Below are 55,607 nucleotides of genomic sequence, written 5' to 3'. Positions count from 1 at the left end.
CGGGCCGCACGGGTCCGCGTTCTCCGGCCGGCTCGGCTGGGGAGCGCGGCCCGCGCTGCTCGTGATCGACCTCGTGCGCGCGTACACCGAGGCCGGCGGGCCGTTCGAGCTCCCCGCCCCGGGGCCGGCGATCGAGGCGACGCGGGCGTTGCTCGAGGTCGCGCGCACCGCGGGTCGCCCGGTGATGTGGACCTCGGTGGTCTACACGCTCGGCCTCGCCGACGGTGGGCTGTTCGTGGAGAAGGTCCCGGCGCTCAAGGCGTTCGCCGACGGCGCCGAAGGCGGCTGGGGCGAGATCGGGCCGCTGAAGCCCGAGCCGGGGGAAGGCGTGGTGACCAAGCAGTACGCGTCCGCTTTCTTCGGCACCTCGCTGGCGTCCACTTTGCACACGTCCGGTGTGGACACTCTGGTCGTCACCGGGGTTTCGACCTCCGGCTGTGTGCGAGCGTCCGCAATGGACGCGCTCAACCACGGATTCCGGCCGAAAGTCGTGCGCCAGGCGTGCGCGGACCGCACGGAAGCCTTGCACGACAACAACCTGACGGACCTCGATGCGAAGTACGCCGACGTCGTGGACCTCGACGAGGCGCTGGCGCAACTGGCCGGATAAGCCACGAGGGGCCTCCCCGGCCGGCTCGGGATACCGGCGGGGAGGCCCCTCTGTGGCGCGGCCGCGACTACTGCTGCTGCTGGTCGTCGCCGCCGAAGCGTTCCTTCAGCTTGTCGGCACCCTGGTGGATCTGGTCACCGTGCTTGCCGCCGGTCTTCTCATCGGCGAAGTCGGCGGCCTTGTCGACGCCCTGGCCGACCTTGTCCGGGTGCTGGCCCGCGAACTCCTGCAGCTTCTCCTTGGCCTTGTCGAACATGCCGTCCATCTCGCGCTCCCTTCCGTCGTGCCGAATTCCAGTGGACGATCCGAGGAGTACCCAGCAGTTCACCGGGTCAGCCTCATTGTCCCCTCATCGGGTGAGGTGGGAGCGGAAGGTTTTTCAGTTGAAGCGGCCGGCTCCGTCGATGTAGGACACCTTGTCGACGGTGATCCCGCCGTCGAGCAGCTCGTCGGCCCGCGCGACCAGGCCGCGCAGCGCGTCGTTGCCACTGTGGACCTTCAGCGCGTCGAGGTCGGCGAACATCTCGTAGAAGACGAAGTCGTCCTCACGCTTGTTCAGCAGGTAGAGCAGCGTGCCCTCCTCCTGCCGAGCCGCGTCGACGAGCCCCCGCAGCAGCTGCTCCACCTCCGCCTCTTTGCCCGCTTTGGGACGGATGTAGGCGATCTGCGCGACTGTCATTCCTGACCTCCAAGACGAGGGTGTTCCCGGCTTCCCCAACCTACTGGGTTCAGGGCGTGACGGTGCTGTGGTGTTGGAAAGGCCATTGCGCCACCGGACGCGCGAGCAGCTCCTCCGGCGGGTCGGGCAGCCGCGGGGGAACGGCGGTCCAGCGCGCGATGACCACCACGCGGTCCTGGCCGCCCAGGTAGACGTCGGCACCGGCGAAGTGCTCCGTGGCCGTGAGTTCCGGCACGGCGGTGGCTTCGACCCACGCCAGCAGGTCCTGCTGGCGGCCCGGTGCTGCGCGGACTTCCCACATCAGTGTGTCGCTCATGGCCGCGACTCTACTGTGCCGATCGCTACTGATCCGACCACAGCCACGGCCGAATGGCTTCGCAGCAACGGTTACGTGCCGCGTGGGGGTCGGCCTACTTTTGGCCGGATCAGTAGCGGCGGCACTGTGGGCACGTCGGTGGCGGAGGCGATGTCCTGCGCGGTCAGGCGGAATGCTTCGGGGTAGTGCGCACGCCGGGTGCGGCGGGCCGGTTCGGTGCTGCGCCAGGTGTAGCGGCAGCGCGCGCACTGGTGGACGGTCCACACGCCGGCCACAGGGGAGTCGGCGAGCTTCGCGACGTCGGGGTGGTCACAACGGGGGCAGGTCACGGGCGGGGCACCTTCCGGGGCGGTCATCGGGCGGCCAACCGGCGCAGTTTGTCCACCCACGCGGCGGTTTCCGGCAGGTCCTTCACCGGCTGGCTGAAGTGGCCGCGCTCGTCCGGGGCGACGGGGGTGGTCGCGTCGATGATCATCTTGTGGGTGATGCCGGCCGGGTCGGCCGCCGGATCGAGGGCCACGACGGGCAGGTTCGGCAGCACCATCACGTCGCCGGCGGGGTTGACCTTGGTGGACACCGCCCACATGACCCGGGGCAGGTCGAACGGGTCCACGTCCTCGTCGACCACGATCACCGTCTTCAGGTACCCGAGGCCGTGCGGCGTGGTCATGGCGCGCATGCCGACGGCTTTCGCGAAGCCGCCGTAGCGCGACTTCGTGGAGATGACCGCCAGCAGACCGTGGGTGTACATGGCGTTCACGGCCCGCACCTCGGGGAACTCCGCCGTGAGCTGCTGGTGGATCGGCACGCAGGTGTTGGCGGCCATCAGGAAGTCGATCTCGGTCCACGGCATGCCGAGGTAGAGCGATTCGAACACCGGGTGCGTGCGGTGGGAGATCCGGTCGATCCGGATCACGGGCATGCTGCGCCCGCCGGAGTAGTGGCCGGTGAACTCGCCGAACGGGCCTTCCAGCTCGCGGCGCCGGCCGACGATCACACCCTCCAGCACCACTTCCGCACCCCACGGCACGTCGAGGCCGGTCAGCGGCGCGGCCGTGACGGGGGCGGGGGCGCCGCGCAGGGCGCCGGCCAGCTCGTATTCGTTCTGGTCGTAGGCCAGGGGAGTGGCGGCCACGATGGGGATCACCGGGTCGTTGCCCAGCGCGATCGCCACCGGCAGGTCTTCCCCCGCGCGCTCGGCCTTGGCCAGCTGCAGTGCGATGTCGTGCATCGGCACGGGCTGGATGCCCAGCTCGGCGCGGCCTTTCACCTGCAGGCGGTAGATGCCGACGTTCTGCTTGCCGTCGTTGCCGGGATCCTCGGGATCGCGTGAGACGACGGCAGCCTTGTCCAGGTAGAAGCCGCCGTCGCCGTCGTTGAGGCGGAACAGGGGCAGCACGGAGAACAGGTCGACGGCCTCGCCTTCGAGCACGTTGTCCGCCCACGGCGGGTCTTCGCGGCGCTCCACGGGCACGGGGAAGGTCTCCCAGCGTCGGATGAACTCCGCGACCTGGTCCTTCACGCCCGTGCCGGCGGGCAGCCCGAGCGCGAGCGCGTGATTGGCCCAGGAACCGTGGACGTTGAGGGCGACGCGGGCGTCGGTGAAGCCTTCGAGGTTGTCGAAGTACAACGCGGGGGCGGCGTCGCCGAGTTTCGGTGCGGCATTCGCGGCCGCGGCGAGGTCGGGCTCGGGGGAGACCTGCTCGGTCACCCGGAGCAGCTGGCCCTCTTTGTCGAGCGTGGTCAGGAACGACCTGAGGTCGTCGTGGGGCATGGGTCCTCCTGCGGGTTCAGCCCGGTCCAGCGGCGGGCCGCGGGCGCGGACAGGCCGAACTGGTCGAGCACGCGAGCGACGACGTGGTCGAGCACGTCGTCGAGCGACTGCGGGCGGTGGGAGAAGGCCGGCATCGGCGGCACCACGACCGCGCCCATGCGGGTGAGCGCGAGCAGGTTCTCCAGGTGGAGGGTGGTGCGGGCCCGGCGGCTCAGCACCAGGTGCGTCTCCACGTCGGGCATCGCGCGCAGCACCTCGAGCGGCCGGATGCCGAACGGGGCGCCGGTCGCGCCCGTCATGCCGACGATCAGCCGCACGGTGGCACCTCCTCGCGGTTCTTCCGGCCAAATAAGTTCGTATACGAACCGTTCGTATTCATACTAACATGGCGATCATGACGAGCCGGATGGACGAGTCGGTCTTCCACGCGCTGCGGCGCGCGATGCAGGAGCACGGCGCCCGTTGGCAGGCGAAGCTGCCAGGGCTCACGAAGCCGCAGTACGCCGTGCTCGTGGCGATCTCGGAGACGCCGGGGCTCGACCAGGCGTCGGCGGGGCAGCGGGCCGCGACGGACAAGGCGACGCTCGCGAACCTGCTGCTGCGCCTGGAAGAACGCGGGTTGATCACGCGCACGGTGGGCACCGACCGGCGCCGCCGCGAGCTGCGGCTCACGCCGGCGGGGGAGGAGCTGCTCGCCACGGCGACACCCGTCGTCGATCGGGTGAACGAGTCGATGCTCGCGCCGCTCGACGACGAGGAACGGCGCCGGCTCGTGGCGCTGCTCACCAAACTGGCTCTCTGACGCCCGGTAGGGTCGGGCGATCGGCACCGGAGCTGAGGAGGGCACGTGGCGGGACCGCTGAGCGGACTGAAGGTCGTGGAGCTGGCCGGGATCGGCCCGGGCCCGCACGCCTGCATGGTGCTCGCCGACCTGGGGGCCGACGTCGTGCGCGTGGAGCGTCCGTCGGGCTCGCTCGACCTCACCGGCGGCAAGGCGGACCCGTTGCTGCGCGGCCGGCGCTCCGTCGCCGCCGACCTGAAGACGCCCGAAGGCCGTGACCTCGTGCTGCGGCTCGCGGCGAAGGCCGACGTGCTGGTGGAGGGCCTGCGTCCGGGCGTCACCGAACGTCTCGGCGTCGGCCCGGCCGACTGCCACGCGCTCAACCCGCGGCTGGTCTACGGCCGGATGACCGGCTGGGGCCAGGAGGGCCCGCTGGCGCAGCGCGCCGGGCACGACATCAACTACATCGGCCTCGTCGGCGTGCTCAACGCGATCGGCCGCGCGGGCGAGCGGCCGGTGCCGCCGCTCAACCTCGTGGGCGACTTCGGCGGCGGGTCGATGTTCCTGCTCGTCGGCGTGCTTTCCGCGCTGTGGGAACGGGAGCGCACGGGCCTGGGACAGGTCGTGGACGCCGCGATGGTCGACGGCACGAGCGTGCTCGCGCTGATGGTGTGGTCGTTGCGCGGCCTCGGCGTGTGGTCCGACGAGCGCGGCGTGAACCTGCTCGACGGCGGCGCGCCCTTCTACGACACGTACGTGTGCGCGGACGGCCGCTACGTCGCCGTCGGCGCGCTGGAGCCGCAGTTCTACGCGGCGCTGCTCGCCGGGCTCGGCCTGGACGCCGCGGATCTCCCGCCGCAGCTGGAGAAAACGAGCTGGCCGACGCTGCGGGCCGAGTTCACCAAGGCGTTCCTCTCGCGCCCGCGCGACGAGTGGGCCGAGGTGTTCGGCGGCGTCGACGCGTGCGTCACCCCGGTGCTGGAGCCGGACGAGGTCGCCGCGCACCCGCACATCGCGGCGCGCGCCGGTCTCGTCGAGCTGGACGGGGTGCTGCAGCCCGCCCCCGCGCCGCGGTTTTCACGGACGGCACCGGATCTGCCGTCTTCGCCGCCGAAGCCGGGCGCCGACACGGAAGCGGTCATCGCCGACTGGGGCGTGTGACCGGTTCCTCACCGCGTCGCGGGGCCAGGCTCAGCACGGCCACCGCGACCACTGCGCCGCACGCGCCGACTAACACGAACACCGCCGGGTAGCCCGGCGACAGCGAGATCTGGCCGATCAGCAGCGGGCCGAACGCGTTGGCGAGGCGGCCGGCGCCGTAGCAGAGGCCGGTGGCGCTCGCGCGGATCTCGGCGGGGAACAGCCGCGGCGTGTGCGAGTAGAGGAGCGCGACGAGCGTCTGGTTCAGTGCGGCCACGAGGAAACCGAAGACCACGATGGCGACGGGCGCGAACGTCAGTCCATACGCGACACCCGCGCCGGCGAAGAGCAGGCTGAACACCGTGCCGGGGCCGCGCAGGCCGAAGCGGTCGGCGACGGGCCGGCGAGCAGTGCGCCGGGGACCGCGCCGAGGGTGGTCAGCGCGGCGTAGCCGACGCTGTGGGTGAGGGTGAAACCGTGCTCGTGCACCAGGGTCGGCGCGAACGAGGCGAACCCGTAGTCGCCGATGGTGAGGAAGATCCAGGCGGTCGCCAGCATGGTCGTGCGGCGGGCGAAGCGGCCGCGGAAGAGCCGCAGCGGTGTCCCGGCCGCCGGGGTGCGCCGCCACGCCGGTGATTCCGGCAGCCACCGGGTGATCACCAGCGGCACGACGCCGAGCGCGCCGAAGACGAACACGAGCCGCCAGCTCTGCGGGCCCGGCCCGATGACGGCTCTCGCGAAGAACGCCATGGCCGGGATGCCGAGCAGCCCGGCGGCGAGCGTGCCGGCCTGGACCCGGCCGCGGCGGTGCTCGGGGACGAGCTCCGTCAGGTAGGTGACCGCGACGACGGTCGTCGCGCCGAGCCCGCAACCGGTGAGGAAGCGGGTGGCCAGCAGGCTGATCGTTCGAACGCGCCCGCGATGGCCAGGGAGCAGGGAGAACCACAGCACGGAGTCGCGCAGTGCGCGCTTGCGTCCGGCCCGCTCGGCCACGCGGCCGCCGGCCGTGGCGCCGGCGAACATGCCGAGAAATCCCGCTGCCGTCACGACGGAGATCTCGCGCAGCCCGAGGTGCAGCGCGTGGTGGACCGCCGGGGCGACGTAGGCGAAGGAGTTGATGTCGGCCAGCTCGAACGCGAAGCAGAGCGCGAGTGTGCCGGCCACTTTCCGTTCGTGGCGGCCGAGCCGGGCGGGCAGCGTCACGTCAGTCCCTTTCGGACATCAGTGCGAAGCGGCCGCTGGTGGTGCCGCTCCGGTTACCGCGGTACCGCCCCGCCGAGGGTGGTGGCGGGGCGGCACCTGATCGGGCGCGGTGGGGTCACCGATCGGCGCCGGACACCACCTCGGCGGGCGGTGTGGTCTCGGCACCGAGCGCGCACGCGAGTGCGGCGAGCTCGGCGGCTCCCAGGGGTTGAGCCGGCGGGTTCACCAGTCGGCCTTGCGGGTGGGGGAAACAGCGTTCGTCGTCACGGGACAGGCTCCTTTGCTCGATCGGCAGAAGGGGGCACGAGCGGGGAAAGGGGAAGTCTCGGAGTGGGCGGTGCCGGAGCCGCGGCTTCTCCCGCGGGGCATTTCGCAACGGCTCGGTTCGGCACCGCCGAGCCCCGGGGGAGCTTCCGGCATCGGGAATCCCGGAGCGGGAGGCGGAGACAGCGGAACGGCCGCGGCACACGTCCCCCTGGTGCTGCCCGCGGTCACCGGTCGGCCCCCTCGGCCGGCCGGGTCCGCCACGAGCAGCACCCCGGGCTCGGACACCACGCCCGGGCCCCACACGGCGGCGCCCCGCCGCCGTGCCGCCCTGGACCCGAGAACAGCGGCGCCGAGATCGTGAACCCCGGCGAGAGGGCCGCTGTCGAGGAGCTGGCCGCGCCGGTTGTGCACCGTCCGCCCCGGTGTCACGACCCGATCAGCGCGGCCGGGTTCCCGGCTGCGCAGACCCATCGGCGCGCCCTGGCCCGTGCCGCTGCTTTCGCACGCGGCGGCCGGGAATGCCTCGGAGGCCCGCAGCAGGCTGCCCCCAGCGTGCGTCTCGCGCCTGCCCAGCGCCACGACCGAGGCCGTACGGCCGGTTTGGGGTCCGGTGGCCGCACGCGCATTGGTCGGCGTGCCTGGCCGGGGCATCAAGCCGTCCCGCACGTCGGCCATTCCGAGCGGCCGCACACGCGAGACCGTTTCGCCGCGTCCCCGAGCCGTGGTCGCTGCCGGCAGGCTGCGCAGGGTTGCCGCGGAAGGGGTCGCGCGCACCCGTGTGGAGGACTCCGGGGTCCTCGGGTGGGCGGTGGTGGCGGCCATGATCACAAAGCGTAGGGAGCCGAGTGGTGGTGAACAACGCCATCGCGCGGCGGGATCATTGCGCGCGGCGTAACGGTCGGGACATGCGTTTGCCGTGGGCGCGGGCGATGCGCGCGAGGGTTTGCACGCTGTCGGCGACGGTGGAGCTGCGGTGCCACGCCAGGAAGATCGTGCGGCCGGAAAAGGACGGATCGTCGATGGGGATGCGGGTGATGCGGGGGTGCTGGTGGTCGTTCATGCCCTCCGGGACCACCGACACGCCGATCCCCGCGCCGACCATGGATTCGACGACGAACAGGTCGTTGCCCTCCACCGTGATCCGCGGGACGAAGCCGGCCCGAGCGCACGCGTTGACCATGTGCGTGCGGCTGCTGGACCCCGGTTCCATCGCGACGAACGGCCGCTCGCTCACCTCGCGCAGAGACACGCGCTCGCGCCCGGCGAGCTCGTCGCCGACCGGAACGGCCAGCAGCAGCGACTCGGTGAACAGCGGCTCCACCACGAGGTCCGATTCGGTCGGCGCCACCGAGGAGAAGGCGGCGTCGGCGTCGCCGCGCAGCAGCGTCTCGACGACGCCCGTGGCGGGGCTTTGCGTGCAGCGCAGGCGCAGCTCGGGGCGTTCGGCGAGCAGGCCGGCGAGCACGCCGGGCACGAAACCCAGCCCGAGCGAGTACGTGTGCGCGATCCGCAGCAGCCGCTGCGGCTCGCCGGCGTCCGCGAGGGCGGCTCCGACCGCGTCGGATCGCGCGCGCAGCACGGCGTGGGCTTCGCGCACCAGCACGTGCCCCGCCGGGAGCATCCGCACGCGGCGGCCGTCCTGCTCGACCAGCCGGATCTCCAGCTTCCGCTCCAGCGCGCGGATCCCGCGCTGGACCGTCGCCACGCTCACGCCGAGCTCCGCGGCCGTCTGCCCGAAGTGCTCGGTGTCGGCGAAGCTCAGCAGCAGCTCCAGGTCCGCGAAAGTGACCTTGCCGGCGCGTCCGTCGTCCACCCGTCCGATTATCCGCCGAGGGCCGAAGTGACGGATGTCGCTGCGAATGTCACCTTTCCGGCCTGGTCGTGCGGGATGTCGTTCCACCAGCGGCGATGGAAGTGCCGGGCGGTGTGAGAGAGGGGGCCGAAAGTACCGTGGCCGCTGCCCCGATGGTCATTTCGGCGCCCCGGCCCCGATATCGTCGTCCGGATGCGGGGGCTGGGGGCGGATTTCCGACGGCTGTGGTGGGCGTTCACCGCGAGCGAGACGGGCTCGGCCGTCGGCTACGGCGCGATGCCCCTCGTGGCGGTGCTGATCCTGCACGCGTCCGCCGCCGAGGTGTCCTTGCTCGCCGCGATCCCCGGCCTCGCCGGCGCGCTGATCTCGCTGCCGATCGGCGGGTTCGTGGAGTTCCGCCGCAAACGGCCGGTGCTGATCACCGCCGACGTCGTGCGCTTCGCGGCCCTCGCGAGCGTGCCGGCCGCGATCGGGCTCGGCGTGGTGTCGCTGGCCCAGCTGTACGCGGTCGGAGTCGTGCAGACCGTCGCGCTGGTCGCGTTCACCGCTGCCAGCGGCGCGCACCTGCGGGCACTGGTCACCGCCCGCCAACGCGCCGAAGCCGCCAGCCGGTTCGAGGCCGCGAGCTGGACAGTGAACTCCGCCGGGCCACCCATCGGCGGAGTGCTGGTCTCGCTGACCGGCCCGGCCGTGACGATGCTGATCGACGCCGTCTCCTACCTCGCCTCCGCGCTGGGCGTGCGCTCCCTCCGCGGCCCGGAGCCACCGCCGCCCGCGCGCACCACGCCGGCGCACGTCGGCCGTGACCTCCTCGAGGGCTGGCGCTACCTGCTGCGCAAGCGCGAACTCGCGCTGCTGTTCGCCAACGCGCTGCTCTTCGGCTCGGCCGTGCTGGCCATCTCGCCGCTGGAGACCGTGTTCATGCTCGACGACCTGGGTTTCGCGCCGTGGCAGTACGGCCTCGTCATCGGCCTGCCCTGCCTGGGCGGCGTCCTGGGCGCCCGCCTCGCACCCCGGCTGGCGGCGCGCTTCGGCACGCGCCGGGTGCTGGTCTGGTCGGGGATCGCCCGCACACCGTGGATGCTGGCCATTCCCTTCGTCGGGCGCGGTCTCGGCGGCGTGCTCGCGTTCCTGACGATCGACACCCTGCTGCTGCTCGGTGCCGGGGTGTTCAACCCGCTGTTCAGCGCCCACCGCATGACGTTGACGCGCGAGGACATGATGGCGCGGGTCCTCGCCGGCTGGTCCGCCGGCACCCGCCTGGTCCGGCCGCTGTTCATCGTCGCCGCGGGCGTCCTCGCGAGTGCTGCCGGTGTTCGGATCGCGATCGCGGCCGCGGGTGTCCTTTGCGTTCTCAGTGTCCCGTTGCTCCTGGTCCCCGGAACCCGGGAAACCAGCGCCGAACCTGATTCGGTCACCCCTCGTCCGGCGGCTAGCGTGAGACCCATGGATCTCCCCGACGGTCTTCGCGCTCTGCTGGAACAGCCGAGCCTCTGCTTCATCGCCACCACGATGCCCGACGGCTCGCCGCAGCTGACGCAGACGTGGGTGGACACCGACGGCAAGCACATCCTCGTCAACACGGTCGAGGGTTTCCGCAAGGTGCGCAACATCGAGCGCGACCCGCGAGTGGCGCTGAACATCGCGGACGCGACACATCCGTTCCGCTACTTCACCGTCCGCGGTCGTGTGCTGGAGGCGACCACCGAGGGCGCCGCCGCGCACATCGACAAGCTCGCGCACCGCTACACCGGCCGGCCCTACGCGTGGTACGGCGGCCGCGACCAGGTGCGGCTGCTGCTGCGCATCGAGGCCGAGCACATCGGTTCGATGGGCTAGCACAGCCGCTCGGTGAAGTCGTCGGCGGGAAACTCGGCTGCACCGCCCGGCGGCCCGACCTGGCCTTCCGATCGTGTTCGAGCGCCACGGCCGGATCTCCCTGCGCTCCACCGCCGAAGCGGTCGACCTCGAACCCGCCCCGGCGCCTGGGCGAGATCCGGGCCGAGGCCGACAAGCTCGCCCCCGGTTCGTATGGGCTCGTCCAAGTCCACGACGAGGATCCGGTCCACTCCAACGAGTTCCGCGTTGGCCGGCTCGCTCGTGGAGTCCTCACCGAACACCGCGAGCCCCTCCTCGCCCCGGTTTCGCCACGCTGGCAGACGCGGGCTAGAACAGCCGCACCGGCAGGGACTCGTGCCCGTTGGTGATGAACGACGCCACCGGGCGCAGCTCCTCGGTCGGCACGGCCAGTGCCAGGTCGGGAAATCGGGCGAACAGCGCGGGCAGCGCGATTTCGGCCTCCAGCCGAGCCAGCGGTGCGCCCAGGCAATAGTGGACGCCGTGGCCGAACGCCAGCGACGACTTGTTCGCCCGCGTCACGTCGAAAACGCCGGCGTCGGGCCCGTGGCACGCCTCGTCGCGCCCGGACGGGCCGAACGATGCCAGGATCGGGTCCCCGGCGTGGATGGTGGTGCCGGCGACGTCGATGTCGGCCAGGGCGTAGCGCAGCGGCAGGTGGGAGACCGGTGACTGCCAGCGCAGGCTTTCGTCGATCACGTCGGACCAGCCGCGGTCGCCGTCGAGCACGAGGCGCAGCTGCGCGGGGTGCGTGAGCAGCGCGGCCACGGACTGGTCGAGCAGGTTCACCGTGGTTTCGTGCCCGGCCGTGATCACCAGCATCAGCGAGTCGAGCAGTTCCGCGTCCGTCAGGGCGGAGCCGTCGTCGTCGCGCGCGGAGATGAGCACCGTGGCCAGGTCGTCGCCGGGTTCGGCGCGGCGGGTCTCGACGAGCTCGCCCAGCAGCTCGTACAGCCGCGCGACGTTGGCGGTCGCCTCCTCGGCCGTGGCCGACGTCGCGAACAGCCCCGCCACGCCTTCGCGCAGCCCCGCCCGTGACTCCTCCGGAACGCCCACGAGCAGGCAGACCACCTCGATCGGCAGCGAGTAGCAGTAGTTCTCGCGCAGGTCGGTGTGCGCCGGCCCGGCGGCGAGGCGGTCGAGCAGGTCCTCGGTGAGCTCCTCGATCCGCGGCCGCATGCCCTCGATGCGCCGCGGCGTGAACGCCTGCGACACCAGCGAACGCAGCCGGCGGTGCTCGCTGCCGTAGGCGGTGAACATGTTCCGCACGGACACCCAGATGTGCAGCGGCCAGTCTTCCGGGATCTCGCCCGCGCGGTAGGCGGGCCAGTGCCGCCGCGGGTCCTTCGACACGCGCGGGTCGGTGAGCAGCTGTTTCAACGCGGCGGGGCTCGTGACCGCCCACGCCGGCACGCCACCCGGCAGCTCGACCGGCGTCAGCGGCCCGCGTTCACGCAGCCGCGCCCCTTCGCCGTGCACGTCGCGCGCGGCGGGGTCGAGCACGAAGGGGGTCGCGGTGTGGTCCATCTGCGGGCGCTCCTCGCTGCCGGTGTGTCCACAGAGGACGGATGTCCTGGCACCGGTCCCGGGAACCGTAGCGCGCGACCGACCGGGATCGTGCGCGGGAAGGGGTGCGGATGATCATTCCGGGTGAAGCGCGGCAAGAGGGGTTGACCCGCCGCGAACTCGCTCCGGACGCGGAAAGGGCGCCATCCCGGCCCACCCGGATGGCGCCCCGCCCTCGGAGATTCCGCTCAGCCGTCGGAACGGCGGCGGTGTAGCGAGAACTTCTCGAACACCGAAAGCTCGCCGTGCGGCTTGTTCACGTTGTAGTAGGTCACGTGCATGGTCGTGGTGTCGCCGCGGTGGCGGCCCGGGTCCACGGTGAAGGAGGCGAAGCCGTAAGGGTGCTCCTCGTCGCGGACCGCGCTCCACACGGCCTGCTCCTTCACGTACGTCGACACGCGCTTGCCCGTGCCCGGGTCGGCCTTCGCGGAGACGGCGGTGATGACCTTGCCCGTGCCGTCCTTGAAGAAGCTGCCGTTGGTCGTGCCGGAGACCCCGCCGCCGCCGAGGATCATGTGCACGGTGCCGTGCGAGGCGTCGATGTTGTCGGTCGCGCTCGACACCGGGTTGGGCGTGAGCGTCTCGCTGCCGGAGACCACGCCGTGCACGGCCAGCGAACGCTCGTAGTCGTGCTCGTGCCCGCACAGCACCAGGTCCACGCCGTACTGGTCGAACAGCGGCCCGTACTTCTCGCGCAGGCCGAGGTCGGCGCCGTTGGCGTCCGACGTGCTGATCATGACCTGGTGCATCGCCACGACGATCCAGTCGATGTCGTGCGACGCGCGGGCCGCGGCCAGCTCCTTCTTCAGCCACGCGAGCTGGCGGCCGCCGGAGTAGCCGTTGATGTAGACGTCGCCGCCGTCCTGCAGGGCGTTGTCGTCGTTCTGCAGCACGATCACGCGCACCGAGCCGACGGTGAAGCCGTACCAGAGGCCGGCCAGCTCGCGGTCGGTCTCGGTCGAGGGCAGCTGGAAGTAGGCCTGGTACGCGCCGAGTCCGATTTCGCCGTTGAGCTTCTCGATCTCGTGGTTGCCCGCGGCGGGCATCCACGGCCGGTAGCGCGCGGAGCGGGTGTTGTTGGTGAAGAAGTTGTTCCACGTGCGCACGCGGTCGACGTCGAGGTTCGCGTAGCAGAGGTCGCCGTTGAGCAGGTGGAACAGGGGTGCGACCGTCTCGATGCCGGTGACGATGTCCTTGGTCGCCGGCGTGGAGTTCGCGTCGAGGCCCACGGCACCCTTGGCGTCCCAGGTCACCTGCGGTGCCGCCTGGTCGCCGAAGCTCGTGAACGTGAAGGCCGAGCGGCCGCTCGGGGCGGTGCGGAAGGTGGCCGCGTCGGGCGTGGCGCCGTCGTGCTGCGCGGCGTAGATGTACTCGGTGCCGGGGCGCAGCCGGTCGAGCAGCGCGTGGTGGACCCACACGGTGCGGCCGGACGTGCCGTCGACGTAGGTGCGCGTGTCGGCCTGCGCCACGGCGCCGAAACCGCCGTCGAGCGTCCCGTACAGCACGCGCGGCTTGCGCACGGAGGCTTCGGTGATCCACGAGACCACCATCTGGCGCGCGGGGTCGCGGCCGAAGGTGAGGTGCAGCCCCTGCACCGGCGTGGTGCCGGACCCGACCTGCGGCACGAACGCGGCGCTCTGCGGCGCGGCGGCGGCCACCCCGGTGCCCAGCAGGGGCACGGCGGCGCCCGCGCCCAGCAGGCCCAGAGCCCCCCGGCGGCTGACGGTGTGTTTGCTGGTCTCGGACATGACCCTCCTCGGCTTCGGCCAGCAGAACCTAGGCGCGCCGGCCGACGCGGTGATGAACGAAACCTGTCAGCCGCGTGAAGTGTCTCCGAGCGCGGGCGTCCGCCTTGGGCTGGACGGTCCAATCAGGACACCCGCGCACCGGATCTTTCGGGCATAGGCGGCGAAACCGCGTCAGTGGCTCGCGAGGAACCGGTCGTACGCGGCGACGACGTCGTCGGTCGTGAGCGCCGGGCCGTCCGGGTCCTTGGCGTCGTCGTCCCAGCGGCGGACGAGCACGGCTTCCTCGGCGTTGGGGTGCGAGGCGAACTCCGCGACCTCCTGCGGCGTCATCGGGCCGCCCTGCACCTTCAGCGACGCGACGGACGCGGGGGACAGGTGGTCGTGGTACTCGGCGTCGGTGGCGACGAGGTAGCGCTTGGCCGGCACGTGCTGCGCGATGATCCACGCGGCGCGTTCGCCGAGGTGGCGGCGGGCGAACTCGGCGCCGGACAGCTCGTGCGGCAGGCCCGGCCACTCCTCCCGGACGGCGCGGGCCCGGCCGATGTCGTGCAGCGTCGCGGCGAGGACGAGCTCGTCGCCGCCGCCGTGCCGCGCGGCGAACCAGCCGGCTTGCAGCGCGTGGGTGCGCTGGTCCACGGCTTCGCCGCCGTAGGGCAGGCCGGCGAGGCCGTCGACGAGCTCGGCCAGCTCTTCCCGGGTGAGGGTCACGGCTTCTCCTTCAACGTGCTCACGAGCTCTTCCGCGAGCTCACGGGTGGCGGCGACGACACCGGACCAGCGGCGCGTCAGGTCGGGGTCGATCTCCAGCGGACGCCCGTTCACGTCGAGCACGGCGCCGCCGGCGGCGGGGACCATGACCATCGCCGCGGCCAGGTCCATGATCCGGTGGGTGTCGGAGCCCGCGTCGGCGAACGCGTCGGTGGAGCCCTCGGCGACCAGGGCCGCCTCCAGGCAGCTGGTGGACAGGATCCGCACGCGCGAGGCGCGCTTGGCCACGCGCCACCACGCGTCGTCGTCGGAACCGTGGGGCCGCAGCAGGCTCACGGCCGCGCCGTCGAGCTCGCGGCGGCCCGTGGTGCGGTACGGCGTCGGCCGGCCGGCGACGGCGTGCCAGCAACGGCCGGTGTCGAGCCAGCAGGTCAGGGCCTCGGTCGCGACCCCGTTCACGGCCACGACCCCGGCGAACGCCGAGAGCGGCACGCCGGCGGCCGCGTTGGCGGTACCGTCGACCGGGTCGACCACGAGCGTCACCGACGAACCGTGGTCGATCACGCCGATCTCTTCGCTCAGCAGGTTCACGCGATGCCGGTCGACGACCTCGGCAACGGCGGTGTCCACGAGGATGTCCAGCCGCATCGTCGGCGTCCCGTCGGCGCCGATCTGCGCCTTTTCCGCCAGTTCCGCACGGGTGTGCTTCGCCCGGGCCGCGGCGAACGCGGCGACGGCCACGCGCGTGGCGTCGGCGAGGGCGGGGTGCGTGCCCTCGGGGATCACGGGTTCGGGAACCGGCCAGCCGATGAAGCTCATGCGTTGCTCACCAGGGTGGTGTGGACGACCGGCCACTTCGGGCCCGCCGCGATGAGAGCCAGGTCGGCGCGTTGACCGGGTGCGAGCCGGCCGCGGTCGGCGAGTCCCGCGACGGCCGCGGGACCGCTCGTGACGAGCCCGATGGCTTCGGGCAGGGTCACGAGGCCGTCGTCGGCGAGCGCGAACGCCGCCGCGAGCAGGCCCGAGGGCAGGTAGTCCGAGGCGAGCGCCGTCACCAGGCCCAGCGCGACGAGGTCGCGGCCCGACGCGTTGCCGTTGTGCGAGCCGCCGCGCAGCACGTTCGGCGCGCCCATCACCACGGGCAGGCCGCGCTCGCGGGCCGCCCGCGCCGCCTCGACGGTGGTGGGGAACTCGGCGACCGAGCCGCCGCGCTCCACCAGCTCGCCGATCTCCTGCGCGGACGCGGGATCGTGGCCCAGCAGGCGGATCCGCCCCGCGCGGGCCTGTTCCCCGAGCCACGCCATCGCGTCCTCGCGCACGCCGAGCCGGCCGTCGCGCTCGGAGATCAGGTTCGTCACGTGGTCCGCCGCCTCCTGCGCCGACAGCCCGCGCGCGCCCATGAGGTACCGCTCGTAGTAGCTGCGGTCGGCGTACTGGCCCTGGCCGGGCGTGTGGTCCTCGTGCGACACGAGCGGTGCGACCCCGGTGTCCGGCGCCTCGGCGATCCGGTTCTGCAGCGCCTGCAGGCCTTCGGGGGAGCGGACGTCGAGCCGGTACAGGATCCGGTGGTCGACCAGGCTCGCCGAGCGCTCGTCCACCGCGTGGCACACGTCGTGGGCGCGCTCGACGGTGCGGGCCAGCCCGCGGCCGTGGCTCTGCTCGAACCCGGCGCCGTGGAACGCCGTCGTCACCGCCGCCGCGCGCAGCTTGCCCTCGAACGACAGGAGCGCGAACTCCATCGGCAGTTCGGCGCCCGGCCGCGGCAGGCGTTCCTTCTCCAGCCCGTCGCTGTGCACGTCGACCAGACCGGGCACGCACAGCAGGCCCTGACCGTCCACATCGGCCTCTACGCCGGGCGCGTGCGGCTCCACGGCGGCGACCACGCCATCGCGCACCGCCACGAGCGCGTCGTCGAGCACCCGGTCCGCCAGCACCGCGCGCACGTGCCCGAGCACGTAGCCCGGCGGTGGCGCACCGAGCGTCCATTGGTCCATTCTGGACTCGAAAACCGGCGTCGTCATGCCGCCCCCTCTTCGGACGCGCCAAGGCCCGGCTGTGTCACCACGTCGGCGAGCATGGTGTCGGATGATGCGGACCTGCAAGCAGTCCTCATGCCACTTCCTCCAGAATTTCGTCAGGCGCACCGTCGCGAGCGATGCGGCCGTCGCTCATCAGCACGACGCGGGAAGCCAGGCGCCGCATGGCGTCGAGGTCGTGGAACACCGCCAGCACGGCCACGCCCCGCGCGGTCAGCGAGGCGATGAGCTCCAGGGCGGACTCGCGGTTGGCGGGGTCCAAAGCGGACACCGGCTCGTCGAGCAGCAGCAGGCGCGGTGGCCGGACGGTGCCCGCGGCGAGGTTCACGCGCTGGCGTTCGCCACCCGAGAGCACCGAGCAGTCGACGTCCCACAGCGCCTCGTCGAGGTTGAGCCGCTTCAGCGCTTCGGCGGCCGCTTCGCGTGCCTCGGCCCGGTCCACGCCCCGCCGCCGGGCCGTGGCGGCCACGACCTCGAGCGGTCCCGTGCGCGGGGGAGCGGCCAGGAACTGCGACACGTAGCCGAATTCGCGGCCGCGCACCCGCGCCATCGCGCGGTCGGGCAGCTCCGTCAGCTCGAGCTCGGTGCCGTCGGCGGTGCGCAGCCCGACCGAACCGGAGTCGGGCAGGTAGGTGCGGTTCACGCAGCGCAGCAGCGACGACTTGCCGGCACCGCTGGGCCCGGCGAGCGCCACGTGCTCGCCGGCGCGCACGTCGAGGTCGACGCCGTGCAGCGAGTGCACGGTCCGGCCGTCGATCGTGTGCAGCGTGAACGACTTGCGCAGGCCGCGCAAGGACAGGACGGGGGACACGGGGGTCACCTCCGGGCCGCGGCGACGAGCCGCTGGGTGTAGGGGTGGTGGGGGTCGTGGAAGAGCTGGTCGGTCAGGCCGCGCTCGACCACGCGGCCGAGCTGCATCACGATCGTGCGGTCGGTGAGCGCGTCGATCACCGAGAAGTCGTGGCTCACGACCACGGCCGCGATGTCGCGTTCGGACAGCAGGCCGCGCAGCAGGTCGAGCACACCCGCGGCCACCGACGCGTCGAGCCCGGTGGTCGGCTCGTCGAGCAGCACCACCGGCGGCTCGGTGGCCAGCGCCTTGGCGATCTGCACGCGCTGGCGCATGCCGCCGGAGAACGTCCCCACAGGGTCGTCCATCCGCGACAGCGCCACCTCGACCCGGTCGAGCAGCTCGGCCGCGCGCCGGCGAATGTCGTGGTAGCCGCGCCAGCCCGCCGCGGTGAGGCGCTCGGCGATGTTGCCGCCGGCGCTCACGCGCAGATCGAGCCCGTCGGCCGGGTTCTGGTGGACCACGGCCATCGCGTCCACGCGCAGGCCGCGGCGCTTTGCGTCCGGCAGGGTCAGCAGATCCGTGCGGCCACCGTCCACAGTGGCCAGCCGGACCTCGCCGGCGGTGGCGCGCTCGTCGCCGATCACGCACGCCAGCACGGTCGACTTGCCGGAACCCGACTCGCCGATCACGCCCAGCGCTTCGCCCGGGGCGACGTCGAAGGACACGTCCCAGGCCGCCACGATCGCGCCCGACGCGGGGCTGACGGCCGTGCCGTGCTCAGGGCCGGTGCCGGGCACGGCGTCCGCGCCGCCCGCGCCGTGCACCTTGCCGATGCCGCTCACCTTCAGTGCCCACTCGGGCGCGTCCGCGGCGATCTCGCGCCGCGGCATCTCGCGGTGCTCCGCCGTCACGGTGGCACGGGCGCGGCGGCGCGGATCGGGCAGCATGCTCAGCGGCGCGCGGTGGTGGTGGGCGCTCACGTCGGCGTCGCCCTCGCGCACCCGCGCGCACCACTCGGTGTCGCTGCAGGCGTAGTCGCCGTTCGTGCCCGCGGCGACGAGGAACGCGTCGTCGCGGCCGCACAGCTTGCACACCGCGCCCGGCGTGTACTCGACCTCGAACGGCACGTCGTCGAACGTCAGGGGCGTCACGTCGGTGTTCGGCGGCACGGCGTAGATGCGCTTCTCGCGCCCCGCGCCGAAGAGGTTCAGGTGTGGCGACTGGTGCAGCCGCGGCACGTCCCAGCGCGGGATCGGCGTCGTGGCCATCACGTACCGGCCGCCGACGAGCACGGGGTAGCCGGTGGTGCGGGTGATCATGCCGTTGCGGACGATGTCCTCGTACAGGCTCACCCACATCGCCGAGTAGTCGCCCTCGGCGTGCATCCGGCCGCACTCGGCCATGGACTTCTCCACGCCGCGCAACGGTTCCGGCACCGGCACCTGGTACACGAGCACGTCGCCTTCCGACAACGCCTCCTCGGGCACGCGGTGTCGCGTCTGGACGATGGTGGCTTCGCGCGTGTCGGCCGTCTCGGCCGCGCCGGTGGTGGCGGCGATCATGCGGCGCAGGTTGGTGGCGTTCACGCCGGCGTCGTCGCCCTGGTCGATCACCTTCACGGTGTCGGTCGCGCCGACCACCGCGAGCGTGACCTGCAGGCCGCCGGAACCCCAGCCTCGGGCCACCGGCATCTCGCGGGAGCCGAAGGGCACCTGGTACCCGGGCACGCACACCGCGGTCAGCGCCGCGCGGCGGACCTCGCGCTTGCCGCCCTCGTCGAGGATGCCCGCCGGTTCGGCGACGGCTTCCAGGTCGGTGAGCAGTTGTTCGGTCGTGCTCATCAGCATTCCCCTCCGAAAGGCTCGGATTGCCGGGGCGCCGGTCCGCCACCGGCGGCGGCCGCGGCCTGCAGAGCCCGCTTGCGTTCCACCATCGAGCGGAACGTGACGTAGTGCGGGAGCTTGAGGTGCTCCAGGAAACCGCCGGAGTCGAGCCCGTCGGTGGTGAGCAGCAGCAGCTGCTCCAGCGGGCCGGACTTGCCGAAGCGGCGGTTGGCGATGTCGAGGTTCGCCATCGCGATGGCCTTGCGCTCGTTGTGGCCGAAGCACAGGCCGTAGCCCACGTCGAAGCGGCTGCGGTCCTCCTCGGCACCGTTGAGGTCCTCGATGGCCTCGGCCTCGGTCACGCGGAAGTTGCCGACGGACACGGGGTTGCCGGTGTGCGGGTGCTTCACGCGCAACGGCAGCCGGCCGTGGCGGACCTCGCCGAGCGTGACCTCGTGGAGGTTGCCGTCGGGCCCCAGGATCGAGCGGTACCACAGCGACACCAGCGCACCCGTCTCCGCGCGCGCCATGGCGGCCAGCGCGGCCGAGCGCGGGGCCGGCGGCCGGGCGGGCTTGCGGGTGAGGTCGAACGGCTCGGCGTCCTCGGCTTCACCGCGGTGGTCCACGGCCAGGTCGAGCTCGCGCAGCAGGTCGAGGAACCGCCGCGGCCGACGCTGCTCGTCGGTGCGCGGCTTCGCGGTGCTCGCCGCGTGCTCGGCGGCCTCGGGCTGTTCGGCCGGCTTCTCCAGCAGGCGCCCGGTGTAGTCGGTGGTGCGGCCCAGCAGCTGCGGGCCGTCCGGCTCACGGAACGCCGGCACGATGCGGCGCAGGATCAGCATGTCGTCCGGGTCCACCGGCTCTCCCACGGCCAGCCGCGGCAGCGTGGAGCGGTAGGCGCGCAGCAGGTGCGACGCCTCCAGCGGGTCGCCTTCGGCCTGGCGGAACGCCGCGGCGGCGGTGTCCTCGTCGAACAGGCCGGCTTCGCCCATCACGCGGTCGACCGCGAGCCGGAACCGCGCGACGATCTGCTCGGTGTCGGCCCACGCGACCGGCGCGTGGTCACGGGCGCGGCGCACCAGGTCTTCGGCCGCGAGGATGGCTTCGAGCCCGCCCCGGGCTCCCGAGTACCCCATCAGTCCTCCTCGATGATCGTGGTGGTGCGCGGCAGGCCGACGACGCGGCCGTCGTCCGTCACCAGCAGCACGTCGATCCCCGCCGGGTAGCCGGCGACGGCTTCGGCGCGCGCGGCGACGAACCCCCCGGGCAGGCCGCGCGGGGCCAGGGTCAGTTCGCCGGGAACACCCGGTCCGGAGAGCCGCCAGCGGCGGTCTCCGCCTTCCACATCGGACACCGCGAGAGCGGCCAGCGCGGCGTCCTCCGGGGCCGGCGCATTGCCGCGGCACAGCCGGGTGATCTCGTCGGCGGTCACCGGGCGCACGGCGGCGACGAGCCGGGCGAGCTCGAGCGGCCGGCTCGGTGCGGAGGTCGCCAGCGCGACGGCGTCGACCCACTTCGGGCTCTCTTCCAGCACGCAGACGCCGGTGCCGAGGTCGGCCAGCGCCAGCACCGGGAGCACCGCGGGATCCGTGCTGCGCACGAGATCCCGGGGAAGCTCCTGTGGCGCACCCGGGCGGGAAAGCGCTTCCAGTACAGTGCGGAAGACCTGCTGCGATTCCGCGGGGCGCAGGACCGCGGGGGGAGCGGTGGAGGTCATGGCGGTCACGTCAGCTCCTCGAACTCGACGACGGTCGGGGCCAGCTCGGCCCATTCGCGTTCTTCCCGCTCGACGAGGCGGCGCGCGACCTCCCGGCACAGTTCGTCCACTTCGGACGCGCGGGCCCGGCCGGCCTCGACCTCGGCGTCGAGCACCGCGGCGGCGAGCACGGCCGCGCGGTCGTCGCCCAGGCGCATCGCCCAGCCGCGGTGCCCGGCGAGCTCCACCTCGGCGCGGCACGCGAGCACGTCGCCGAGCAGGAACCGTTCGCCCGCGACGGGTTCACGCACCTGCGTCTGCACGCAGCCGACCTCCGGTGCGAGCAGCACCCGCACGTCGGCGCCGTCGGCGAGGCAGGCGTCGGCGAGCGCCCGCAGTTCGCCGGGTTCGGCTTCGGCCAGCAGGCCGCAGCGCTCCTCCCGGCTCAAGGGGTCAGTCACCCTGTTCTCCTTCACGTTTCGCTGGGAAGGCCGGGTCTTCCAGCTCCACCACCACGCGGACGGCGTCCATGCGCGTCCACGCGCTGCTGGTCATGAGCACCCGGCCGGATTCGGCGTCCCGGTTGACGCTTTCGATGCACCAGACCGGGACCCTGGCCTCGATCTGCAGGCCGCGCAGTACCTCGGCGGGCGGGATGTCCACACTCGCCCGGAACCACGCGCGCACCGGCTGCACGCCGCCCAGCTGCCGTAGCACCAGGTCCACCGACTCCACGCTGTGCAGCGCGAGGTCGAGGTTCGGGGCCACGTCGACCGGGATCAGCTCCTCGGTCCAGGAAGCGAGCAGGTCGTCGATGTAGAAGTGGCGGATCACCCGGTGCACGGGCGAGCCCACCGGCCGCTCCAGCTGCCGGGCGGCCGCCTCGCCGGCCTCGACGCGTTCCACGCCCTTGATCTGCGACCGGGGTGTGGCACCGGCCGCCGCCACCGTGGCGTGCCAGGACGGCGGCCGGCTGTGCGAGATCACGTAGTCGATGCGCCGGCTCACGAACGTGCCGGCGCCCTGCACCCGGCGCACGAGCAGCCGCCGCTCCAGCTCCTGCAGGGCCGAACGGGCGGCCGCCCGGCCGACCCCGAAGCGGGTGGCGAGCTCCGGCTCGCTCGCCACCCGCGTCCCGGGTGCGTAGCCCACCAGCTCGGTGGCCAGCTGGTCGGCGATGTCGAGGTACCTCGTCGAGGTCATGTCACCCACAGTGCTCGGCGGGCTTGTCCGGACAACTGCGCCGTGGCCAACGCCCGCACGCCCGAAGGTGAACATCAGCGACAGTTGTCGCCGCGGCTAGCGCACGACGTGCCGGAGCCAGACCGCGAGCAGCTCCACGAGCAGCACCGTGGCGAAGACCAGCAGCAGCACGGTGGTGACCACGCCGAACTCGATCACCCGGGAAGCGCTGAGCAGATCGAAGCCGATCCCGCCCGCCCCGACGATGCCCAGCAGGGTCGCCGAGCGGATGTTCGTGTCTAGCTGGTAGAGCACGTGGGCCACGAACGCGGGGGCCGCCTGCGGCAGCGTGCCCGTGAAGAACACCTGCCACGGCCCCGCCCCGGTTGCCCGGATCGCCTGCTCGACGCCCGGGTCGACCTCCTCCAGCGAGTCGGCCACGAGCTTGCCCAGCAGCCCGACCGCGCCCACGGCGAGCGCGAGCGTGCCCGCCACCGCGCCGAGGCCGGTGATCACCACGAACACGATCGCCAGCACCAGCTCCGGGATGCCGCGGATCAGCACCACGATCAACCGGAACGTGCGCGCGACCCACGCGGCCGGCGCGACGTTGCGCGCGGCCAGCGACCCGATCGGCACCGCCAGCACCGCCCCGAGCACGGTGGCGCCCAGTGCGATCTGCACGGTGACCCACAGGTCGTCGAGCAGCTGCCCGAAGATCCCGGCCGTCTCGGGCGGCCAGAACAACCCGGCCGTCTGCCCGAGATTGCCCAGGGCGCCGAAGAACTGGGCGGGGTCGAGGTCGGCACCCCACGCGGACGCCGCGATCACCAGCACGGTCACCAGCGCGTAGGCGGCCTGGCGGACCCGTCGGAACGTCCATCCGGGACTGACCTGGTTGCCCCGCTGCACGGGGATCGCCACGGTCTTGCGGGTGTCCTGCCCGCGCAGCAGCGCGCGGCGGATGGCGCCCGAGAGCAGCTCCACCGCGATGCACAGCAGCAGCACCACGAGCGCGAGAGCCATTCCGCGCGGGTAGTCGAGCTGCTGGAACGCCGTGGCGATCGCGTACCCGAGCCCGTCGACACCGACGAACCCGAGCACCACCGACACCCGGAGGTTGATGTCCAGGCGGTGCAACGCGGTCGCCACGAACGCCGGCAGCACTTGCGGGAGCACGCCGGTCACGAGCTCCTGGAACGTCCCGGCGCCGCCCGCCCGCACGGCCGAGCGGGCGCCTTCGTCGATCTGCTCGACGGCGTCGGCGTACATCTTGGCGACCATGCCCACCGAGTGCAGGCCCATGGCCAGCACCCCGGTCATGGCGCCGAGGCCGAAGATGCGGAAGAACACGATGGCGAGCACCACGTCGGGTACCGCCCGGGCCAGCACGATGAGCGTGCGGGCCCCCACGCGCACCGTGCGGTGCGGCGTCGTGTTCACGGCCGCGAGGATCGCCAGCGGCACGCTGATGAGCACCGACAGCAGCGTCGCGGACACCACGATCGCCAGCGTTTTCCCGCACAGCTCGAGCAGTTCGCCCACGGGCGGGAAGTCGAGCGGGAACATCCGGCCGGCGAAGTCGACGGCGTTGTCGGCGCTGTCGACGAACGTGGCGAAGTTGATCTTCAGGTCCGCCACCGCCCACACGCCGAAGGCGACGATCGCGGCGAGGACGAGCCACGCCGCCGTGCCACCGGCGCGGGGCAGGGAGAGGGTCCGCTGCGCCACGCGGGCGGTGGACAGCGGCGGCGCGGCGGTCATCCGACGGCCGCGGGCACGGGCACCGGAGCCGCGGCCACCTTGGCGTACAGGCCCATGGCCGCGTCGCGATCCAGCCCGGCCACCGGGGTGTCGAGCACCGCCTGGCCGCCCCGCAGGCCGACCACCCGGTCGCCCCAGCTCAGCGCCAGGTCGACCTGGTGCAGGCTGCACAGCACCGTGAGCTTCTGCTCGGCCCCGATCTCCCGGATCAGGGCCATGACCTGAGCCGACGACTCGGGGTCGAGCGAGGCCACCGGTTCGTCGGCGAGCAGGATCTCCGGCCGCTGCATCAGCGCCCGCGCCACGGCGACGCGCTGCTGCTGGCCGCCCGAGAGCGTGTCGGCCCGCTGGAACGCGCGGTCCAGCAGCCCCACGCGTTCGAGGTGGCCGAGCGCCTCGATCCGGACGGACTTCGGGTAGGTGACCAGGCCCAGCCGCGGCCCGCGCAGGCGCCCGAGCGCACCGGCGCAGACGTTCTCCAGCACCGTGAGGCTGCCGATCAGGTGGAACTGCTGGAACACGAACCCGATCCGCCGGCGCAGGCGCCGCAGCTCACTGCCGCGGGCCGTGCCGACGTCGGTGCCGAGCACCGTGACCGAGCCGCCGGTGGGCCGCTGCAGCCCGTCGACGTGGCGCAGCAGCGTGGACTTGCCGGAACCCGAGAGCCCGAGCAGCACCACAACCTCACCCGGGTGCACCTTGAGCGAAACCTCGTCCAGTGCCCGGACCTCGGGCCCGAAGTGCTTGCTGACGCCGTCGAAGACGATGACCGGCTCGTCGGTCACGACGCGGTGCACTGCTTGTCCTTGGTAGTCGCGCAGACCTTGCGGACGCCGGCGTAGAACGCGTCGTCGACCTTCGCGTAGCCCCAGTCGCCGGCGTCGTCGACCGCCTTGCAGGTGGTGGAGCAGAAGCCGTTGGCGTTGAGGTAGTCGACGTTGGCCTTGTTCTGGAACACGTCGGTGATCTTCGCCTTGAGGTCGGCGGACAGGTCGTCGTCGATCGCGACCGGCGAGCCGGCGATGATGTCGGACTTCCAGACAGTGTTGATGTCGCCCTGCTTCAGCTGGCCCTTGTCGATCAGGATCTTGTCGACCATGACGTCCTCGGCGAAACCGGCGTCGCACTGGCCGCTGTTGACCGCGAGCACCGAAGCGTCGTGGCCACCGGTCATCACCGGGGTGATGTCCTTGACCGGGTCGATGCCGGCCTGCAGCAGCGCGGCCTTCGGGTACAGGTAGCCCGAGGTCGAAGCCGGGTCGACGAAGCAGATCTTCTTGCCCTTGAAGTCGGCGATGCTCTTGATCGGCGAGCCCGCCTTGGTGATGCCGTAGGACTTGTAGCCGGGGGATTCACCCTTGGCCGTGATCCCGGCGGCGACCGGGGTCGCCTTCACGCCGCTGTTCTTGGCGAGCACGTAGGAGAGCGGGCCGTAGTTGGCGATGTCGACCTTGCCGCTGCGCTGCGCCTCGATCACCGCGGCGTAGTCGGTGGCCGGCTGGAACTTGATCTTCTTGCCGGTCTCCTTCTCCAGGAGGTTGATCACCGGCTGGAAGGACTGCTGGAGGCTCTGCGCGTTTTCGGACGGAACCGCCGAGAAGACGAGCTCATCGGGGTTGCGACCGCCACCATCGGCTGCGTTGCCGGTGTTCGTCGCCGCGCTCTGGCCGCACGCGGCCAGCAGGAAGGCGGCGGCCACGCCGAGGACGGCCGCGGCCGTGCGTCGGGGGAGACGGGACATCGGGGACTCTCCTTCATTTCGCCCGGGCAGGGCGGCAGGTGTTGACGTCCCGAGAGTCGTTCCGGTCGATGCAGGCGAGGAGAAGCCGTGGTTACGCTTCGTAGAACTCCGCACGTCCCTTGTCACAACCCGGGCGGAGGAGTGCTGTAACGGTGACCGGGATCGCGAACCGTGTGCGAACGCCTGCGAGTTGTCATGGTGATCGGGCCGCGGTTCGTGATTCGATCGTGATCCTGAACCCGGGCAACGAGCGGTACGCCAAGGAGATCTCCGCGCAGCCGGCGGCTTTCGCGCGGGACGGGACCGGTGCGGATTTCGGTGCGCCGGTCCCGGCTTGTCCGGAGTGGACACTCGGTGAGCTGGTGGGCACTGGGGACGCGTGATGCGCTGGGCGGCGGCGGTCACGCGGGCCAAGGCGTTCGTGCCCGTCGCTGAACCCGGAGCGGGCAACCCGGCCTGGACGGGGTCACGGACCGGCGGGGGTTCCGGCTGCGCCGCACGACCCAAGCGGCGCGGTGCTGTTCGAGCTGGTCGGCGGGGCGCTCGGGTTCTGGGCCGGGGCCCGTCCGCGACCGTTCCCGGGAATTCAGGATCGATTCAGTGGATTTCTGCTAGCCTCCCCGTGATTCGCGGCTCACCGTGGTGCCGCCTGCCGCCGCAGTGCCCACGGTTCTCGTCGAACGCGCTCCGGCCAGACCTTCGCAAGGAGTGACATGACACGCATCGTCCGGGTCAAGGGCCGCGAGGTGCTGGACAGCCGCGGGAACCCGACGGTCGAGGTCGACGTGGAGCTGGCCGACGGGTCGCGCGGGCGCGCGGCCGTGCCGTCGGGGGCGTCCACCGGCACGCGCGAGGCCGTGGAGCTGCGTGACGGCGACAAGTCCCGCTACCACGGCAAGGGCGTGCGCAAGGCCGTCGACGCGGTGAACGGCGAGATCGCCGAGGCCGTGACCGGGCTCGAAGCCGAGGCTCAGGCCGACGTCGACCGCGCGCTGATCGCGCTCGACGGCACCGCGAACAAGGCCCGCCTCGGCGCCAACGCGACCCTCGGGGTGTCGCTGGCGGTGGTGAAGGCCGCGGCGGCAGCCAACCACCTGCCGCTCTACCGCTACGTCGGCGGGGTCTACGCGCACCTGCTGCCGATGCCGATGATGAACATCATCAACGGCGGCGCCCACGCCGACAACCCGATCGACTTCCAGGAGTTCATGATCGGCCCGGTCGGCGCCGAGACGTTCGCCGACGCCGTGCGCATGGGCTCCGAGGTCTTCCACACGCTGCGCAAGTCGCTGCACGAGGCCGGCCACAACACCAACGTCGGCGACGAAGGCGGCTTCGCGCCGCAGCTCGGGTCGGCCGACGAGGCGCTCGAGTTCGTGGTGCGCGCGATCGAGCAGACCGGCTACACGCCGGGCGAGGACATCGCGCTGCTGCTCGACCCGGCCGCGTCGGAGTTCTACACCGGCGAGGTCTACGACTACACCGGCGAAGGCCGCAAGCGCAGCATCGAAGAACACGTGGCCTACCTCGAAGATCTCACGCGGCGCTTCCCGATCGTGTCCATCGAGGACGGTCTGGCGCAGGACGACTACACCGGCTGGAAGCAGCTCACCGACACCATCGGCGACCGTGTGCAGCTTGTGGGCGACGACCTGTTCTGCACCAACGTGGAGATCCTGAAGGACGGCATCGAGCGCGGCATCGCGAACTCGATCCTCATCAAGGTCAACCAGATCGGCACGCTGACCGAGACGCTCGCCGCCGTCGAGACCGCGCACAAGGCCGGCTACTCCGCGGTCATGTCGCACCGCTCGGGCGAGACCGAGGACACCACGATCGCCGACCTCGCCGTGGCCACCAACTGCGGCCAGATCAAGACCGGCTCGCTCTCGCGCTCGGACCGCACCGCGAAGTACAACCAGCTCCTGCGCATCGAGGAGGAGCTCGGCACCGAGGCCCGGTACGCGGGCCGCGCCACGCTGCGGGGCTGACAAAGGCCCGGTCCGGCGGCGGCCCGGCCCGATCTTCCGCGACTAGTATCACCGAGACTACTCACGAGCTACAGTGTCGGACGTGGAAGACGGAGCCGGGTTGTCCGCTGGATTGTCCCTGAGCGAGTGGATCGTGCTGTGCCTGGTGGCGGAGTCCCCCACGCACGGTTTCGCCCTCGTGCGGCTCACCTCACAGGCCGGCGAGGTCGGCCGCGTCTGGCGGCTGCCGAAGCCGGTCGTCTACCGAGCCGTGGACCGGTTGCAGGCGCGTGGACTGGTCGTCGGCGCGGGCACCGAACCCGGTGACTCCGGCCCGCCGCGTGCGCTGGTCCAGGCCACGTCCGAAGGCCACGCGGCCGTCGGCGAATGGCTCGCCCGGCCCGCCCGGCACGTACGGGACGTGCGCTCGGAGCTGCTGGTGAAGCTGGCCTTGCTGGAACGGCGGCGGGCCGACCCGGCGCCGTTGCTCGCCGAGCAGCGGCGGGTGCTCGACCGGATCGTCGACGGGCTCGCGAAGCAGCAGGACGCGTCCGGCGGGTTCGACACGGTGCTGCTCACCTTCCGGATCGAGAACGCGCGGGCGGCCGTGGCGTTCGTGGACGCGACGCTCGGCGGGCGGGCACCGCAGTACGCCGTCACGGGCGAGTAGGCGCCCGTGCTGGACGTCAGGCGCCTGCGGATTCTCGTCGCGGTGGTCGAAGGAGGTTCGTTCACCGCGGCCGCGCACCGGCTGCGGCTCACCCAGTCGGCGGTCTCCCAGCAGATGTCGGTGATCGAGCGCGAGGTCGGCCTGTCGCTGCTGAAACGGCTGCCGCGCGGGGTCGAGCTGACCCCGGCGGGCGAAGTGCTGGCCGCGCACGCGAAGAGCCTGTTCGGGGAGCTCTCGGCGATCGAGCAGGAGGTGCGTTCGCTCGGCACCGATCCCACGGAGCTGCGGATCGAGGCGTTCGCGACGGCCGGGGTCGAGTTGCTGCCGCCGGTGGTGAAGGCGTTCCGCGAACAGCACCCCGGCGTGCGCCTGCGCCTGTCGGCCACCCACGGCGACGACGCGTTCAGCCGGCTGCGCGAGGGCGCCGCGCACGTGGTCCTGGTGTGGGGCTACGACTTCGCGCCGCAGCCCGTGGACCGCGCGCTGCACCACGTGGCCCTGCCCGACGACCCGCTGCACGTCGTGCTGCCGCTGGACCACCCGCTCGTCGACGCGGAAGAGGTGCCGCTGGCCGACCTGTCCGGCGAGCAGTGGGTGACGCGCACGCACCGCGCGCCGTACGAGCACGCGTACGAGACGATGTGCCGCATCGCCGGGTTCGAACCGCAGATCACCTTCCGCGCGGCGGATTACCAGTCGCTGCAAGGGCTCGTGGCCGCGGGCATGGGCGTGAGCCTCGTGCCGCGGCTGTCGCTGGCCGCGCACCGCAAGGATCTCGCCGACCGTCCGCTGGCCGGTCGCGGGTTCGCCCGGCGCGTCACGGCGGTCACGCTGCCCGAGGCGCAGCGGTCGAAGCCGGTCGCGGATTTCCTGGCGGTGCTGCGTTCGTCGGCCGGCGCCACGTAAGTCTGCTGTGGACGGTCAGCGTCCGCGGGTCTGCTCGGTGATCACGCCGGCGAACGTGGTCACCCGCGTGTAGACGCCGGGCTTGCCGGGTTTCCCGCAGCCGTCGCCGAAGGACACGATCCCGACGAGCGTGTCGCCGATGACGAGCGGGCCGCCGGAGTCGCCCTTGCACGCGTCGATGCCGCCCTGCCGGTACCCGGCGCACACCATGCCGGCCGGGTCGTAGGAGTCGTAGGCCTGCTCGCACGTCGAGTCGCTCACCATCGGCACGACGGCGCTGCGCAGGTAGTCGGAGCGGTCGCCGCCGTCGGCGACGCGGCCCCAGCCGAGCACGGTGGCCTTCGTGCCGGCGGCGTACACGTCGGTGTCGCGGGCCACCGACACCGCGCGGCCCGGCAGCCGGCCGCGCACGGTCAGCACCGCGATGTCGTCGCCCTCTTCGGCTTTCTCGAAATCCGGATGCACCCAGGCTTTCGCGACGGCGAGCGTGCTGCCTTCGTTCGTGCGCTTGTCCTCGCGGCCGACGACGACGCGGATGTCCTTCGTGGGCACCGCCTCGGCGCAGTGGGCCGCGGTCGCGACCGCCGAGCTGCTCACGATCACGCCGCCGCAGAACTGCGTGCCGGCGTCGTCCACGAGGTACACCGCGTACGGGTGCTCGCCCAGCGATGCCTTTTCCCCGCCCACGATCGCGCCCTGGGCGGCCGCTTCCGGGCCGGTGACCACAGTGGTCACCGCCGCCGCGCCGAACACCGCCGCACTGAACATCGCCGCGGCGAGCACCGCCTTCGGACGTCTTCCGGGCAGTCGTGTCTTCGGCATGAAACCCCCTCGGCGCAAAGAAAACGATGGCAGACACGATAGCCGGGCCGAGGGGGAACCGGTGTCGCTGAACCGGGTGGAAAAGGCATTGCGGGCCAAGGTGACCGGTCCGGCGGAGCGATTCCGCCGGACCGGTCACCGGGAGCTCAGGAGCAGAGCGGGGCGACGGGGAGGTCCGACCCGGTCTTCACGTAGGCGTCGGAGATGAAGTTGTCCGGGCCGATGCGGTCCCAGATCGTGCTCGTGCCGAAGGTGCCGGTCACCGAAGAACCGTTGACGTAGCACTCGATGTTGACCTTGGCGTAGTTCGCCGCGAGACCCTTGACGGCGGCCGTGGTGCTGGCGGTCGCGCGCACGTTCATCGGGTCGCCGGCGGTGGTCACGACGCCGGTCGCGGCGGCCGAGCCGGTCCACAGGTAGGTCACCTTCACGTTGCCGTTGTCGGCGAGCCCGAGCCCGGAGTTGAACACGCCGTCGGCGAGGTCGATGCCGGCGGGGTTGCCCACGGTGTAGCCGAGGTCGTCCTTACCGCCGTTGTAGTGGTTGTGGTAGGCGGCGTACGCCTCCGGCTGGCCCTGCGGCAGGTCCTTGTACTCCGAGCGGACCGAGGCGGGGTTCCAGTAGTCGTCCTTGGTGTTCCACGGGCCGACGTCCCACACCGGCGCGTACTCGCAGCGGCTGCCGTCGGTGCGGCACACCTTCACCGTGTAGTTCCCGGTGCCCTTGGGCGAGGTCGCCTTGCCCGAGGGCAGCGCGACGAAGTGGTCGTTGGCCGTGATCACGTGGCCGTTGGCGGTGGTGTGGCCGGTGAGGCCCTCCCGCGTGGCGTAGATCGTGTAGGTCAGCGGGGTCGTGGCGGCGAGCGCGTTGGCCTGCGGGGCCAGGGTGGCGTCGAGGTCGACCTCGCGCACGGTCGGGCGCACGCCGTCGGTGGTGCTGGACAGCGAGATCCGCGCCTGCACCACGCTCACCGCGCGGCCGAAGGCCGCGGCCTGCGCGCCGGCCGGCGTCCACTCGGTCCAGTCGTCGGCGCCGGTGCGGCCGCGCACGTCGATCTGCACGTCGGTGCCCTTCGGCAGGTCCGCGGCGACCTTCGCCGTCACGTGGTTCACCGGCGAGGCGAGCTGCCGCTGGGCGGAGATGAGGTAGCCCTGGCTGCCGGCGGTGAGCAGATCCGTTCTGTGCCAGGCGGAATTCTTCAGGGTCAGCGCTCCGCCCGCCGCCTCGACGTTGACGTCGTCACCGTCGATGTGGGACAGCTCGGCGCGCCAGGACCCGGTCGGTGCGGCGCTCGCGGGCGCCGCCAGCGCCACCCCGCTCGTGGTGACCGCGCCCGCGGCCAGGACCGCCGCGACCACGCGGCGGGCAGTTGTCTTCCCGACTGTCTTCCCCAGCACGACACCCATCTCCTTCACTCGTCCGTCGCGAACGGTGAGGAGTCTGTGCGCGTTCCGTACACGATCCGTACAACGCGCGGGTGGGGCTGTGTATCACGATGTGCCCCGGATTGTCCGGTTTGCCGATCATCTACCTCGGACACTGGGGGATCGGTAGCGCCGAAAGTAGGAAGATCACCAGGTGGGACAACGGCACGTCAGTTTCCGTGGACGCCGTGGACAGGTGAGCTGTTGCCGTGTAGGTCTATGCACCAGGCAAGTACTGGAACGATCACGGGGACGGTTGATGGCGGGGTACCTGGCGCGCCGCGTCCTGCAGTCGGTCGTGGTGGTGGTGCTGGTCGCGGTGCTCACGTTCGTGCTGCTGCAGCTGCTGCCCGGCGGGCCGGCCCGCGCGATCCTCGGGCCGAAGGCCACGCAGCTGCAGATCCGGATGTTCCTCCACGACAACGGCTACGACCGTCCGCTGATCACGCAGTTCCTCACCTGGGCCGGGCGCGTGCTGCACGGTGACCTCGGGTACTCGTACAAGCTCAACCAGCCGGTGACCGACGTGATCGCCGACCACCTGCCCAAGACGATCCTGCTCATGACACTGTCCACTTTGGTCGCTCTCGTGGTGGCGGTGCCGCTGGGCGTGTACCAGGCGCGCAAGCGCAACTCCCTGGGCGACTACGTGGCCACGGGCCTGTCGTTCGCGTTCTACTCGATGCCGAGCTTCTTCCTCGGCGAGATCCTCGTGCTGCTGTTCGCGGTGCAGCTGCAGTGGTTCTCCCCGCTGGGGCCGAGCGGCGACTCGCTGGGCGAGATCCTTTCGCAGGCACCCGCGCTCGTGCTGCCGGTGCTCACGCTGGCGCTGATCACCATCGCGTCGTTCAGCCGCTACGCGCGCTCTTCGGTGATGGAGAACCTGAGCCAGGACTACGTGCGCACCGCGCTCGCGGGCGGGGCGAGCGAGGGCAAGGTGCTCACGCGGCACGTGCTGCGCAACTCGCTGATCCCGATCGTGACGCTGCTGGGGCTGTCGCTGCCGCAGCTGTTCGCGGGCGCGCTCATCACCGAGCAGGTGTTCAACTACCCGGGCATGGGCTTCACATTCATCCAGGGTGCCCAGGTGCACGACTACCCGGTGCTGCTGGGGATCGGGCTCGTCGTCGCGCTCGCGACGGTGGCCGGCTCCCTGCTCGCCGACATCGGCTACGCCGTGCTCGACCCGAGGGTGAAGTACTGATGACCGACCGAGCCGCACTGCCGGCGGCGCCTTCGCGGTCCGCGGCGCGGGCGACCCTGCGGGCTTTCCTGGAAAACCGCCTGGCGGTCGCGGGGCTCGCGCTGATCATCCTGTTCGTGCTGTTCTGCTTCTTCGGCCCGCTCGTGTACCACACCGAGCAGATCGCGACGAACCTCGCGGGCGCCAACCAGCCGCCGGGCGCGGGGCACCCGCTGGGCACCGACGACGTGGGCTACGACGAGCTCGGCCGGCTCATGGTCGGTGGCCGGTCGTCGCTCGAGATCGGCGTGGCCGCGGCGCTGCTCGCGACCGTGTTCGGCACCTTCTGGGGCGCCATCGCGGGCTACGTCGGCGGGTTCGTCGACGCTGTGATGATGCGGATCGTCGACACGCTGCTGGCCATCCCCACACTGTTCCTGATGCTGATCCTCGCCGCGATCTTCACGCCGACGCTGGGGTTGCTGATCCTGGTCGTGTCGTTCGGTGCGTGGCTGAGCCCTGCCCGGCTCGTGCGCGGCGAGACGCTTTCGCTGCGCACCCGCGAGTACGTGCAGGCCGTGCGGATGATGGGCGGCGGCGGGAAACGCGTGGTGCTGCGCCACATCATGCCCAACGCGATCGGCACCATCGTGGTCAACGCGACCTTCCAGGTGGCCGACGCGATCCTGCTCGTGGCCGCGCTGAGCTACCTCGGCCTCGGCATCGCGCCGCCGCACGCCGACTGGGGCAACATGCTGTCCAACGGCACCGAGTTCGTGCAGAACGGCTACTGGTGGATGATCCTGCCGCCCGGCATCGCGATCATGCTCGTGGTCGTGGCGTTCAACCTGCTCGGCGACGCCCTGCGCGACGCGCTCGAAGTGCGGCTGCGGAGGCGCTGAACCCCATGAAACCCGTTCTGCGCCTGGAAGATCTGCACACGACCATCGACGTCCGCGACGGTGTGGTGCGCCCCGTCGACGGCGTGACGCTGGAAGTCGGCCGCGGCGAGCTGCTCGGGCTCGTCGGCGAGTCGGGCTCCGGCAAGACGATGACGGCCCTGTCGATCCTGCGGCTGCTCCCGCCCGGCGGGCGCATCGCGTCGGGCCGGATCCTGCTCGGCGACGACGACGTCGCGACCATGACCCCCGCCGAGCTGCGGGAGGTCCGGGGCAAGCGCATCGGCACGGTGTTCCAGGACCCGATGACCTCGCTCAACCCGGCGCTGCCCATCGGGCGCCAGGTGAGTGAACCGCTGGAGCTGCACTCGACGCTCTCCCGGCGCGAGCTGCACGAGCGCGCCGTCGCGATGCTCGAGCTGGTCGGGCTGCCGGACGCGCGCAAACGGGCCGAGGACTACCCGCACCAGCTCTCGGGCGGCATGCGCCAGCGGGTGATGATCGCCCGCGCGCTGGTGTGCGAACCGGAGCTGCTCATCGCCGACGAGCCGACGACCGCGCTCGACGTGACCGTGCAGCACCAGATCCTGGAGCTGATCGACGACCTGCGCCGGCGCCTGGGCATGGCGGTGATCCTCGTGACGCACGACCTCGGCGTGGTCGCGGGCCGCGCCGAGGTCGTCGCCGTGATGTACGCGGGGAAGATCGCAGAGCTCACGGACACGCGCCGGCTGTTCGGCAACCCGCGCCACCCGTACACGGAGGCCTTGTTCGAGGCGCTGCCGGAGAACTCGGCGGAGTCGGGGGAGAAGCTCTACAGCATCCCCGGCCTGCCCCCGGATCTGCGCGAGCCGCCGACCGGGTGCCGCTTCGCGCCGCGTTGCCGGTATGCGACCGACGAGTGCGTCGAGAAGGAGCCGGAGCTGCGCGCCGACGTGGCCGGGCACGAGTACGCGTGTTTCCACCCGGTCGGTTCGGCGGGGGTCGAGGAGCCGTCGGCCGTCGTCCGCGTGCACGAGCGGGCGGGCGCGCCGGCCTCGGAGCCGACGGCGGGCGCGCCGCTCCTGGAAGTGGAGAACCTGGTGAAGGACTTCCCCGTCACCAAGGGCGCGGTGCTGCGACGGCGCACGGGCACGGTGTCCGCGGTGGCCGGCGTGAGCTTCTCCGTGGCGGCGGGGGAGACCTTCGGCCTGGTCGGGGAGTCGGGCTGCGGCAAGACCACCGTGGGCCGGGCCGTGGTCGGGCTCGACGAGCCGACGTCGGGCCACATCCGGATCAACGGCACGGAGCTGACTTCCTTGCGCGGGGCCGAGTTGCGGCAGCGTCATCGCGACACGCACCTGGTGTTCCAGGACCCGTACGCCTCGCTCGACCCGCGCATGCGCGTCGGCGCGATCCTGGCCGAACCGCTGGAGATCCACGGCGCCGGCACCCGGGCGCAGCGCAGCGCGCGCGTCCGGGAGCTCCTCGGCGAGGTGGGCCTGCCTGCCGACGCCGCGCAGCGGTACCCACACGAGTTCTCCGGCGGGCAGCGCCAGCGCGTCGGGCTCGCCCGGGCCCTGGCGCTGGAGCCGAAGCTGATCGTGGCCGACGAGCCGGTGTCGGCCCTGGACGTGTCCGTGCAGGCACAGATCCTGAACCTGATGAACGACCTGCGCGAGCGCCACGGGCTCACGTACGTGTTCATCTCCCACGACCTGTCCGTGGTGCGCTACCTGGCGCAGCGCATCGGCGTGATGTACCTCGGCAAGCTCGTGGAGACCGGTCCGGCCGCCGAGGTGCACGGCAACCCGCGGCACCCGTACACGCGCGGGCTGATCGACACGGTCCCGGTCGCCGATCCGTGGGCGGCCCGGCAGAGCGGCGGCGTCTCGGGCGAGCTGCCGTCCGCGATCTCGCCTCCGTCGGGCTGCCGCTTCCGCACGCGCTGCCCGTTCGCGCAGGAGATCTGCGCCGCCGAGGAACCGGTGCTGCGGCCGTTCGGCGCCGGGCACGAGGCGGCCTGCCACTTCCCGCTCGACGCCGCTCGTGAGCACGACGCGACGAAGGTCTACCAAGGAGAGAACGGATGAGACTGCGCAAGGCACTCGTGGCGCCGGTGGTGGTGCTGGTCGCGGCCGCGCTCGCCACCGCGTGCGGCGGCGGGAGCTCGAGCTCGGGCGGCGGCACCCCGACCGAAGGCGGCACGGCCGTGTTCGCCGAACCGCCGGGCACCCAGCCGAACTGGATCTTCCCGTTCGTGGACTCGGCGCACAACAGCGGTTATGCGACGGGTGACCTGCAGCAGCTGATGTACCGCGAGCTGTACTGGTTCGGCGACGCAGGTGGAAGCACCGGCATCAACACCCGCAAGAGCCTCGCGGACCCGCCGGTGTTCAGCGACAACAACACCAAGGTGGTGATCAACGTCAAGCCGTACAAGTGGTCCAACGGCGAGACGGTGAACGCCAAGGACGTGGTGTTCTGGATGAACATGATGTTCGCGGAGAAGGCCAACTGGTACGGCTACGTGCCGGGCCAGTTCCCGGACAACGTGAAGTCCGCGACGGCGACCGGGCCGCAGCAGGTGACGCTGCAGCTCACCGACTCGTACTCGCCGACGTGGTTCACCGGCCAGGAGCTCGCGCAGATCGCGCCGCTGCCGATGGCGTGGGACAAGACGTCGGACTCCGCGGCGGCGGGCAGCGGCGGCTGCGCGGACGACCGCGCGAAGTGCGACGCGGTGTACAAGCACTTGTTCGACAAGAGCAAGTACCTGTCGACCTACGCGACGGATCCGTTGTGGCAGGTCGTGGACGGGCCGTGGCACCTGACGTCGTTCGACGCCGAGGGAAACATCAGCTACGACCCGAACCGAAGTACAGCGGGCCGGACAAGCCGCATCTCGCGCACTACAAGATGCAGCCGTTCACGAGCACCAGCGCGGAGTACAACACGCTGCGCAGCGGCCGGACCATTTCCGTCGGCGGCGTAGCGGGTGCGGACCTGCCGCAGAAGAAGGCGAACGAGAAGCTGCCCGCGACGAACCCGTTGCAGGCCAACTACAACCTCGTGCCGGCGGCGGCGTGGGGCTGGAGCTCGACGATCCTGAACATGGACAACCCGAAGTTCGGGGCGGTGTTCAAGCAGCTCTACGTGCGGCAGGCGTTCCAGCAGACCCTGGACCAGGTGACGGACGTGAACGTCGCCTACCGCGGCTACGCCACCGTGACCACGGGCCCGGTGCCGATCAACCCGGACAACTCCTACGTGACCGACGCCGAACGCGGTGCGGGGCCGTACCCGTTCGACAAGGCGAAGGCGAAGGCCCTGCTGACGTCACACGGCTGGACCCTGCAGAACGGCGCCATGACGTGCACCGCGCCCGGCACCGCCCCGAACCAGTGCGGCGCCGGCGTGGCGGCGGGTACCCGGCTGGAGCTGACTTTGCAGTATTCGACCGGCAATCCCGCTTACGGGCGGATCATGCAGCAGTGGAAGTCGGACGCCGCCGAGGCGGGCATCGTGTTCGACCTGAAGGGCCAGGAGTTCAACGCGGTGCTGAGCGACGTCAGCGACTGCCACGGCTCCGGCCCCGCGTGCGACTGGCAGATGGGCTACTTCGGGTACCAGCAGTACAACGCCGTGCCCACCGGTGACCAGCTGCTGCTCCCCGGCTCCACCGGCAACATCGGCAACTACGACGACCCGCAGCTGGACAAGCTCATCGAGGCCACCCTCCACAGCGATGACAAGGACGCCTTCGCCGCCTACGAGGACTACGCCGCGAAGACCCTGCCGGGCCAGATCAACATGCCCCTGCGCGGCGCGATGGAGGTCGTCGCGAAGAACCTCGGCGGCGTCTCGTTCCCGGCCGTGCAGACGGCGCGCAGCCCGGAGGACTGGTACTTCACGAAGTAGGTTTTTTTCCGGGGCCGCCCTTTTCTTCGGGCGGCCCCGCTTTTTGTGCCGGGGTGGTTCAGTCGTCGCCTCTTCGCCCCAGCCGCACCAGCTCGAACACGAAGATCCACGTCAGCATCCCCACCAGCAGGCTCCCGCCCAGCCAGCTCCACCACGTGGCCGCCGACCACCACAGGCTCGCCACCAGGAACCCGAGCCCGGCGACGATGCCCAGGCCCGCCATCTGGACCGTGCGGATCCCGGCCCTTCGGTCGTTCATGGCGGAGAAGATTACTGAGACCCAGGGTAGAGCGACGCCGCCGAACGAAGGACAGCATCCCGGCCCACTGCTCCGTTCGAGCACTACCCTTCGTGACCACTGCCCGGAACTACCACCGAGGGTGGCCCTGGGCCTCTTGGCAGGTGATCTTTCGGCGAGACGGCTCGGTTCGGGTGCTGCGGCTTGGTGAGTCCTGGTGCTCGGCGGAGGAGTCTGGCCGCCGCGACCGGCCGCGCCACGCCGCGAAAAGCCGCGGCATCAGTCACCGGTGGCATCGTGCGGATCCGCCGCGTGGTCGGCGAAGCCCGGCGTGGCGGAGGTGCACTTGCACGCCTTCCGACCGCAGGTCGGCACCTTCGGGAAAGCCGCGGCCGAAAACCGTTCGGCACCACCACTCGACGCTGCTACCGTGCGCGTCGTGAGCAGCCCTGAGGCCGAAAGAGTGGCGCCACCGGTCGAGCGGTGGCGTTGTGGGGGTTGCGTTCCTTAACGGCTGCGTTCCGTGGCAGCCGAGGCCAGGCGCTCCGATCGACCGTGCCTTCTTCCACCGTCCGAACAGGACGGTCACGTCGATCTCAGGAGTGTCTGTCTTGCCTGTTTTGCCGTATCTGCTCGCCCTCGCTGTGTTCGCCCAGGGGACGTCGGAGTTCATGGTGGCGGGCCTGGTGCCCGAGGTGGCGCGGGGCCTGGGGGTCTCGCCGGCGGCGGCGGGGTCGCTGACGGCGGTGTTCGCCGTGGGGATGGTGGTCGGGGCGCCGGTGCTGGCCGTCGTGGGGCGGGGGTGGTCGCGGCGGGGCGCGTTGCTGGGGTACCTCGGGGTGTTCGTCGTGGTGCACGTGGCGGGGGCGCTGGCGCCCGGGTTCGGGATCCTGCTCGCCACCCGGCTGGCGGCCGCGCTGGCGACGGCCGGGTTTCTCGCCGTGGCGCTGACCGTGGCGGCCGACGCCGCGCCGGGAGGTGAGGGGCGGGCAACCGCCGTGGTGCTGACCGGGACCACGCTGGCGTGCATCGCCGGGGTGCCGGCGGGCGCCGTGCTCGGGCAGGTGTGGGGGTGGCGCTCGGCGTTCTGGGCGGTCGCAGTGGTGTCCGTGCCCGCGTTCGCCGCCATCGCGCGGTGGGCGCCGAGGACGGAGACCGCGAGTACGCCCGTCAAGGCCGAGTTCGCGGTGCTGAAGCGGCCGCGGGTGCTGGCCGCGCTCGGCAGAGGCGCGCTCGTGAACGGTGCCACCTTCGCCGTCTTCACCTACCTTGCCCCGCTTGCGGGCTTCCCTGAAGGCCGGCTGCCGGTCCTCCTCGCGTTGTTCGGCATCGGCGCCTCCGCCGGGGTCGCGCTCGCCGGCCGGCGTCCGGCCACGCGAAAGACGCAAGTGGCGCTCGCCGCCGGCTGGCTCGTCCTCGCGCTCGGCGCGGGGAACGCGACGGTGCTGTTCGTCCTCGTCCCGCTGCAGGCGCTGCTGTCGTTCGCGGTGGGGTCCACCGCCGTCGCAGAGGTGCTGCGCGCCGCCCCGGACGCGCCGGCGCTCAGGGGCGCGTTCGCCACCGCCGCGCTCAACGTCGGCGCCGCCGCCGGGCCATGGCTCGCCGCCGGCCTCCTCGGCACCGGTCACCGCGCGCCGGTGTGGCTCGCCGTCGTCCTGGCGACCGCCGCGCTGGTAATCCGAGAGCAGTGCTCTTGACAACGCGAACGCAAAAGGTGAACACTGCTTCCAACAGAGAGCACTGCTCTCATCTCAAGGAGGCGACCGTGATCGAGTCCGTGTGGCGCTGGGGAAACCTGGGCCTGGCTTTCCTGCTGGAGCTGGCCGCGATCGTCGCGCTGGGGTACTGGGGATTCCACGCGGGGGAGTCCACCGCGGGCAAGCTGCTGCTCGGCCTCGGCGGGCCCGCCGTGGGCATCGGCCTGTGGGCCCTGTTCGCCGCGCCGACCGCGAAGCTGCACACACCGCTGCTCTACGCGCTCACCGTCGTGGTGGTGGTCGGCGGCGCCGGCGTGGGCCTGTGGTTCTCGGGCTTGCGCACGCTGGGGCTCCTGCTGCCCGCGCTGTTCGTCGCGAACCTCGCCGTGGTGAAGCTGATGAATCTCGACGCCGCGGAGGGCCTAGGGCAGCTTCCAGGTGACGCACTCCGGCCGGACCCGGGTCCGCGTGAACTCCCGCACCGCGCGGAGCACGAGTTCGGCCGGCACCTCGCTGCCCGCGGGCTGTGGGAAGTGGCCGCCTTGCAGGCTGAAGTAGTCGGCGGACGCGGCGCCGGCGCCGTCGGCGGGCAGGTGCGCGGCGCCGTTCTCCTGCCACACCAGGGCACCGCGGTCACCGCGCAGGCCGACGACGAGGTGCGGCGTCCCAGGGCCCTGACCGGCGTAGATCCACCAGACGACCCCCGACGTGGCCGACGGCGGCACGGCGGCCTGCAGCGCGGCGAGCACCGTCTCGGCGGGCACGCTCGTGATGTCGTACCCCGTCCGCCGATCACCCGTGGTGGCCATGGTCCGCTCCGCTTTCAGTGAGGATCGGTGCCGATCCTACTGGGCCACGTTGTGAGAGCGAAGTGTGGAACATCAACTCACTGTCCGAACAGGACGGTCAGGGGCGGTCCGCCCGCAGCCGCGCGGCGCGAACCGTGAGGTAGCGCCGCTCCGGGGCGTTCGTGGTGCGTGCCGCGGCGGCCTCGTAACAGCGGATCGCGGCCGCGGTTTCGCCCGCGCGTTCCAGCAGGTGAGCGCGTACGGCGTCGAGACGGTAGTGGCCGGCGAGCCGCTCGTCGAGCGTCCCGAGCAGGTCCAGACCTGTGGCGGGGCCGTGGACCATCGCGGTCGCGATCGCGCGGTTCAGCGTGACCATCGGGTTGTCCGCCGATCGGTCGAGCCGCTGGTAGAGCGCCAGGATGCGGGGCCAGTCCGTGTCCTGCGCGCGCAACGCGATGTCGTGGCCGGCCGCGATCGCCGCCTGCAGCCCGTACTCACCGGCGGGCCCGGCGGACAGCGCCGCGGTGGCGAGCGAGACGCCTTCCCTGATCAACGACCGGTCCCACCGCGCGCGGTCCTGCTCCTCCAGTGGCACCAGGTCACCGTCGGGGCCGGTCCGCGCGGGGCGTCGCGCGTCGACGAGCAGCATGAGGGCCAGCAGGCCCGTGACCTCGCCGTCCTCGGGCAGCACCCCGTGCAGCAGCCGCGCGAGCCGGATCGCCTCGCCCGACAGCTCCGTGCGGTGCAGGCTGGTCCCGGCGCTGCTCGTGTAGCCCTCGTTGAACACCAGGTAGAGCACGTGCAGCACCGATTTCAGCCGGGCCGCGCGCTCGTCGCCGGCCGGCAGCCGGAACGGCACGCCCGACGCCTTGATCTTCCCCTTCGCCCGGCTGATCCGCTGCGCCATCGTCGCCTCGGGCACGAGGAACGCGCTCGCGATCTCCGCCGTCGTCAGGCCGCCCACGGCCCGGAGCGTGAGGGCGATGGCCGACGCCGGCGTGAGCGCCGGGTGGCAGCACAGGAACAACAGCGTGAGCGTGTCGTCCTGGTCCGGCACCTCGGCGCCCGCTGGCTCGGCGAACACCGCCAGCTCACGCCGCGCGCGGGCTTCGTCGCTGCGGTACGCGTCGGTCAGCCGCCGCGCCGCCGCCTGGATCAGCCAGCCGCGCGGGTTGTCCGGCACGCCGTCGTCGGGCCAGTGCAGCGCCGCGGCGAGCAGGGCCTCCTGCACGGCGTCCTCGGCGGCGTCGAAGTCGCCGAACCGCCGGGCCAGCACGCCGAGGACCTGCGGCGCGAGCGTGCGCAGCAGGTCCTCGGCGTCCTCGGCCGCCATCAGGCCGGCGCGCTCATCACCTGGCGGACCTCGATCGGCTGGCGGATCGGCGTGCCTCCGAGCCCGGGCGCCGCCGAGAGCCGCGCGGCGATCGCGAGCGCCCGCTCCTCCGAGTCGACGTCGATGATCCGGTACCCCGCGAGCAGCTCCTTGCTCTCGGTGAACGGCCCGTCGGTCACCACGGTGCCGCCCGCTCCGCCGGACACGACCTTCTTCGCCGCCTCCGGCCCGGCCAGCCCCTGCGCGTCCACCAGCTCGCCCTTGTCGGCGAGCTCCTCGTTGAGCGCCCGCTGGAACTCGATGTGCACCCGGATGTCCTCGGGGGACCATTCGGTCATCGGCACGTCGCAGGCCTCGCCGCCCGAGTACGTCTGCATCACCATGTACTTCGTCATCGTGGGTCCTCCGCCCTTCCGGCGTGCCGCGCGTCGGCACGCTCACTGTAAGGACGGAGCCGGCCCCGTGTCCTCTACACGGTTTTCTCCCCGCGCCCGAGCAGCACGTCGCGGGTGAGGTCGAGGTGCCCGCGGTGCTGGGCCAGCTCCTCGTAGACGTGCAGCAGCGCCACGCCCTGAGCTGCGCCGATCGGGGTGTCGCGGTACTTCGGCGGGACCTCGCCCTTCGGTGGCGCCGCCGGGGTGCACGCGGCGACGTCGGCGCCGAACCGCTGCCGGACGGCCCGCATCCGCTCCACCAGTGGTGCGACGGGTCCCGCCGCCTCGAACTCCGCCGCCCGGTCGCGCGCCACGTCCCGGCCCGCCACGACCTGGCCGCCCCAGAACGCCATCACCCCGAGACAGTGCGTGACGATCGCGTACGGCGAATTGGTCCCGGCCGCCTCGGGGCGGGTGTTCACGAGCTCGTCGCCGAGCTCGGTGAGCGTGGCCGCCATCCCGTCGAGCGCGCGGTCGACGAGGTACAGGTATCCGTCCGTGGTGATCACGCCGGTGAGCGTAACCCCGCGCTCGCGGTCGGGTCCACTGTGGACGTTCAGGCGCCGATGGCGTCCAGCTCCGCCACGGCTTCGGCCGGCAGTACGAGGCCGGCCGCGGCGATGTTCTCGCGCAGGTGCCTGCGCGAGGACGTCCCGGGGATCAGCATGGTCGTGGCGGAGCGCTGCAGCAGCCACGCGAGCGCGACCTGCTGCGGCGACGCGTCGAGGTTCACGGCGACCTTGGCCAGCGTCTCCGACTGCAGCGGGCTGAAGCCGCCGAGCGGGAAGAACGCCGCGAACGCGATGTTCTCCGCGGCGCAGCGCGCCACCAGGGCGTCGTCGGCGCGGGTGACCAGGTTGTACAAGTTCTGCACCGTGACCACGGGCGCGATGGCCTGCGCCTCGGTGAGCTGCGCGTCGGAGACGCCGCTGAGCCCGAGGTGGCGGATCAGGCCCTGCTCGCGCAGCTCGGCCAGCGCGCCGAACTCCTCGCCGAGCGGCGTGTCGTCCGTGCCCTCGTGGGTGCCGACGCGCAGGTTCACCACGTCGAGCACGTCGAGGCCGAGGTGCCGCAGGTTCTCACGCACCTGCTCCTTGAGGTCTTCCGGCTCCAGCGACGGGATCCACGCGCCGTCGGGGCCGCGGCGCGCGCCGACCTTCGTGACGATGTGCAGACCGGTGGGGTAGGGGTGCAGCGCTTCCTTGATCAGCTCGTTGGTCACGACCGGGCCGTAGAAGTCGCTGGTGTCGACGTGGGTGATGCCGCGTTCGACCGCTTCGCGCAGCACTGCGATCGCCTCGTCGTGGTCCTTCGGCGGACCGAAGACGCCGGGCCCGGCCAGCTGCATGGCGCCGTAGCCCATGCGGCTGAGAGTGAGGTCGTCGGCGAGGGTGAGGGTGCCGCCGGGAACGTTGTCGGCCATGGTCTGATGCCTTTCCTGCTGGGTTTTCCGTGCTGTCCTCCACGATGCGCCGGCCGGCCGTCGGCTGGGACGGTCCCTGTTTTCCTGGGAGTGGCAGGGCCAGGTTTCCGGCGCCGGCCGCGGCTACCGTCGCCGGTGTGGACTCGACGAACGCGCTGGGCGAATTCCTCCGCGCCCGGCGCGAACTGGTGCGCCCGGAGGTCGCGGGGCTCCCCGGTGGGACCGGTCGCCGTGTCGCCGGGCTGCGCCGCGAGGAGGTGGCGATCCTCGCCGGCATCAGCTCCGACTACTACCTGCGGCTCGAACAGGGCCGCGACCGCAACCCGTCGGACCAGGTGCTGCGCGCGCTCGCCGGCGTGCTGCGGCTGGATGCCGACGCGACCGCGTACCTGCTGAGCGTGTCGCGCCCGGCCCGCCGGAAGGCCGCGTCCCGGCGCCTGCCGCCCGGCGTCGGCCGGCTCGTGGACTGCGTCAGCGGCACGCCCGCGTACGTGCAGGACAAGCTCACGAACGTGCTCGCCGCCAATCCGCTGGCCACCGCGTTGTCCCCGAACTACCGCCCGGGCGTGAACCTGCTGCGCGCGGTCTTCCTCGACCCCACCGAGCGTGCGCTGCGCCGCGACTGGACGGAAACGACGGCCGAGGGCGTGGCGACACTGCGCTCCCGCGTCGGCCCGGACGTCGACGACCCGCGGCTGCAGGAGCTCGTCGGCGAGCTTTCCGTGCACAGCACGAGGTTCCGGCAGCTGTGGGCCCGCCACGACGTGCGCCCGCGTGCCGGCCGGGTGCACCGCTTGGCGCACCCGGCGATCGGTGAGCTTTCTTTGCGGTCGGCGAAGCTCACCGTGGACGGCACGGACGCGGTGACGCTCGTCGTCTTTCAGGCCGAGCCGGGTAGTCGCAGCGCCGAGCTGCTCGGGCGTCTCGCCGCGTGAGTGACCCTGCCGGCCCGGGGTGAGGACGGCCTGCCCGGCTGGCCTGCGAGCTTTCGGAACCGGAGGCAGGAATCTTGGGGGCGTCCCCGTTCCCTTTTTTCGTTACCGGGCAACGAAATCGAAAGACCGCCAAGGCCCGCGAAAAATCGCCGCCTCTTCACCGGATCGAGCTACGCCGCGGCGGTCGAAACTGTCGATACCGGGTCCTGACGTTCTCGGCACGGGACAAACCCCGGATCGAGAACAGGAACTCAGCCCATGACCGTGGACCACCACCTCGAAGACTTCGCCGCGCTCGACCCGTTTTTCGGCGTCGTCAAGGAAGGCCTCGCCGGCCACGCCGAAGGCGAGCACCTCTTCGACCTGCTCGCCGAAGACCTCGTCACCGAGTTCGTCGTCACCGTGCCCGGCTACCCGAAGAGGGTCGAAGGCCGGGAAGCGCTGGCCGAGCTGTACCGCGGCTACGGGGACGCCATCGTGCTCGACAGAGCCGGCTATCTGGCCGTGCACCACGACCGCGAGAAGTCCGTGGTCACGCTCGAGTACTCGGTGCGCAGGCGGATCGTCGAAACCGGCCGGCCCTACGAGAACCGCTTCGTCTCCATCGTCACCGTCGCGAACGGCGAGGTCGTGCGCTGGCGCGACTACCTCGACTCGCTCGCGGCGGTCCGGGCGCTGGGCGAAGCGGTTCCCGTGAGCGGAACCTAGCCCGCGGCCAGGCGGGGGCCGATGACGTCGGCGAACGCGGCGACGTCGGCCTCCGGCAGGTCGTAGCCGCTTTCGGCCGTGTGCGAAGGGAAGAAGAACACGTGCTCCACACCGGATTCCTCGCGTGCCTGCAGGAGCCGCTCCGCGCAGTACTCCGCGGGCCCGAACAGCCCGAACGCCTCGCTGATCTCCTTGGCCTGCGCGGCGGTGAACGCGGTGGGGTCGTGGTCCTCGGGGATGTCGAGGCCGGCCGCGCGCAGCCACCGAAGGTTCGCCGTGCTCGGGTAGTTGAGGAACGGCTTGTCCGGCCGGAAGTAGCGCCGCACCCATTCGCGCGCGGTGTCGAACGGCTCGATCGCCGTGGGCACGATGAGGATCTCCTGCACCGACTCCGGCGCCCGGCCGGCCCGCAGGGCGCCCGCGCGAACGTGGGAGCGCGCCGCCTCGATGCTGTCCGGGTGCAGGCCCGCGAGCATCACCACGCCGTCGGCGACCTCACCGGCCAGCTCCAGCATCTTCGGCCCGGCGGCGAGCACGAAGATCCCGGGCGCGGGCTTGGCGACGTTGTTCATCTTGATCTCGTGACCGTCCACAGTGGCCGTTTCACCGGCCACGAGCCTGCGGATGGCCGTGACCGCCTCGCCGAGCTGCTCGCGCCGGCCCTGCGGCCGGCCCGCCTTCTCGACGGAGAGGAACCCCGGCGCGAGCGTGAGCAGCACGCGGCCCGGGCCGATCTCGGCGAGCGAGTTCGCGATCGCCGCGAGCACGAGCGGGTGGCGCGTCACCGTGTTGGTGGTGGCCGGGTACAGCTGCAGCTTCGACGTCGCCGCCGCGGCCAGCGTCAGGGCGGAGTAGACGTCGCGGCCCGAGTGGTGGTGGTCGTGCACGCCGACGCCATTGAACCCGGCCTCTTCACACGACACGATGAACTTCGTCAGCTCGGGCAGCGGGCGGCCGACGGGAACCCGGATGTCGACCTTCACGGTCATGGGTGGTCCTTTCTTCCAGCGACAAGCACTCGGTCCGGCGAGAAACTCTCAGTCCGGCAGGGGTTTGCCCTTGGTCTCGGGCAGGAACAGCACGGCGAGCATGCCGAGCAGGTAGATCGGGGCGAAGATCGCGGCCGCGTGGCCGAACCCGCCCACGGCCGAGGCCAGCGGGCCGATCAACACGGCGCCGGCCATGGCCAGGTAACGCGAACCGCTGAACACCACGCTGATCGCCGTCGCGCGGATCGACGTGGAGAACAGCTCCGGCGTGTGCACGGTGTACCAGCTGTACACACCACCGGTGAGGAACCCGGCGATCAGCTGCAGCCACGTGGCCGTCGCGGCGTCGTGCACCAGCAGGAACACGATGGGCACGATCGCCACGCACCCGGCGAAGTACACCTGGATCGAGAGCTTGCGGCCCCAGCTCTCGGCGAGGAAACCGAGCAGGATGCAGCCCGCGATCTCGCCGAGGTTGTACAGCGCCCCGGCCCAGCCCGTGTAGAACGCGATGCGCTTCGGATCGTCGACGAGGCCGCCGACGAAGCTGGGCAGGAACGAGCTCACCGCCCACCAGCCGCCGGTGATCGCGATCGAAACCGCCAGCGCGCCCAGGAAATTGCGCCGCACGCCGGGCGCCAGCAGCTCGCCGATCCCGACTTTTCGCTTGCGTTGCGCCGCCCAGCGCGGGGACTCGGGGATGCTGCGGCGCACCAGCAGCACCACGACGAGCGGGATCACCCCGAACAGGTACATCCAGCGCCACGACAGCCCGAGCGTCGAGCCGAGCAGCACCCACAGGCCCGACACGAGCACGCCGCCGACGGAGAACCCCGCCTGCAGCAGGCCGGCGCCGCGGGCGCGCCACCGCTCCGGCCACACCTCCTGCAGCAGCGAAGTGCCGACACCCCACTCGGCGCCGATCCCGAGCCCGGTGAGGAACCGCGTGAGCCCGAAGATCCACCAGTTCCCGGACAATGCCGAGCACGCCGTGAAGACGCTGTACACGGCGACCGCCACGATCATGGTCCGCCGCCGGCCCAGCCGGTCGCCGAGCACGCCGCCGACGATCCCGCCCGTGGCCCAGCCCGCGAGCGTGATGGCGACCAGGTAACCCTGGTACGTCGTGAGGTGCGGCAGCTGGTCGTGCGGCAGCAGCTCGGTGAGCGTCGGCCGCGCGGTGATCAGCAGCACGAACGTGTCGTAGCCGTCGGCGACCCAGAAAACCAGGGTCAGCGCCAGCACGCCCCACGCCTTGCGGTCGAGCCGCGGTGGGTTGGCCAGTGTGGTCATCTCTCACTCATCGAGGTAGGTCCGGATCACCGAGAAACGCAGGTATTCGTCGTTGACGTGCGCGACCGTGACGGCCACGGGCTGCTCGTCGGCCCGGATGTGGGTGTGGCGCAACCGAAGCAACGGCTGCGTGGCCGGCACGTTCAGCGCGGCGGCGACATCCGGCGGCGGCAGCACCGGCCGGACCTCGGCCACGGAGTAGCACACCGGCGGGCCGAGGTGGAGCTCCACGAACTCGAACGTCGACTGCGCGGGCTCCAGGGCCCGCGGGTCCTCGCCGAGCAGCCGCACCGGGAAGTGGTCCACGCTGTGCACCGCCGGCTCGCCCGAGGCGGCGAAGACGCGCTCGATCCGCAGCGCCTGCTCGCCGTCCGGGATCTCCAGCGACGCGGCCACGTCCGCCTCGAGCGCCACCACGCGCCGGTCGGCCGTGCTCACCGACGCCTCGTGACCGGCCTGGGCGAGCAGGTCCATGAACGCGCCGGCCTCCGCGAGGTTCGCGCCGAGGCCCAGTGCGTGGCGGTTGATGAACGTGCCGTGGCCGTGCAGCCGGCGGATCCGCCCCTCCTTCTGCAGCGACTGCAGTGCCGAGCGCAGCGTCGCCCGGCTCACGCCGAGCGCGGCCGACAGCTCCGCCTCCGACGGCAGCCGCAGCCGGCCCGTCTCGCCGAGCCGGGTGATCACCTCGCGCAGCCGGTCCTTGACCTGCCGGTACGCGTCGGACGTGATCGCCGTGAGGTCGGCCGGCAGAGCCGGTTCGGGGTGGATCCGCGTGACCACGGGTCAGTCCTCGCGGCGGCCGATGGGGCCGTCGTACGTGCGCAGCCAGTCGACCAGCTCGCCCAGGCGCCCGACGATGTGGTCGTGGTAACGCTTGCCCTTGTCCTCCGAGAGGCCCTTCGACGAGCTGAACGAGCCGGTCGGGGTGAACGCGCGCTGCTCGTCGCCGGACCAGATGATCTCGACGCCGTCGGGCGCCGGGCCGAACAGGTCGTTGCCGACGAAGCCGCCGAAGACCGCGTCGAAGTCGACGGAGGCGTCGGTGAGCCGGTCGGTGCGGATCTTGCCCGGGTAGCGGTAGTGCACGTGGGAGAGCTCGAGCTCACCGGCGTGGTGCTCGTTGGTCTCCTTGATCGTCGGCGAGGCCGACCGCGCGAGGTGCAGCGGGTCCGCGACGGCGAAGAGCACCTCCGGCAGCTCCTCGTCGTGCAGCACGCGCACGGCGCTGTTGAGCGCGGGCAGGTTCGAGCCCTTGTGCCCGTTGAGCAGGATGATGCGGGTGAAGCCGTGGCGCGCGAGGCTGCGGGCGACGTCGCGGATCAGCAGCGTCAGCGTGTCCGGGCGCACCGTGATGGTGCCGGGGAACGCGCCGTGGTGCGACGAGTCGCCGTACCAGATCGGGGGCGCGACCAGCACGCCCTTGCGCTCGGCCACGTCCTCGGCCAACGTGATGGCCACGTAGGAGTCGACTCCCAGCACACCGGCCGGGCCGTGCTGCTCGGTGCTGCCGATCGGCACGATCACGATCCGCTCGGTTTCCAGGTACGAGCTCACTTCTTCCCAGGTCAGGTCCTGGATCCAGACCGAAGGCAGGTTCTCCGCCACGGTGCCTCCCAAATGGTGATACAGGTCGTAAGACGTCAGACGTCTAACTTAAGCTGCGCGGCAACCCCCGCCAATCGGGACCAAGGAGTGGGATGGACAGCGTGACCAGGACCGAGGACCGGCCGGCCCGGCCGGGCAGGCTGCGCGTGCCGCCGTTGTTCGGCGCGGCGCTGCTGATGGCCATGAGCGCGGCGGGACCGGGGTTCATCACCCAGACCGCCTCGTTCACCGTGCTCTACGGGGCCTCGTTCGCGTGCGCGGTCGTGGTCTCGATGATCATCGACGTCGCCGTGCAGCTCAACGTGTGGCGCATCCTCGGCATCTCGGGGCAGCGCGCGCAGGACATCGCGAGCAAGGTGTTCCCGGGTGCCGGCCAGGTGCTCACGGTGTTCGTGGTGCTGGGCGCGGTGGTGTTCAACATCGGCAACATCGCCGGCACCGGCCTCGGCCTGCACAACCTGCTGGGCATCGACCCGCGGATCGGCGCGGCCATCAGCGGCATCCTCACCATCGCGATCTTCCTGGTCCGCTCGGTGCTCACGGCCGTGGACCGCGTGATGGTGGTGCTCGGGTTCGTGAAGATCGTGCTGATCATCGCGCTGGTCGTGGCCACGGCGCCGCCGGTCGGGCAGGCCGCGGTGGGCACCGTCGACCCGAAGGGCCTGCCGTTCCTGCCGATCCTCACGCTGATCGGCGGCACCGTCGGCGGGTTCATCACCTACTCCGGTGCGCACCGGCTGATCGACGCCGGCATCACCGGTGTGACGAACCTCAAGCGCATCAACCGCGGCGCGTGGACCGGCATCCTCGTGGCCTGCGTGCTGCGGATCGTGCTGTTCCTCGGCTTCTTCGGCGTGGTCGCGACCGGCGCGACGCTGGCGAACAAGAACGACGCCGCGGGCTCGGCCTTCCTGTCGGCGTTCGGCACGGTGGGGCTGCACCTGTTCGGCCTCGTGTTCTGGGCCGCCGGGATGACGAGCGTGATCGGCAACTCCTACACCACCGCCACGTTCCTGCAGTCCTACGTCAAGCCCGTGCGCACGCACTTCAACCGCGCGGTGATCGTGCTGATCGGCCTCGCGACGATCGTGTTCATCGCCGCGGGCCAGACGCCGCAGTCGATGCTGGTGTTCGCCGGCGCGATCAACGGGCTCGTGCTGCCCGTCGGCCTGGCCATCATCCTGTGGGTGGCGCTGCGCCGGCGCGACCTGATCGCGGGCTACCGCTACCCGAAGGTGCTGCTCGGCGTCGGCATCGCCGCCTGGTTGTTCACCGCGTACGCCGCCGTGGAATCCCTGACCTCACTCGGTTCGATCTTCTCCTGAGGAGTTGCTGATGACTGTCACCCCCGCCCTGAGCCCGGCCGAATCCCGCGAAGCCTTCCGCGGCGGCCTGCGCGTGCCGACCGCCGGCTGGGCGCCGGGCTACGCCCAGGCCAACATGATCATCGTGCCGCGCGAGTACGCCTACGACGCGCTCCTGTTCGGCCAGCGCAACCCCAAGCCGTGCCCGATCATCGGCGTCACCGACACCGGCAGCCCCCACACCGACCTCGCGCCCGGCGCCGACCTGCGCACCGACCTCGGCGCCTACCGGGTCTGGCGCGACGGCGAGCTGGTCGACGAGCCGGACGACGTGCTGGAGTACTGGAACGACGACCTCGTCACGTTCCTCATCGGCTGCAGCTACACGTTCGAGGCGCCCCTGGTCGCCGCGGGCATCGAGGTCCGCCACATCAGCAAGGGCCAGAACGTCTCGATGTACAAGACCTCCCGCGAGTGCGCCCCCGCGGGCCGCCTGAGCGGCCCCATGGTCGTCTCGATGCGCCCGATCGCCGCCGACCGCGTCGCCGACGCCGTGCGCATCTCCGGCCAGTTCCCGGCCGTGCACGGCGCGCCGGTCCACATCGGAGCGCCCGAGGCGCTCGGCATCGAGGACCTGTCGAAGCCCGACTTCGGCGACCCCGTGGAGATCCGCGAGGGCGAGGTGCCGGTGTTCTGGGCGTGCGGCGTGACCCCGCAGGCGGCGATCATGCAGTCGAAGCCGCCGTTCGCGATCACGCACGCGCCGGGGTACATGTTCGTCACGGATGTGCCGGATTACACGTACGCCGTGTGAGACTTCGCCGTGCTCAACCTCGAGACGGTGACCGTCGAGCAGCTGACCGAGTCGCTCATCACACGGCGGCTGTCCGCCGTGGCCCTCGCCCGTGCGTGCCTCGACCGCATCGCGGCACTCGACGAGCGGGGCCCGGCGCTGCACGCGGTGCGCGCGCTGAACCCCGGCGCGCTCGCCGACGCGGAGGCGGCCGACCGGCGGTTGCTCGCGGGTGACCACGGCCCGTTGATCGGGATACCGGTGCTGCTGAAGGACAACATCGACGTCCTCGGGATGCCGACGACCGCGGGCTCCCTCGCGCTGGAGCACTCGTACCCGGTGGCCGACGCGCCGCTGGTGACCGCCCTGCGCCGGGCGGGCGCGGTGATCCTCGGCAAGGTCAACCTGACCGAGCTCGCCAACTTCCTCACCGCCGGCATGCCCGGCGGCTACAGCTCGCTCGGCGGGCAGGTGCTCAACCCGTACGACGTCACGCAGACGCCGAGCGGTTCGAGCTCCGGATCGGCCGTCGCGGTGGCGGCCGGGCTGGCGGCGTTGAGCGTCGGCAGTGAGACGTCGGGCTCGATCCTCGGCCCGGCGTGCGCGAACTCCGTGGTGGGCCTCAAGCCGACGGTCGGGCTCGTGCCGCGCACGGGGCTCGTGCCGATCGCCGGCAGCCAGGACACCGCCGGTCCGCTCGCCCGCACGGTCGCCGACGTGGCCGCGCTGCTGACGGTGCTCGCCGCCCGGGACGAGCGCGACCCGGCGACGGCCGCGAACCCGCTGGCGGACCACGATTTCGCCGGCGACCTCGACCGTGCTGCCGTGCGGGGCCGGCGGATCGGCGTGGTTCTGGGCTGCGTGCCCGAGGAGGGCAGCGACGACCGGGCCCTCTGGGACGACGCCACGCAGGCGATGCGCGAACTGGGCGCGACCCTGGTGCCGGTCGAGCTCGACACGCGAAGCGGCATCGAGGGCGGCTCGTCGGTGCTGACCTACGAGTTCGGCCGCGACCTCGACACCTATCTGTCCGGTTTGCCCGAGGACGCGCCGTGCCGCTCGCTCGCGGACGTGATCGCCTTCAACGAAGCGCACTCCGCGGCCGTGCTGAAGTTCGGCCAGACCCGCGCACTCGCCGCGCAGGCCAAGGACCGCGCGCCCGGCAGCGCCGACACGCGGCGGTACCTCGCCGACCGCGCGCAAGACCTCGTCGAGAGCCGGGATCGCCTGGATGCGCTGCTGCGGGCGGAAAACCTCGCCGCCCTGCTGTTCGCCGGTTACCCGGGCGCGAGCATCGGTGCCCGGGCGGGCTACCCGTCACTGGCCCTGCCCGCCGGCTACCGCGCGGCGGACCGGCGGCCGTTCGGGATCACCCTGCTCGGGCCGGCGTGGAGCGAACCGGAGCTTCTCGGCCTCGGCCACGCGTTCGAACAGGCCACGCACCTGCGGCGCCCGCCGTCCGTGGTCAATCCGGCACTGTTGCGGGGCAGGGGGTGCGGTGTGGCCGACGGGACGGGCGAGATCGGCTAGCGTGGCGCCGTGCAGATCTCCGAGTTCGGTTCCTGGGCCACGCCGTTCACCGCCGACCTGATCACGCAGAGCGCCGTGCGTGTCACGGATGTCCGGGCGGACGCCGGCGCCGTGGTGTGGTCGGAGGCGCGACCGGCCGAGGGCGGGCGGGTGCAGCTCGTGCGGCGGGAAGCCGACGGGAGCACCGCCGACCTGCTGCCCGAAGGTTTCGGGGCGCGCACGAGCGTGCACGAGTACGGCGGGGCCGACTGGTGGGTGCGCGACGGCGTCGTGTGGTTCGCCAACTGGGCCGACCAGCGGCTGTACCGCCTCGGCCGCGGTGGTGAGCCGGAAGCCGTCACTCCCGAGCCCGAGGTCCCGCGCGGTGATCGGTACGCCGACGGTGACCTGACCGCCGACGGCACGCGCCTGGCCGTGGTGCGTGAGCACCACCCGAAAACGGGCCGGGGCGCGGGCGATGTGCGCAACGAGATCGTGCTGCTGACCGAGGGAGCCGAGCCCGAGGTGCTCGTGTCCGGGCCGGACTTCGTCGCGAGCCCGCGGTTCTCGCCCGACGCGGGGAAGCTCGCGTGGGTCGCGTGGGACCACCCGAACATGCCGTGGGACTCGACCGAGCTGCGCGTGCGCGACCTGGCCTCCGGCGAGGAGATCGTGGTCGCGGGCGGGCCGGGGGAGTCGGTGTCCGAGCCGCGCTGGCACGCCGACGGCACGCTGTACTTCCTGTCCGACCGCACCGGCTGGTGGAACCTGTACCGGCTCGGCGCGAGCGGCACCGTCGACCCGGTGGTCGTGCTCGACGCCGAGATCGGTGTGCCGGCCTGGGGCCTCGGCACGGGCCGGTACGTGGTGCTGGCCGACCACCGTGTGGTGTTCGCCCGCTGGTCCGGCGGCATCGACGGGCTCGCGATCGCGAGCCCGGACGGCACGGTGACCGACCTCGACACCCCGTTCACCGCGATCAGCGCGCTGCGCCCGGCCGGCGGCGACGAGCTGCTCGTCATCGCCGGTTCCCCCACCGCCGAGCCGAGCGTGTACACGCTGACCGCCGAGGGCAAGGTCGCCACCGTGCGCGAGCCGCGCGACACGGGGATCGGCGCGGAGTACGTGTCCGCGCCCGAGGCGATCGACTTCCCGTCGGGCGACCGGGTGTCCCACGCGTTGTTCTACCCGCCGGCGAACCCGGACTTCGCGGGCCCCGCCGGATCGAAGCCGCCGGTCGTCGTGGTCGTCCACGGTGGACCGACCTCGCACGCGGTTCCCGTGCTGTCGCTGGGCATCCAGTACTGGACCAGCCGCGGCTTCGGCGTCGTGGACGTGAACTACGCGGGCTCCACCGGCTTCGGCCGCGCCTACCGCGAAGAACTCCACGGCACGTGGGGCATCCTCGACGTCGCCGACTGCATCGCGGCCGTGCGCTGGCTCGCCGCCGAAGGCCGCGTCGACGGCGACAAGCTCCTCATCCGCGGCGGCTCCGCCGGCGGGTACACCGTGCTCGCCGCTCTCTCGCGCGCCGACACGCCCTTCGCCGCCGGCACCGACCTCTTCGGCGTCGCCGACCTCCAGGCACTGGCGGCCGACACGCACAAGTTCGAAAGCCGCTACCTCGACCGCCTGATCGGCCCGTACCCCGAGATGCGCGACGTGTACCTCGACCGCTCGCCCATCCAGCACATCGACGCCTTCACCCGGCCGCTGCTCGTCCTCCAGGGCGCCGACGACCCGGTGGTGCCGCCCAACCAGTCGGAGCTCATCGTCGACGCCCTGCGCTCGCGCAAGGTCCCCGTCGCCTACCTCCTCTTCGAAGGTGAGCAGCACGGCTTCCGCCGCGCCGAGAACATCCGCCGGTCCCTCGACGCCGAACTGAGCTTCTACAGCCAGATCCTCGGCTTCGACCTCCCCGCGGGCGAGGCCATCGAGCCGGTCGAGGTGGAGAACCTCCGGCCGTAGCGCTTCCGGCCGGCCGGAAACCCCTGACCACCAAGGGTTTCCGGCCGGTTCGCGCACTCTCCACAAAGGAGCGCTCCGCGGTCCGTCGCGTCCGGGCGGAGTCGATCTTGCGCCGAAACTCGTCCTTGACAACCTCGGGTTCGCCCTTCACTCTCTCTAATTAACCGCACGGTACATTAGCTGGCGGGCGAGGCAACGGCGCACCGCAGAGGAGACAAACGTGAACGGTCGAGCAGATCGAGCGGCGCCCGCCGCGGGCCGGCCCGCGAAGGCGGCACTCGCCGCCTGGATCGGCAGCGCGCTCGAGTACTACGACTTCTTCATCTACGGCACCGCCGCCGCGCTGGTCTTCGGCAAGATCTTCTTCCCGGCGTCCTCACCGGCCGCGGGCACGCTGCTCGCGCTCTCGACGTTCGGCGTCGGTTACGTCACGCGCCCGCTCGGCGCGCTGCTGCTCGGCCACCTGGGCGACCGGTTCGGCCGCAAACGCGTGCTCATCGCGACGCTGCTGCTCATGGGCCTGTCCACCGTGCTCGTCGGCTGCCTGCCCAGCTACGCGGCGCTCGGCGTCGCGTCGCCGGTTCTGCTCGTCGTTTTGCGGCTGCTGCAAGGGCTTTCCGCCGGTGGCGAGCAGGCCAGCGCCAACTCGATGAGCCTGGAGCACGCACCGGAACATCGCCGCGCGTACTACACGAGCTTCACCCTCAGCGGCACGCAGGCCGGCCAGATCGTGGCCACGGCGGTGTTCCTGCCCGTCGCCGCGCTGCCGCAGGACGCGCTGGTGTCGTGGGGCTGGCGCGTGCCGTTCTGGCTCAGCGCCGTGATGGTCGCAGTCGGGTACTTCATCCGCCGTTCGGTGGAGGAGACGCCGGTGTTCCGCGAGGAGGTCGCCGCCGGCGAGGTCGTCCGGCTGCCGCTGGCGGTGCTGCTGCGCGACCACTGGGCCGACGTCCTGCGCGTGATCGTCGCCGCCCTCATCGCCTCCGTCAGCACGATCTTCACCGTCTACGCCCTGAGCTACGCCGTGAACACGGTGGGGCTGAGCAAAACGCCGATGCTGTGGGTGGGTGTGCTCGCCAATGTCGCGGCCGTGATCTCGATCCCGTTGTGGGCCAAGCTGTCCGACCGCACGGGCCGCAAGAAGATCTTCATCGCGGGCTCGCTCGGCTGCGCGGTGCTCATCTTCGGTTACCTCGGCGCGATCGCCGCCGGCAGCTACGTGTGGATCTTCGTGCTCGGCGTCGGCATGTTCGGCATCGTCTACACCGCGACGAGCGCCATCTGGCCCTCGTTCTACGGCGAGATGTTCCCGGCCCGCGTGCG

General features: G+C 71.8%; 55 protein-coding genes and 2 pseudogenes (2 of these 57 only partly in view). 22 read left to right on the top strand and 35 right to left on the bottom strand.

The window, feature by feature from the left end:
• Nucleotides 1-610 carry the 3' portion of an isochorismatase family protein gene (locus AB0K15_RS06695; RefSeq protein WP_364046325.1) on the top strand. The gene continues 5 nt to the left of window position 1, outside the view, so only the last 610 of its 615 coding nucleotides appear in the window; the start codon falls outside the window, past its left edge; the stop codon is at nucleotides 608-610.
• Between the two features lie 67 nt (nucleotides 611-677).
• On the opposite strand, the gene AB0K15_RS06690 is transcribed toward AB0K15_RS06695, so the two are convergent.
• The 6 genes from AB0K15_RS06690 to AB0K15_RS06665 all read right to left on the bottom strand — a co-directional run bounded on the left by AB0K15_RS06690 (nucleotide 678) and on the right by AB0K15_RS06665 (nucleotide 3,696).
• Nucleotides 678-875 (bottom strand): antitoxin, encoded by a 198-nt coding sequence (locus AB0K15_RS06690; protein WP_285968502.1) that lies wholly within the window; start codon nucleotides 873-875, stop codon nucleotides 678-680.
• 114 nt (nucleotides 876-989) lie between these two features.
• Nucleotides 990-1,289 (bottom strand): putative quinol monooxygenase, encoded by a 300-nt coding sequence (locus tag AB0K15_RS06685; RefSeq protein WP_364046323.1) that lies wholly within the window; start codon nucleotides 1,287-1,289, stop codon nucleotides 990-992.
• A gap of 49 nt (nucleotides 1,290-1,338) precedes the next feature.
• A complete protein-coding gene (locus AB0K15_RS06680; RefSeq protein ID WP_364046321.1) occupies nucleotides 1,339-1,605 on the bottom strand; it encodes a hypothetical protein in 267 nt (88 codons plus the stop codon).
• 71 nt (nucleotides 1,606-1,676) lie between these two features.
• Nucleotides 1,677-1,934: a non-oxidative hydroxyarylic acid decarboxylases subunit D gene (locus AB0K15_RS06675; protein ID WP_364046319.1), complete on the bottom strand. Its 258-nt coding sequence runs from the start codon at nucleotides 1,932-1,934 to the stop codon at nucleotides 1,677-1,679.
• 23 nt (nucleotides 1,935-1,957) lie between these two features.
• On the bottom strand, nucleotides 1,958-3,379 hold the full coding sequence (locus AB0K15_RS06670) for a non-oxidative hydroxyarylic acid decarboxylases subunit C (protein WP_364046317.1): 1,422 nt from the start codon (nucleotides 3,377-3,379) through the stop codon (nucleotides 1,958-1,960).
• Nucleotides 3,349-3,696 (bottom strand): hypothetical protein, encoded by a 348-nt coding sequence (locus AB0K15_RS06665; RefSeq protein WP_364046315.1) that lies wholly within the window; start codon nucleotides 3,694-3,696, stop codon nucleotides 3,349-3,351. The genes AB0K15_RS06670 and AB0K15_RS06665 overlap by 31 nt, the downstream gene beginning before the upstream one ends.
• Before the next feature lie 77 nt (nucleotides 3,697-3,773).
• On the opposite strand from AB0K15_RS06665, the gene AB0K15_RS06660 reads away from it, so the two are divergent.
• Together AB0K15_RS06660 and AB0K15_RS06655 are read left to right on the top strand one after the other, a co-directional pair.
• A complete protein-coding gene (locus AB0K15_RS06660) occupies nucleotides 3,774-4,181 on the top strand; it encodes a MarR family winged helix-turn-helix transcriptional regulator (protein ID WP_364046313.1) in 408 nt (135 codons plus the stop codon).
• A gap of 45 nt (nucleotides 4,182-4,226) precedes the next feature.
• Nucleotides 4,227-5,321 (top strand): CaiB/BaiF CoA-transferase family protein, encoded by a 1,095-nt coding sequence (locus AB0K15_RS06655; RefSeq protein WP_364046312.1) that lies wholly within the window; start codon nucleotides 4,227-4,229, stop codon nucleotides 5,319-5,321.
• Here AB0K15_RS06655 and AB0K15_RS06650 read toward each other — a convergent pair.
• The 3 genes from AB0K15_RS06650 to AB0K15_RS06640 all read right to left on the bottom strand — a co-directional run bounded on the left by AB0K15_RS06650 (nucleotide 5,299) and on the right by AB0K15_RS06640 (nucleotide 8,583).
• Nucleotides 5,299-5,661 (bottom strand): MFS transporter, encoded by a 363-nt coding sequence (locus tag AB0K15_RS06650; RefSeq protein WP_364046310.1) that lies wholly within the window; start codon nucleotides 5,659-5,661, stop codon nucleotides 5,299-5,301. The two genes, AB0K15_RS06655 and AB0K15_RS06650, sit on opposite strands and share 23 nt — an antisense overlap.
• The gene (locus tag AB0K15_RS06645) at nucleotides 5,616-6,503 is read right to left on the bottom strand and encodes an MFS transporter (protein ID WP_364046308.1); all 888 of its coding nucleotides are present in this window, start codon (nucleotides 6,501-6,503) and stop codon (nucleotides 5,616-5,618) included. The genes AB0K15_RS06650 and AB0K15_RS06645 overlap by 46 nt, the downstream gene beginning before the upstream one ends.
• 1,144 nt (nucleotides 6,504-7,647) lie before the next feature.
• The gene (locus AB0K15_RS06640) at nucleotides 7,648-8,583 is read right to left on the bottom strand and encodes a LysR family transcriptional regulator (protein ID WP_364046306.1); all 936 of its coding nucleotides are present in this window, start codon (nucleotides 8,581-8,583) and stop codon (nucleotides 7,648-7,650) included.
• A 192-nt stretch (nucleotides 8,584-8,775) separates the two neighbouring features.
• On the opposite strand from AB0K15_RS06640, the gene AB0K15_RS06635 reads away from it, so the two are divergent.
• Together AB0K15_RS06635 and AB0K15_RS06630 are read left to right on the top strand one after the other, a co-directional pair.
• Nucleotides 8,776-10,422 carry an MFS transporter gene (locus AB0K15_RS06635; RefSeq protein ID WP_364046304.1) on the top strand — a complete coding sequence of 549 codons (1,647 nt, stop codon included), beginning with the start codon at nucleotides 8,776-8,778 and terminating at the stop codon, nucleotides 10,420-10,422.
• Entirely contained in the window at nucleotides 10,350-10,790 is a 441-nt protein-coding gene (locus tag AB0K15_RS06630; RefSeq protein ID WP_364046303.1) for an Imm7 family immunity protein, read from the top strand. Before AB0K15_RS06635 ends, AB0K15_RS06630 begins: the two co-directional genes overlap by 73 nt.
• Here AB0K15_RS06630 and AB0K15_RS06625 read toward each other — a convergent pair.
• The 14 genes from AB0K15_RS06625 to AB0K15_RS06560 form a co-directional block, all read right to left on the bottom strand.
• Nucleotides 10,750-11,967, bottom strand: a complete 1,218-nt coding sequence (locus AB0K15_RS06625) for a cytochrome P450 (RefSeq protein ID WP_364046301.1) — start codon at nucleotides 11,965-11,967, stop codon at nucleotides 10,750-10,752. The genes AB0K15_RS06630 and AB0K15_RS06625 overlap by 41 nt on opposite strands.
• A 227-nt stretch (nucleotides 11,968-12,194) precedes the next feature.
• Nucleotides 12,195-13,754, bottom strand: coding sequence for a metallophosphoesterase family protein (locus tag AB0K15_RS06620; protein WP_364046299.1), 1,560 nt, complete (start codon nucleotides 13,752-13,754; stop codon nucleotides 12,195-12,197).
• A 171-nt stretch (nucleotides 13,755-13,925) separates the two neighbouring features.
• The gene (locus AB0K15_RS06615) at nucleotides 13,926-14,462 is read right to left on the bottom strand and encodes an HD domain-containing protein (RefSeq protein ID WP_364046297.1); all 537 of its coding nucleotides are present in this window, start codon (nucleotides 14,460-14,462) and stop codon (nucleotides 13,926-13,928) included.
• Complete coding sequence (locus AB0K15_RS06610; protein ID WP_364046295.1) at nucleotides 14,459-15,280, bottom strand: inositol monophosphatase family protein; 822 nt, start codon at nucleotides 15,278-15,280, stop codon at nucleotides 14,459-14,461. The genes AB0K15_RS06615 and AB0K15_RS06610 overlap by 4 nt, the downstream gene beginning before the upstream one ends.
• Nucleotides 15,277-16,482 carry an alpha-D-ribose 1-methylphosphonate 5-triphosphate diphosphatase gene (locus tag AB0K15_RS06605; RefSeq protein WP_364046293.1) on the bottom strand — a complete coding sequence of 402 codons (1,206 nt, stop codon included), beginning with the start codon at nucleotides 16,480-16,482 and terminating at the stop codon, nucleotides 15,277-15,279. Before AB0K15_RS06605 ends, AB0K15_RS06610 begins: the two co-directional genes overlap by 4 nt.
• Before the next feature lie 88 nt (nucleotides 16,483-16,570).
• Nucleotides 16,571-17,308, bottom strand: coding sequence for an ATP-binding cassette domain-containing protein (locus AB0K15_RS06600; RefSeq protein WP_360591814.1), 738 nt, complete (start codon nucleotides 17,306-17,308; stop codon nucleotides 16,571-16,573).
• Between the two features lie 5 nt (nucleotides 17,309-17,313).
• Nucleotides 17,314-19,131 carry an alpha-D-ribose 1-methylphosphonate 5-phosphate C-P-lyase PhnJ gene (locus tag AB0K15_RS06595; protein ID WP_364046291.1) on the bottom strand — a complete coding sequence of 606 codons (1,818 nt, stop codon included), beginning with the start codon at nucleotides 19,129-19,131 and terminating at the stop codon, nucleotides 17,314-17,316.
• A complete protein-coding gene (locus AB0K15_RS06590) occupies nucleotides 19,131-20,246 on the bottom strand; it encodes a carbon-phosphorus lyase complex subunit PhnI (RefSeq protein ID WP_364046289.1) in 1,116 nt (371 codons plus the stop codon). Before AB0K15_RS06590 ends, AB0K15_RS06595 begins: the two co-directional genes overlap by 1 nt.
• The gene (phnH, locus tag AB0K15_RS06585; protein WP_364046678.1) at nucleotides 20,246-20,827 is read right to left on the bottom strand and encodes a phosphonate C-P lyase system protein PhnH; all 582 of its coding nucleotides are present in this window, start codon (nucleotides 20,825-20,827) and stop codon (nucleotides 20,246-20,248) included. The genes AB0K15_RS06590 and phnH overlap by 1 nt, the downstream gene beginning before the upstream one ends.
• Nucleotides 20,828-20,832: 5 nt before the next feature.
• On the bottom strand, nucleotides 20,833-21,267 hold the full coding sequence (phnG, locus tag AB0K15_RS06580; protein WP_364046287.1) for a phosphonate C-P lyase system protein PhnG: 435 nt from the start codon (nucleotides 21,265-21,267) through the stop codon (nucleotides 20,833-20,835).
• On the bottom strand, nucleotides 21,260-22,009 hold the full coding sequence (locus AB0K15_RS06575) for a GntR family transcriptional regulator (RefSeq protein WP_364046285.1): 750 nt from the start codon (nucleotides 22,007-22,009) through the stop codon (nucleotides 21,260-21,262). Before AB0K15_RS06575 ends, phnG begins: the two co-directional genes overlap by 8 nt.
• Before the next feature lie 96 nt (nucleotides 22,010-22,105).
• Nucleotides 22,106-23,752, bottom strand: a complete 1,647-nt coding sequence (gene phnE / locus AB0K15_RS06570; protein ID WP_364046283.1) for a phosphonate ABC transporter, permease protein PhnE — start codon at nucleotides 23,750-23,752, stop codon at nucleotides 22,106-22,108.
• Nucleotides 23,749-24,537, bottom strand: coding sequence for a phosphonate ABC transporter ATP-binding protein (gene phnC / locus AB0K15_RS06565; protein WP_364046281.1), 789 nt, complete (start codon nucleotides 24,535-24,537; stop codon nucleotides 23,749-23,751). Before phnC ends, phnE begins: the two co-directional genes overlap by 4 nt.
• Nucleotides 24,534-25,493, bottom strand: coding sequence for a phosphate/phosphite/phosphonate ABC transporter substrate-binding protein (locus tag AB0K15_RS06560; RefSeq protein WP_364046279.1), 960 nt, complete (start codon nucleotides 25,491-25,493; stop codon nucleotides 24,534-24,536). The genes phnC and AB0K15_RS06560 overlap by 4 nt, the downstream gene beginning before the upstream one ends.
• 227 nt (nucleotides 25,494-25,720) lie before the next feature.
• Here AB0K15_RS06560 and AB0K15_RS06555 point away from each other — a divergent pair, with 227 nt between their 5' ends.
• The 4 genes from AB0K15_RS06555 to AB0K15_RS06540 all read left to right on the top strand — a co-directional run bounded on the left by AB0K15_RS06555 (nucleotide 25,721) and on the right by AB0K15_RS06540 (nucleotide 29,039).
• Nucleotides 25,721-25,876, top strand: coding sequence for a hypothetical protein (locus AB0K15_RS06555; RefSeq protein ID WP_364046277.1), 156 nt, complete (start codon nucleotides 25,721-25,723; stop codon nucleotides 25,874-25,876).
• 330 nt (nucleotides 25,877-26,206) lie between these two features.
• Complete coding sequence (gene eno / locus AB0K15_RS06550; protein ID WP_364046275.1) at nucleotides 26,207-27,484, top strand: phosphopyruvate hydratase; 1,278 nt, start codon at nucleotides 26,207-26,209, stop codon at nucleotides 27,482-27,484.
• 82 nt (nucleotides 27,485-27,566) lie between these two features.
• Complete coding sequence (locus tag AB0K15_RS06545; protein WP_364046273.1) at nucleotides 27,567-28,133, top strand: PadR family transcriptional regulator; 567 nt, start codon at nucleotides 27,567-27,569, stop codon at nucleotides 28,131-28,133.
• Between the two features lie 6 nt (nucleotides 28,134-28,139).
• Nucleotides 28,140-29,039, top strand: a complete 900-nt coding sequence (locus AB0K15_RS06540) for a LysR family transcriptional regulator (RefSeq protein WP_364046271.1) — start codon at nucleotides 28,140-28,142, stop codon at nucleotides 29,037-29,039.
• A gap of 15 nt (nucleotides 29,040-29,054) precedes the next feature.
• Here AB0K15_RS06540 and AB0K15_RS06535 read toward each other — a convergent pair whose 3' ends face one another.
• On the bottom strand, nucleotides 29,055-29,861 hold the full coding sequence (locus tag AB0K15_RS06535; RefSeq protein ID WP_364046269.1) for a serine protease: 807 nt from the start codon (nucleotides 29,859-29,861) through the stop codon (nucleotides 29,055-29,057).
• 146 nt (nucleotides 29,862-30,007) lie between these two features.
• Nucleotides 30,008-31,258 carry a hypothetical protein gene (locus AB0K15_RS06530; RefSeq protein ID WP_364046267.1) on the bottom strand — a complete coding sequence of 417 codons (1,251 nt, stop codon included), beginning with the start codon at nucleotides 31,256-31,258 and terminating at the stop codon, nucleotides 30,008-30,010.
• 286 nt (nucleotides 31,259-31,544) lie between these two features.
• Here AB0K15_RS06530 and AB0K15_RS06525 point away from each other — a divergent pair, with 286 nt between their 5' ends.
• From AB0K15_RS06525 to AB0K15_RS06510, 4 genes and pseudogenes are all read left to right on the top strand, one after another.
• Nucleotides 31,545-32,489 carry an ABC transporter permease gene (locus AB0K15_RS06525; RefSeq protein WP_364046265.1) on the top strand — a complete coding sequence of 315 codons (945 nt, stop codon included), beginning with the start codon at nucleotides 31,545-31,547 and terminating at the stop codon, nucleotides 32,487-32,489.
• Entirely contained in the window at nucleotides 32,489-33,370 is an 882-nt protein-coding gene (locus AB0K15_RS06520; RefSeq protein WP_364046263.1) for an ABC transporter permease, read from the top strand. Before AB0K15_RS06525 ends, AB0K15_RS06520 begins: the two co-directional genes overlap by 1 nt.
• 5 nt (nucleotides 33,371-33,375) lie before the next feature.
• A complete protein-coding gene (locus tag AB0K15_RS06515) occupies nucleotides 33,376-35,439 on the top strand; it encodes an ABC transporter ATP-binding protein (RefSeq protein WP_364046261.1) in 2,064 nt (687 codons plus the stop codon).
• Nucleotides 35,436-37,267, top strand: a pseudogene (locus tag AB0K15_RS06510) (ABC transporter substrate-binding protein). The gene AB0K15_RS06515 and the pseudogene AB0K15_RS06510 overlap by 4 nt, the downstream one beginning before the upstream one ends.
• A gap of 58 nt (nucleotides 37,268-37,325) precedes the next feature.
• Here the strand turns inward: AB0K15_RS06510 and AB0K15_RS06505 are convergent.
• Entirely contained in the window at nucleotides 37,326-37,526 is a 201-nt protein-coding gene (locus tag AB0K15_RS06505) for a hypothetical protein (RefSeq protein ID WP_364046259.1), read from the bottom strand.
• A 581-nt stretch (nucleotides 37,527-38,107) separates the two neighbouring features.
• Between AB0K15_RS06505 and AB0K15_RS06500 the strand changes: the two genes are divergently transcribed.
• Complete coding sequence (locus AB0K15_RS06500; protein WP_364046257.1) at nucleotides 38,108-39,202, top strand: MFS transporter; 1,095 nt, start codon at nucleotides 38,108-38,110, stop codon at nucleotides 39,200-39,202.
• Nucleotides 39,100-39,558: pseudogene (locus AB0K15_RS06495) on the top strand (YrdB family protein); the annotation flags it as partial. The gene AB0K15_RS06500 and the pseudogene AB0K15_RS06495, both read left to right, overlap by 103 nt.
• A gap of 66 nt (nucleotides 39,559-39,624) precedes the next feature.
• Here AB0K15_RS06495 and AB0K15_RS06490 read toward each other — a convergent pair.
• The 5 genes from AB0K15_RS06490 to AB0K15_RS06470 form a co-directional block, all read right to left on the bottom strand.
• Entirely contained in the window at nucleotides 39,625-40,011 is a 387-nt protein-coding gene (locus AB0K15_RS06490) for an Imm1 family immunity protein (protein WP_364046255.1), read from the bottom strand.
• A 97-nt stretch (nucleotides 40,012-40,108) separates the two neighbouring features.
• Entirely contained in the window at nucleotides 40,109-41,323 is a 1,215-nt protein-coding gene (locus tag AB0K15_RS06485) for a DUF6596 domain-containing protein (RefSeq protein ID WP_364046253.1), read from the bottom strand.
• Entirely contained in the window at nucleotides 41,323-41,718 is a 396-nt protein-coding gene (locus AB0K15_RS06480) for a YciI family protein (RefSeq protein WP_364046251.1), read from the bottom strand. The genes AB0K15_RS06485 and AB0K15_RS06480 overlap by 1 nt, the downstream gene beginning before the upstream one ends.
• A gap of 74 nt (nucleotides 41,719-41,792) precedes the next feature.
• Nucleotides 41,793-42,266 (bottom strand): DUF664 domain-containing protein, encoded by a 474-nt coding sequence (locus AB0K15_RS06475; RefSeq protein ID WP_364046249.1) that lies wholly within the window; start codon nucleotides 42,264-42,266, stop codon nucleotides 41,793-41,795.
• 47 nt (nucleotides 42,267-42,313) lie between these two features.
• Complete coding sequence (locus AB0K15_RS06470; RefSeq protein ID WP_364046247.1) at nucleotides 42,314-43,180, bottom strand: oxidoreductase; 867 nt, start codon at nucleotides 43,178-43,180, stop codon at nucleotides 42,314-42,316.
• Nucleotides 43,181-43,317: 137 nt separating this feature from the next.
• Here AB0K15_RS06470 and AB0K15_RS06465 point away from each other — a divergent pair, with 137 nt between their 5' ends.
• Together AB0K15_RS06465 and AB0K15_RS06460 are read left to right on the top strand one after the other, a co-directional pair.
• Nucleotides 43,318-44,115: a helix-turn-helix transcriptional regulator gene (locus AB0K15_RS06465; protein WP_364046245.1), complete on the top strand. Its 798-nt coding sequence runs from the start codon at nucleotides 43,318-43,320 to the stop codon at nucleotides 44,113-44,115.
• Nucleotides 44,116-44,373: 258 nt separating this feature from the next.
• Nucleotides 44,374-44,823, top strand: coding sequence for a nuclear transport factor 2 family protein (locus AB0K15_RS06460; RefSeq protein WP_364046243.1), 450 nt, complete (start codon nucleotides 44,374-44,376; stop codon nucleotides 44,821-44,823).
• Here the strand turns inward: AB0K15_RS06460 and AB0K15_RS06455 are convergent.
• The 4 genes from AB0K15_RS06455 to AB0K15_RS06440 are packed head-to-tail and all read right to left on the bottom strand — an operon-like array spanning nucleotide 44,820 to nucleotide 48,710.
• Nucleotides 44,820-45,812 carry an LLM class flavin-dependent oxidoreductase gene (locus AB0K15_RS06455; RefSeq protein ID WP_364046241.1) on the bottom strand — a complete coding sequence of 331 codons (993 nt, stop codon included), beginning with the start codon at nucleotides 45,810-45,812 and terminating at the stop codon, nucleotides 44,820-44,822. The two genes, AB0K15_RS06460 and AB0K15_RS06455, sit on opposite strands and share 4 nt — an antisense overlap.
• A gap of 48 nt (nucleotides 45,813-45,860) precedes the next feature.
• Nucleotides 45,861-47,105 carry an MFS transporter gene (locus AB0K15_RS06450; protein ID WP_364046239.1) on the bottom strand — a complete coding sequence of 415 codons (1,245 nt, stop codon included), beginning with the start codon at nucleotides 47,103-47,105 and terminating at the stop codon, nucleotides 45,861-45,863.
• A 3-nt stretch (nucleotides 47,106-47,108) separates the two neighbouring features.
• Nucleotides 47,109-47,885, bottom strand: coding sequence for a GntR family transcriptional regulator (locus tag AB0K15_RS06445; protein ID WP_364046237.1), 777 nt, complete (start codon nucleotides 47,883-47,885; stop codon nucleotides 47,109-47,111).
• Nucleotides 47,886-47,888: 3 nt separating this feature from the next.
• Nucleotides 47,889-48,710, bottom strand: a complete 822-nt coding sequence (locus tag AB0K15_RS06440) for a creatininase family protein (RefSeq protein ID WP_364046235.1) — start codon at nucleotides 48,708-48,710, stop codon at nucleotides 47,889-47,891.
• Between the two features lie 101 nt (nucleotides 48,711-48,811).
• Between AB0K15_RS06440 and AB0K15_RS06435 the strand changes: the two genes are divergently transcribed.
• The 5 genes from AB0K15_RS06435 to AB0K15_RS06415 all read left to right on the top strand — a co-directional run.
• A complete protein-coding gene (locus tag AB0K15_RS06435) occupies nucleotides 48,812-50,035 on the top strand; it encodes an NRAMP family divalent metal transporter (protein WP_364046233.1) in 1,224 nt (407 codons plus the stop codon).
• Nucleotides 50,036-50,063: 28 nt separating this feature from the next.
• Nucleotides 50,064-50,828, top strand: coding sequence for a putative hydro-lyase (locus tag AB0K15_RS06430; RefSeq protein ID WP_360596288.1), 765 nt, complete (start codon nucleotides 50,064-50,066; stop codon nucleotides 50,826-50,828).
• A 9-nt stretch (nucleotides 50,829-50,837) separates the two neighbouring features.
• Complete coding sequence (locus AB0K15_RS06425) at nucleotides 50,838-52,337, top strand: amidase family protein (protein WP_364046231.1); 1,500 nt, start codon at nucleotides 50,838-50,840, stop codon at nucleotides 52,335-52,337.
• A gap of 9 nt (nucleotides 52,338-52,346) precedes the next feature.
• Nucleotides 52,347-54,284 (top strand): prolyl oligopeptidase family serine peptidase, encoded by a 1,938-nt coding sequence (locus AB0K15_RS06420; protein WP_364046229.1) that lies wholly within the window; start codon nucleotides 52,347-52,349, stop codon nucleotides 54,282-54,284.
• A gap of 220 nt (nucleotides 54,285-54,504) precedes the next feature.
• A protein-coding gene (locus tag AB0K15_RS06415) for an MFS transporter (protein ID WP_364046227.1) crosses the window boundary here: on the top strand, nucleotides 54,505-55,607 show its 5' portion. Its footprint extends 247 nt past the window's final position; the window shows 1,103 of its 1,350 coding nt (coding positions 1-1,103); its start codon is at nucleotides 54,505-54,507; its stop codon lies off the right edge, out of view.

This window comes from Amycolatopsis sp. NPDC049253 (genome assembly GCF_040678995.1).
Lineage (GTDB): Bacteria > Actinomycetota > Actinomycetes > Mycobacteriales > Pseudonocardiaceae > Amycolatopsis.
Note: the sequence above shows the minus strand (reverse complement) of the source record. Positions and strands in the feature narration are given on the sequence as shown.

What these genes read in the sequence shown, in the direction of transcription:
- AB0K15_RS06690 (WP_285968502.1), bottom strand. Translation starts at nt 875, where the DNA reads ATGGACGGCATGTTCGACAAGGCCAAGGAGAAGCTGCAGGAGTTCGCG.
- AB0K15_RS06685 (WP_364046323.1), bottom strand. Translation starts at nt 1,289, where the DNA reads ATGACAGTCGCGCAGATCGCCTACATCCGTCCCAAAGCGGGCAAAGAG.
- AB0K15_RS06680 (WP_364046321.1), bottom strand. Translation starts at nt 1,605, where the DNA reads ATGAGCGACACACTGATGTGGGAAGTCCGCGCAGCACCGGGCCGCCAG.
- AB0K15_RS06670 (WP_364046317.1), bottom strand. Translation starts at nt 3,379, where the DNA reads ATGCCCCACGACGACCTCAGGTCGTTCCTGACCACGCTCGACAAAGAG.
- AB0K15_RS06660 (WP_364046313.1), top strand. Translation starts at nt 3,774, where the DNA reads ATGACGAGCCGGATGGACGAGTCGGTCTTCCACGCGCTGCGGCGCGCG.
- AB0K15_RS06635 (WP_364046304.1), top strand. Translation starts at nt 8,776, where the DNA reads ATGCGGGGGCTGGGGGCGGATTTCCGACGGCTGTGGTGGGCGTTCACC.
- AB0K15_RS06625 (WP_364046301.1), bottom strand. Translation starts at nt 11,967, where the DNA reads ATGGACCACACCGCGACCCCCTTCGTGCTCGACCCCGCCGCGCGCGAC.
- AB0K15_RS06620 (WP_364046299.1), bottom strand. Translation starts at nt 13,754, where the DNA reads ATGTCCGAGACCAGCAAACACACCGTCAGCCGCCGGGGGGCTCTGGGC.
- AB0K15_RS06610 (WP_364046295.1), bottom strand. Translation starts at nt 15,280, where the DNA reads ATGAGCTTCATCGGCTGGCCGGTTCCCGAACCCGTGATCCCCGAGGGC.
- AB0K15_RS06605 (WP_364046293.1), bottom strand. Translation starts at nt 16,482, where the DNA reads ATGACGACGCCGGTTTTCGAGTCCAGAATGGACCAATGGACGCTCGGT.
- AB0K15_RS06595 (WP_364046291.1), bottom strand. Translation starts at nt 19,131, where the DNA reads ATGAGCACGACCGAACAACTGCTCACCGACCTGGAAGCCGTCGCCGAA.
- AB0K15_RS06590 (WP_364046289.1), bottom strand. Translation starts at nt 20,246, where the DNA reads ATGGGGTACTCGGGAGCCCGGGGCGGGCTCGAAGCCATCCTCGCGGCC.
- phnH (WP_364046678.1), bottom strand. Translation starts at nt 20,827, where the DNA reads ATGACCTCCACCGCTCCCCCCGCGGTCCTGCGCCCCGCGGAATCGCAG.
- AB0K15_RS06575 (WP_364046285.1), bottom strand. Translation starts at nt 22,009, where the DNA reads ATGACCTCGACGAGGTACCTCGACATCGCCGACCAGCTGGCCACCGAG.
- phnE (WP_364046283.1), bottom strand. Translation starts at nt 23,752, where the DNA reads ATGACCGCCGCGCCGCCGCTGTCCACCGCCCGCGTGGCGCAGCGGACC.
- AB0K15_RS06560 (WP_364046279.1), bottom strand. Translation starts at nt 25,493, where the DNA reads ATGTCCCGTCTCCCCCGACGCACGGCCGCGGCCGTCCTCGGCGTGGCC.
- eno (WP_364046275.1), top strand. Translation starts at nt 26,207, where the DNA reads ATGACACGCATCGTCCGGGTCAAGGGCCGCGAGGTGCTGGACAGCCGC.
- AB0K15_RS06535 (WP_364046269.1), bottom strand. Translation starts at nt 29,861, where the DNA reads ATGCCGAAGACACGACTGCCCGGAAGACGTCCGAAGGCGGTGCTCGCC.
- AB0K15_RS06525 (WP_364046265.1), top strand. Translation starts at nt 31,545, where the DNA reads ATGGCGGGGTACCTGGCGCGCCGCGTCCTGCAGTCGGTCGTGGTGGTG.
- AB0K15_RS06520 (WP_364046263.1), top strand. Translation starts at nt 32,489, where the DNA reads ATGACCGACCGAGCCGCACTGCCGGCGGCGCCTTCGCGGTCCGCGGCG.
- AB0K15_RS06515 (WP_364046261.1), top strand. Translation starts at nt 33,376, where the DNA reads ATGAAACCCGTTCTGCGCCTGGAAGATCTGCACACGACCATCGACGTC.
- AB0K15_RS06505 (WP_364046259.1), bottom strand. Translation starts at nt 37,526, where the DNA reads ATGAACGACCGAAGGGCCGGGATCCGCACGGTCCAGATGGCGGGCCTG.
- AB0K15_RS06490 (WP_364046255.1), bottom strand. Translation starts at nt 40,011, where the DNA reads ATGGCCACCACGGGTGATCGGCGGACGGGGTACGACATCACGAGCGTG.
- AB0K15_RS06485 (WP_364046253.1), bottom strand. Translation starts at nt 41,323, where the DNA reads ATGGCGGCCGAGGACGCCGAGGACCTGCTGCGCACGCTCGCGCCGCAG.
- AB0K15_RS06480 (WP_364046251.1), bottom strand. Translation starts at nt 41,718, where the DNA reads ATGACGAAGTACATGGTGATGCAGACGTACTCGGGCGGCGAGGCCTGC.
- AB0K15_RS06470 (WP_364046247.1), bottom strand. Translation starts at nt 43,180, where the DNA reads ATGGCCGACAACGTTCCCGGCGGCACCCTCACCCTCGCCGACGACCTC.
- AB0K15_RS06460 (WP_364046243.1), top strand. Translation starts at nt 44,374, where the DNA reads ATGACCGTGGACCACCACCTCGAAGACTTCGCCGCGCTCGACCCGTTT.
- AB0K15_RS06455 (WP_364046241.1), bottom strand. Translation starts at nt 45,812, where the DNA reads ATGACCGTGAAGGTCGACATCCGGGTTCCCGTCGGCCGCCCGCTGCCC.
- AB0K15_RS06450 (WP_364046239.1), bottom strand. Translation starts at nt 47,105, where the DNA reads ATGACCACACTGGCCAACCCACCGCGGCTCGACCGCAAGGCGTGGGGC.